The 57,671-nt window shown below is 25.6% G+C and carries 60 protein-coding genes and 1 pseudogene (2 of these 61 only partly in view); 1 reads left to right on the top strand and 60 read right to left on the bottom strand.

What is annotated here, in order from left to right; translation table 4 throughout:
- The 59 genes and pseudogenes from ACLFO7_RS04060 to ACLFO7_RS04350 form a co-directional block, all read right to left on the bottom strand.
- A protein-coding gene (locus ACLFO7_RS04060) for a ComEC/Rec2 family competence protein (RefSeq protein ID WP_412032224.1) crosses the window boundary here: on the bottom strand, positions 1–617 show its 5' portion. The gene continues 505 nt to the left of window position 1, outside the view; the window shows 617 of its 1,122 coding nt (coding positions 1–617); its start codon is at positions 615–617; the stop codon falls past the left edge of the window.
- A 90-nt stretch (positions 618–707) separates the two neighbouring features.
- Positions 708–3,284, bottom strand: coding sequence for a valine--tRNA ligase (locus ACLFO7_RS04065; RefSeq protein WP_412032225.1), 2,577 nt, complete (start codon positions 3,282–3,284; stop codon positions 708–710).
- A gap of 8 nt (positions 3,285–3,292) precedes the next feature.
- Positions 3,293–3,850 carry a ribosome biogenesis GTP-binding protein YihA/YsxC gene (yihA, locus tag ACLFO7_RS04070; RefSeq protein ID WP_412032226.1) on the bottom strand — a complete coding sequence of 186 codons (558 nt, stop codon included), beginning with the start codon at positions 3,848–3,850 and terminating at the stop codon, positions 3,293–3,295.
- Between the two features lie 3 nt (positions 3,851–3,853).
- Entirely contained in the window at positions 3,854–4,087 is a 234-nt protein-coding gene (locus ACLFO7_RS04075) for a YneF family protein (RefSeq protein ID WP_412032227.1), read from the bottom strand.
- Between the two features lie 26 nt (positions 4,088–4,113).
- Complete coding sequence (gene scpB / locus ACLFO7_RS04080; protein ID WP_412032228.1) at positions 4,114–4,680, bottom strand: SMC-Scp complex subunit ScpB; 567 nt, start codon at positions 4,678–4,680, stop codon at positions 4,114–4,116.
- Positions 4,670–5,506, bottom strand: coding sequence for a segregation and condensation protein A (locus tag ACLFO7_RS04085; protein ID WP_412032229.1), 837 nt, complete (start codon positions 5,504–5,506; stop codon positions 4,670–4,672). Before ACLFO7_RS04085 ends, scpB begins: the two co-directional genes overlap by 11 nt.
- A 105-nt stretch (positions 5,507–5,611) precedes the next feature.
- Positions 5,612–6,709 (bottom strand): lysophospholipid acyltransferase family protein, encoded by a 1,098-nt coding sequence (locus ACLFO7_RS04090; RefSeq protein WP_412032230.1) that lies wholly within the window; start codon positions 6,707–6,709, stop codon positions 5,612–5,614.
- 73 nt (positions 6,710–6,782) lie between these two features.
- Positions 6,783–7,142, bottom strand: coding sequence for a 50S ribosomal protein L17 (gene rplQ / locus ACLFO7_RS04095; RefSeq protein ID WP_412032231.1), 360 nt, complete (start codon positions 7,140–7,142; stop codon positions 6,783–6,785).
- 8 nt (positions 7,143–7,150) lie between these two features.
- The gene (locus tag ACLFO7_RS04100) at positions 7,151–8,131 is read right to left on the bottom strand and encodes a DNA-directed RNA polymerase subunit alpha (RefSeq protein WP_412032232.1); all 981 of its coding nucleotides are present in this window, start codon (positions 8,129–8,131) and stop codon (positions 7,151–7,153) included.
- A 19-nt stretch (positions 8,132–8,150) separates the two neighbouring features.
- On the bottom strand, positions 8,151–8,519 hold the full coding sequence (gene rpsK, locus ACLFO7_RS04105; protein WP_412032233.1) for a 30S ribosomal protein S11: 369 nt from the start codon (positions 8,517–8,519) through the stop codon (positions 8,151–8,153).
- A gap of 19 nt (positions 8,520–8,538) precedes the next feature.
- Entirely contained in the window at positions 8,539–8,913 is a 375-nt protein-coding gene (gene rpsM / locus ACLFO7_RS04110; RefSeq protein WP_412032234.1) for a 30S ribosomal protein S13, read from the bottom strand.
- A gap of 12 nt (positions 8,914–8,925) precedes the next feature.
- Positions 8,926–9,042 (bottom strand): 50S ribosomal protein L36, encoded by a 117-nt coding sequence (gene rpmJ / locus ACLFO7_RS04115; RefSeq protein WP_412032235.1) that lies wholly within the window; start codon positions 9,040–9,042, stop codon positions 8,926–8,928.
- Between the two features lie 9 nt (positions 9,043–9,051).
- Entirely contained in the window at positions 9,052–9,291 is a 240-nt protein-coding gene (gene infA / locus ACLFO7_RS04120; RefSeq protein ID WP_412032236.1) for a translation initiation factor IF-1, read from the bottom strand.
- 7 nt (positions 9,292–9,298) lie between these two features.
- Positions 9,299–10,042, bottom strand: coding sequence for a type I methionyl aminopeptidase (gene map, locus ACLFO7_RS04125; RefSeq protein ID WP_412032237.1), 744 nt, complete (start codon positions 10,040–10,042; stop codon positions 9,299–9,301).
- A 20-nt stretch (positions 10,043–10,062) separates the two neighbouring features.
- Positions 10,063–10,692, bottom strand: a complete 630-nt coding sequence (locus tag ACLFO7_RS04130) for an adenylate kinase family protein (protein WP_412032238.1) — start codon at positions 10,690–10,692, stop codon at positions 10,063–10,065.
- Positions 10,693–10,711: 19 nt separating this feature from the next.
- Entirely contained in the window at positions 10,712–12,127 is a 1,416-nt protein-coding gene (gene secY / locus ACLFO7_RS04135) for a preprotein translocase subunit SecY (protein WP_412032239.1), read from the bottom strand.
- Between the two features lie 20 nt (positions 12,128–12,147).
- Positions 12,148–12,591: a 50S ribosomal protein L15 gene (gene rplO / locus ACLFO7_RS04140; RefSeq protein WP_412032240.1), complete on the bottom strand. Its 444-nt coding sequence runs from the start codon at positions 12,589–12,591 to the stop codon at positions 12,148–12,150.
- Positions 12,592–12,609: 18 nt separating this feature from the next.
- Positions 12,610–13,275, bottom strand: a complete 666-nt coding sequence (gene rpsE / locus ACLFO7_RS04145; RefSeq protein WP_412032241.1) for a 30S ribosomal protein S5 — start codon at positions 13,273–13,275, stop codon at positions 12,610–12,612.
- 18 nt (positions 13,276–13,293) lie between these two features.
- Positions 13,294–13,653 (bottom strand): 50S ribosomal protein L18, encoded by a 360-nt coding sequence (rplR, locus tag ACLFO7_RS04150; protein ID WP_412032242.1) that lies wholly within the window; start codon positions 13,651–13,653, stop codon positions 13,294–13,296.
- Positions 13,654–13,674: 21 nt separating this feature from the next.
- Positions 13,675–14,226 (bottom strand): 50S ribosomal protein L6, encoded by a 552-nt coding sequence (gene rplF, locus ACLFO7_RS04155; protein ID WP_412032243.1) that lies wholly within the window; start codon positions 14,224–14,226, stop codon positions 13,675–13,677.
- Between the two features lie 13 nt (positions 14,227–14,239).
- Positions 14,240–14,635, bottom strand: coding sequence for a 30S ribosomal protein S8 (rpsH, locus tag ACLFO7_RS04160; RefSeq protein WP_412032244.1), 396 nt, complete (start codon positions 14,633–14,635; stop codon positions 14,240–14,242).
- Positions 14,636–14,653: 18 nt separating this feature from the next.
- On the bottom strand, positions 14,654–14,839 hold the full coding sequence (locus ACLFO7_RS04165) for a type Z 30S ribosomal protein S14 (protein WP_412032245.1): 186 nt from the start codon (positions 14,837–14,839) through the stop codon (positions 14,654–14,656).
- 2 nt (positions 14,840–14,841) lie between these two features.
- Positions 14,842–15,405 (bottom strand): 50S ribosomal protein L5, encoded by a 564-nt coding sequence (gene rplE / locus ACLFO7_RS04170; RefSeq protein WP_412032246.1) that lies wholly within the window; start codon positions 15,403–15,405, stop codon positions 14,842–14,844.
- A gap of 10 nt (positions 15,406–15,415) precedes the next feature.
- Positions 15,416–15,757 carry a 50S ribosomal protein L24 gene (gene rplX / locus ACLFO7_RS04175; protein WP_412032247.1) on the bottom strand — a complete coding sequence of 114 codons (342 nt, stop codon included), beginning with the start codon at positions 15,755–15,757 and terminating at the stop codon, positions 15,416–15,418.
- 12 nt (positions 15,758–15,769) lie between these two features.
- Entirely contained in the window at positions 15,770–16,138 is a 369-nt protein-coding gene (rplN, locus tag ACLFO7_RS04180; protein WP_412032248.1) for a 50S ribosomal protein L14, read from the bottom strand.
- 22 nt (positions 16,139–16,160) lie between these two features.
- Positions 16,161–16,415, bottom strand: coding sequence for a 30S ribosomal protein S17 (gene rpsQ / locus ACLFO7_RS04185; protein ID WP_412032249.1), 255 nt, complete (start codon positions 16,413–16,415; stop codon positions 16,161–16,163).
- A 6-nt stretch (positions 16,416–16,421) separates the two neighbouring features.
- On the bottom strand, positions 16,422–16,904 hold the full coding sequence (gene rpmC, locus ACLFO7_RS04190; RefSeq protein ID WP_412032250.1) for a 50S ribosomal protein L29: 483 nt from the start codon (positions 16,902–16,904) through the stop codon (positions 16,422–16,424).
- Complete coding sequence (gene rplP / locus ACLFO7_RS04195; RefSeq protein WP_412032251.1) at positions 16,897–17,319, bottom strand: 50S ribosomal protein L16; 423 nt, start codon at positions 17,317–17,319, stop codon at positions 16,897–16,899. Before rplP ends, rpmC begins: the two co-directional genes overlap by 8 nt.
- Before the next feature lie 26 nt (positions 17,320–17,345).
- A complete protein-coding gene (gene rpsC / locus ACLFO7_RS04200; RefSeq protein ID WP_412032252.1) occupies positions 17,346–18,146 on the bottom strand; it encodes a 30S ribosomal protein S3 in 801 nt (266 codons plus the stop codon).
- 607 nt (positions 18,147–18,753) lie between these two features.
- Positions 18,754–19,137: pseudogene (rplV, locus tag ACLFO7_RS04205) on the bottom strand (50S ribosomal protein L22); the annotation flags it as partial.
- 11 nt (positions 19,138–19,148) lie between these two features.
- A complete protein-coding gene (gene rpsS / locus ACLFO7_RS04210; protein WP_412032253.1) occupies positions 19,149–19,418 on the bottom strand; it encodes a 30S ribosomal protein S19 in 270 nt (89 codons plus the stop codon).
- A 21-nt stretch (positions 19,419–19,439) separates the two neighbouring features.
- Positions 19,440–20,279, bottom strand: coding sequence for a 50S ribosomal protein L2 (gene rplB / locus ACLFO7_RS04215; RefSeq protein WP_412032254.1), 840 nt, complete (start codon positions 20,277–20,279; stop codon positions 19,440–19,442).
- Positions 20,280–20,313: 34 nt separating this feature from the next.
- Positions 20,314–20,628, bottom strand: a complete 315-nt coding sequence (gene rplW / locus ACLFO7_RS04220) for a 50S ribosomal protein L23 (RefSeq protein ID WP_412032255.1) — start codon at positions 20,626–20,628, stop codon at positions 20,314–20,316.
- Positions 20,628–21,263 carry a 50S ribosomal protein L4 gene (gene rplD / locus ACLFO7_RS04225; protein WP_412032256.1) on the bottom strand — a complete coding sequence of 212 codons (636 nt, stop codon included), beginning with the start codon at positions 21,261–21,263 and terminating at the stop codon, positions 20,628–20,630. The genes rplW and rplD overlap by 1 nt, the downstream gene beginning before the upstream one ends.
- Positions 21,264–21,265: 2 nt before the next feature.
- Entirely contained in the window at positions 21,266–22,018 is a 753-nt protein-coding gene (gene rplC, locus ACLFO7_RS04230; protein WP_412032257.1) for a 50S ribosomal protein L3, read from the bottom strand.
- Positions 22,019–22,052: 34 nt separating this feature from the next.
- Positions 22,053–22,358, bottom strand: coding sequence for a 30S ribosomal protein S10 (rpsJ, locus tag ACLFO7_RS04235; RefSeq protein WP_412032258.1), 306 nt, complete (start codon positions 22,356–22,358; stop codon positions 22,053–22,055).
- A gap of 213 nt (positions 22,359–22,571) precedes the next feature.
- Positions 22,572–23,168, bottom strand: coding sequence for a peroxiredoxin (locus ACLFO7_RS04240; protein WP_412032259.1), 597 nt, complete (start codon positions 23,166–23,168; stop codon positions 22,572–22,574).
- 76 nt (positions 23,169–23,244) lie between these two features.
- A complete protein-coding gene (locus tag ACLFO7_RS04245; protein WP_412032260.1) occupies positions 23,245–24,384 on the bottom strand; it encodes a phosphatidate cytidylyltransferase in 1,140 nt (379 codons plus the stop codon).
- Positions 24,374–25,069: a polyprenyl diphosphate synthase gene (gene uppS, locus ACLFO7_RS04250; RefSeq protein ID WP_412032261.1), complete on the bottom strand. Its 696-nt coding sequence runs from the start codon at positions 25,067–25,069 to the stop codon at positions 24,374–24,376. Before uppS ends, ACLFO7_RS04245 begins: the two co-directional genes overlap by 11 nt.
- 4 nt (positions 25,070–25,073) lie before the next feature.
- A complete protein-coding gene (frr, locus tag ACLFO7_RS04255) occupies positions 25,074–25,625 on the bottom strand; it encodes a ribosome recycling factor (protein WP_412032262.1) in 552 nt (183 codons plus the stop codon).
- A gap of 10 nt (positions 25,626–25,635) precedes the next feature.
- Complete coding sequence (pyrH, locus tag ACLFO7_RS04260; protein WP_412032263.1) at positions 25,636–26,361, bottom strand: UMP kinase; 726 nt, start codon at positions 26,359–26,361, stop codon at positions 25,636–25,638.
- A 57-nt stretch (positions 26,362–26,418) separates the two neighbouring features.
- A complete protein-coding gene (gene tsf, locus ACLFO7_RS04265) occupies positions 26,419–27,315 on the bottom strand; it encodes a translation elongation factor Ts (protein ID WP_412032264.1) in 897 nt (298 codons plus the stop codon).
- A gap of 146 nt (positions 27,316–27,461) precedes the next feature.
- On the bottom strand, positions 27,462–28,403 hold the full coding sequence (locus ACLFO7_RS04270; RefSeq protein ID WP_412032265.1) for an L-lactate dehydrogenase: 942 nt from the start codon (positions 28,401–28,403) through the stop codon (positions 27,462–27,464).
- The gene (gene coaD, locus ACLFO7_RS04275) at positions 28,393–28,827 is read right to left on the bottom strand and encodes a pantetheine-phosphate adenylyltransferase (protein ID WP_412032266.1); all 435 of its coding nucleotides are present in this window, start codon (positions 28,825–28,827) and stop codon (positions 28,393–28,395) included. The genes ACLFO7_RS04270 and coaD overlap by 11 nt, the downstream gene beginning before the upstream one ends.
- 16 nt (positions 28,828–28,843) lie before the next feature.
- Positions 28,844–29,494 (bottom strand): MBL fold metallo-hydrolase, encoded by a 651-nt coding sequence (locus tag ACLFO7_RS04280; protein ID WP_412032267.1) that lies wholly within the window; start codon positions 29,492–29,494, stop codon positions 28,844–28,846.
- 72 nt (positions 29,495–29,566) lie between these two features.
- Positions 29,567–30,601 carry a 30S ribosomal protein S2 gene (gene rpsB, locus ACLFO7_RS04285; protein WP_412032268.1) on the bottom strand — a complete coding sequence of 345 codons (1,035 nt, stop codon included), beginning with the start codon at positions 30,599–30,601 and terminating at the stop codon, positions 29,567–29,569.
- 89 nt (positions 30,602–30,690) lie between these two features.
- The gene (gene nusG, locus ACLFO7_RS04290) at positions 30,691–31,689 is read right to left on the bottom strand and encodes a transcription termination/antitermination protein NusG (protein WP_412032269.1); all 999 of its coding nucleotides are present in this window, start codon (positions 31,687–31,689) and stop codon (positions 30,691–30,693) included.
- A 28-nt stretch (positions 31,690–31,717) separates the two neighbouring features.
- Positions 31,718–31,993, bottom strand: coding sequence for a preprotein translocase subunit SecE (gene secE / locus ACLFO7_RS04295; RefSeq protein WP_412032270.1), 276 nt, complete (start codon positions 31,991–31,993; stop codon positions 31,718–31,720).
- A 6-nt stretch (positions 31,994–31,999) separates the two neighbouring features.
- The gene (gene rpmG, locus ACLFO7_RS04300) at positions 32,000–32,146 is read right to left on the bottom strand and encodes a 50S ribosomal protein L33 (RefSeq protein ID WP_412032271.1); all 147 of its coding nucleotides are present in this window, start codon (positions 32,144–32,146) and stop codon (positions 32,000–32,002) included.
- Positions 32,146–33,690 carry an APC family permease gene (locus tag ACLFO7_RS04305; protein ID WP_412032272.1) on the bottom strand — a complete coding sequence of 515 codons (1,545 nt, stop codon included), beginning with the start codon at positions 33,688–33,690 and terminating at the stop codon, positions 32,146–32,148. Before ACLFO7_RS04305 ends, rpmG begins: the two co-directional genes overlap by 1 nt.
- Before the next feature lie 132 nt (positions 33,691–33,822).
- Positions 33,823–34,452: a hypothetical protein gene (locus ACLFO7_RS04310; RefSeq protein ID WP_412032273.1), complete on the bottom strand. Its 630-nt coding sequence runs from the start codon at positions 34,450–34,452 to the stop codon at positions 33,823–33,825.
- A gap of 16 nt (positions 34,453–34,468) precedes the next feature.
- A complete protein-coding gene (rlmB, locus tag ACLFO7_RS04315) occupies positions 34,469–35,188 on the bottom strand; it encodes a 23S rRNA (guanosine(2251)-2'-O)-methyltransferase RlmB (RefSeq protein ID WP_412032274.1) in 720 nt (239 codons plus the stop codon).
- A 78-nt stretch (positions 35,189–35,266) separates the two neighbouring features.
- Complete coding sequence (cysS, locus tag ACLFO7_RS04320; protein ID WP_412032275.1) at positions 35,267–36,574, bottom strand: cysteine--tRNA ligase; 1,308 nt, start codon at positions 36,572–36,574, stop codon at positions 35,267–35,269.
- A gap of 113 nt (positions 36,575–36,687) precedes the next feature.
- Complete coding sequence (locus tag ACLFO7_RS04325) at positions 36,688–40,656, bottom strand: lipoprotein 17-related variable surface protein (RefSeq protein WP_412032276.1); 3,969 nt, start codon at positions 40,654–40,656, stop codon at positions 36,688–36,690.
- A gap of 13 nt (positions 40,657–40,669) precedes the next feature.
- On the bottom strand, positions 40,670–43,012 hold the full coding sequence (locus ACLFO7_RS04330; RefSeq protein WP_412032277.1) for a hypothetical protein: 2,343 nt from the start codon (positions 43,010–43,012) through the stop codon (positions 40,670–40,672).
- 156 nt (positions 43,013–43,168) lie between these two features.
- The gene (locus ACLFO7_RS04335; RefSeq protein WP_412032278.1) at positions 43,169–44,086 is read right to left on the bottom strand and encodes a triose-phosphate isomerase; all 918 of its coding nucleotides are present in this window, start codon (positions 44,084–44,086) and stop codon (positions 43,169–43,171) included.
- A gap of 14 nt (positions 44,087–44,100) precedes the next feature.
- Entirely contained in the window at positions 44,101–47,076 is a 2,976-nt protein-coding gene (locus tag ACLFO7_RS04340) for a hypothetical protein (RefSeq protein ID WP_412032279.1), read from the bottom strand.
- Positions 47,077–47,092: 16 nt separating this feature from the next.
- A complete protein-coding gene (locus ACLFO7_RS04345; RefSeq protein WP_412032280.1) occupies positions 47,093–50,938 on the bottom strand; it encodes a lipoprotein 17-related variable surface protein in 3,846 nt (1,281 codons plus the stop codon).
- A 37-nt stretch (positions 50,939–50,975) separates the two neighbouring features.
- Positions 50,976–53,378 (bottom strand): hypothetical protein, encoded by a 2,403-nt coding sequence (locus ACLFO7_RS04350; RefSeq protein ID WP_412032281.1) that lies wholly within the window; start codon positions 53,376–53,378, stop codon positions 50,976–50,978.
- A 328-nt stretch (positions 53,379–53,706) separates the two neighbouring features.
- Here ACLFO7_RS04350 and ACLFO7_RS04355 point away from each other — a divergent pair, with 328 nt between their 5' ends.
- The gene (locus tag ACLFO7_RS04355; protein ID WP_412032282.1) at positions 53,707–55,473 is read left to right on the top strand and encodes a bifunctional metallophosphatase/5'-nucleotidase; all 1,767 of its coding nucleotides are present in this window, start codon (positions 53,707–53,709) and stop codon (positions 55,471–55,473) included.
- Between the two features lie 64 nt (positions 55,474–55,537).
- Here ACLFO7_RS04355 and ACLFO7_RS04360 read toward each other — a convergent pair whose 3' ends face one another.
- Positions 55,538–57,671, bottom strand: the 3' portion of a protein-coding gene (locus ACLFO7_RS04360; RefSeq protein WP_412032283.1) for a hypothetical protein. 119 nt of this gene lie beyond the right edge of the window; 2,134 of the gene's 2,253 nt are visible here — the last part of the coding sequence; the start codon falls outside the window, past its right edge; its stop codon occupies positions 55,538–55,540.

Genomic DNA, 57,671 nt, shown 5'->3' on the forward strand with positions numbered 1-57,671 from the left:
CTATTTATTTTAGTAAATCCCAAAATAACAAACATTAATGATCTAAAAATACTAAGATTAAAATCGTTTAAATAGCAAATAAAAAATAAAAATATTAATAAAAATACATTTTTAATTATTCTATGTTTTTTAAAAATAAAATTTATTATCCCAATATAAACACTAATGTGAAACCCGCTAACAACTATTAAATGCACAATTGATAATCTTGACAAACTATTATAAACATCATGTGAATTATCATCTTTATATGAAAATAATATCATTTTAATAATGCTGCTTACTGTTTCATCATAATATTTATCTATGTGAAGTATTAGATTTTTTCTTAATGAATATTTAAGTACTAAATCAACTCATTCAGTAATCATTATTTTATTTAAAAAGTTTAGCAAAAAATAAATACCAAAAATTATTACTGGTAAAACAAATGATAGTGCAAATGTTTTTTTATTAATTTTTATCAAACAAGAATAAGCCAAAATAAAAAATGGGAGAATTAAAAATGATAATATATCAATAAAATATAAGTTTATACATAATATCGATAAAACAATCAACTGAATATTCAAGTTATTTTTTATGAATTCTAACATTTTATCTATATAAAATTTCACAATACCCCCATATATAAAAACGTAAGAAAATAATCAAATTTTAAAATATTCATAAAAAAAATAAACAACTCTATATCTATATAAAGTTGTTTATTTAATATTTAAAGCTAATTTAACTTTTTTAAGCTTTTCTTTATAATCTTCATATTTTTTCCTTTCTAAAGAAACTTTTTCCTTTGGAGCTTTTTCTAAAAAAGATTTATTATTTAATATTTGCTCACTTCTATTAACCTCAGATTCAAGAAGTTTTAATTTTTTTTGTAATTCACTAATATTATTTTCGTCTTTTTTAAATGAATTAAGAATTACAATTGAAAATTCATCAAAAATAATGTGTTTATTAGTAATTGAATTTGAATTTATTTCTTTCACAAAAATATTTTCCGATTCTAATAAAAGCTTAATTTTATCTTTTTGTTTTTCCAAATTCTTAATTTCGTTTGTTGAAATTGCAATTTCAAAACGGTCCTTTTTAGATAACTTATTGTCAAATCTAATTCTTCTTATATGTTCAATGATTTTTAAAGAGTCATTGATTAATTTACTATCACCTTTAATAATTTGAACAAAATCAGATTTTTCAAAAATAATATTTTCACATGTTTTATTTGGTAACATATCATACAAATAACTTGTTATATAAGGACATGCAGGATGTAATAATATTAATATGTTTTTCATTACATAAAATAATATATAAATATGATTTATATCTTTTTTATCTCTGTTTTTGTTTAATTCTAAATAAGTATTACAATAATCATTTTTGAAAAAATCTATTATATGATTTAAACCAAAAATTAAATTATATTTTTTAAAATTAATTTTAACAGAGTTATACATTTTAAAAAACTTATTAATAATTCAATAGTCTATCTGCAAAAAATTTTTTTTGTCATAATTTTCACTATAAATACTTTTATACTCCAAAATATATCTAAAAGAATTTCACAATTTATTTAAAAATGTCCAACATAAATCAATTCTATTATTAGTTTCTTTTAATGATAATCTAACATCTTCTCCAGGATGAGAATTTGTTAGTAGCATTAATCTTAAAGTATCAGCACCTTTTTCTTTTATAACTTGTTGAGGATCAATACCATTACCTAATGATTTAGACATTTTTCTACCTATCTCATCTCTTATTAATCCTGTAACATATACATTTTTAAAAGGAGGTTCTTTTTTTAAATATAAAGAGAACAAAATCATTCTAACAATTCAAAAGAAAATAATATCATATCCAGTTACAAGAACATCTGTTGGAAAAAATCTTTCACTATCAAATTGAGTACAAGTAATAGGTCATAATCCAGATGAAAATCAAGTATCTAGTACATCACTATCTTGAGTTCAATTTTTAATGTCTTTTGGAGGATTTATACCAACAAAAATCTTATTTGTTTTTTTATGATATCAAGCTGGTATTTGATGTCCCCATCATAATTGTCTTGAAATACATCAATCATCAATATTTTTTACCCAATTGATTAAAGTTTTCTCAAATTTTGCAGGATAAAAAACTAATTTATTTTTACTTGATTGTAATTTTATTATTTTTTCTGAAAAATAATCCATTTTAATAAATCATTGTTCAGACAAAAGTGGTTCAATTATCTCATTACTTCTTTCTGAGTAACCAACATTACTAATTGTTTCTTCTTCTTTTATTAACAAATTATTTTTCTTAAAAAAATCTACTACAAGTCTTGAGCATTCTAATCTATCAATGCCTTTATAATGTATAGCGTTTTCATTCATTTTTCCATCATAATCAATGCAACTCAATGATTCAAGTTTATATTTTTTACCCAATTCATAGTCATTAAAATCATGAGCAGGGGTACATTTCATTACTCCTGTACCAAATTTTTTGTCAATATAATTATCAGATAAAATTGGTATTAATTTATTTGTTAATGGATTAATGACCTTTTTACCAATATATTTTTTATATCTTTTATCTGTATCATTTACAAAAACAGCAGAATCAACAAAAATTGTTTCAGGTCTGGTTGTTGCAACTATTAAGAAATCAGTTTTATTTTCCAAAAAGTATTTAATATAAAACATTTTCTTATTAACTTCTTTTTTTATAACCTCTATATTTGATACTGCTGTTTTTAATTTAACGTCTCAATTAACAAGTTTATATCCTCTATAAATCAACCCATCATTATATAAATCAACAAATGTTTTAGTAACTAATTCATTTGATTGTTTGTCCAATGTAAATCTTTCATGTTCATAATCTAAAAATAATCCTAATTCTTTTCATTGTTTTCTAATCTTATCTGCATTTTCTTGTGCTCATTCATTTAATAACATTATTTTTTCATTTCTAGTTTTGTTATTTAATAAATTACTCTTATTAGAATTTTTTAAAAAACTTTCATATTTTGTTTGTGTTGCAATCCCTGCATGATCCATTCCAGAAAACCATATAGAATTTAAACCTTTTAAGGAATTGTATCTAAAAATAAAATCTTGAACAGTACAATTTAAAGCATGACCAACATGTAATATACCTGTTAAATTTGGTGGTGGCAATATCATTGAAAAAATATTATCTTTTGCTTTAAGAGCATTAGTATTCTTTTTATTTTGATATTTGAATAAATCTGTATTTTTTTCACAAATATTAAAATCAAATTTTGTATTCATATATCCTCCTAACAAAAATTATCAATGCAATTAAATAGTTTAGTAATATTTGTTTTTTTCTTTGCACTAATTGGAATTAATTTATCTACATCTACATTTAAGTATGATGCAATCTTAATTTTATTATTATCAAAATGGCTTTTAGAGTATTTATCTGATTTATTTAGTAAAATGTAAAAATTTGGAAAATTGTTACTTAAAAAATCAACCATTTCAACATCTTTTTCAGTTATTACATTAATGTCACAAACCAAAAAGACACAAATTAAATTTTCTCTTTGTGTTAAATAAGTGTTAATTATGTTTAATAAATCCAATTGTTTAGATTTACTTACATTTGCAAAACCATATCCTGGTAAATCAACAACTCTATATTTCCCAAAATCAAAAAAATTAACTAATTGTGTTCTTCCTGGCATATTAGACGTTTTTGCTATATTATTATTTGCAAGTGTATTAATCAACGATGATTTCCCTACATTAGACCTACCAATAAAACATATTTCTTTTTTAGTATCAGAAATTCAATCTCTTGGTGATTCTGCAGATTTTATAAACATAGCCATAATTTATTTAGCATTTTTCTTAAAAGTTGCCATAATCTGTTTAATTTGTTTTTCAGTAGGTTTTCTTCCCATTTGTTGATACATAGATCTAATTTGTGCCTCAGTAATTGGAGGGTTATCTTTTAATTGTTTTTTAAAATATTTCATTGCTAAAAAATAACCTAAAATCGCTCCAGCAATTATTGCAAGGGGTATTCCTATTGAAAGTGATAAAATAAGTGCTAAACTTGAAACCATTATTATTCTCCTTAAATAACTTTTTTCTATTCATATCGATTTGAATCAAAAAAATCTAAATCGCTATCATCATCTAAATCATCATTTGGCAATACAATTTCTGGCAATTCTTTTATAGAATTAATTCCAAATGTATCATAAAACAATTTTGTCACTTGATATAGATATGGCTTACCAACAGCCTCTGATCTACCAGCTTCTTCAACCAATCCAAACTCAATTAATTTTTCAATTGTTGGGGTTGGATCAACTTTTCTCATATCATGTATTTGTGTTCTTGTACATGGTTCATTATAAGCAATAATAGCAAGTGTTTCTATCATTGCTTGGTTAAGCGGATTTTTAAGCTTAACATTGAAATTCTTAGAAATTATATTATTTATTTCTGGTTTAGTAACTAATTTATAATCATCACCAAATTTTCTAAGTATTAATCCTCTTTGGGAACTTCTTTCATATTCCACTATCATTTCATCAATAACTGCTATCAAATCATTTTCATCTAACTTTGTTATTTTTTTTAATTTTTCAATAGTTGCACCTTCTTTTCCAGAAATAAATAAAACTCCTTCTATAATACTTTTAATGTTCATTTTCGCCCTCATCTAATTTATTTTTAATAATATATATTTGATCATCATCTTCAGGTTGTTCTATTAAGATATATCCATTACGGACTAAAACAAGAATAGCTACAAATGCAACAACAAAATATTGTTTAGAAAATTTTTCATCAGGAATGCTTGCTATATAATCATCAAGAGTTATCTTTGTATTAAAATCATAATTTTCTAAAAATAATTTAATATCATTTTCTACAACATCTATTGATATTTCACTTACATCAATAACTGCAATATTTGATTTTGGTTTTCCCATATTTTCTAGTTTTATATAAACTTTTTGCATTGCCTTTAAAATCTTATTTATATCAATATTTTGAGGTATAAAATTGCTATTTTTTGACTCTTCATTTATATATTCATTTAAATCATAAGTTTCTTTGTCATGCATTTTATAACGTATTTCAAGTTTATCCATTAGTTGAGGAACAATATTTTGATATTGTTTATATACAAGTAATCTTTGTATAAATTTATCTCTTTCTATTTCTTTATTTAGTTTTTCTACAGTATCAATTACTGGCAAAGCTTTTTTTGATTTTAATTCTAATAAATAAGATGCAAGTAACAAGTATTCTGTTAAATCATCAATTTTTATTGATGCAATATTATTATTAACAAAATCAATATATTGCTTTGTAATTTCTACAAGATTTAATGTCATTATATCCATTTTTCTTTCTTTTACTAATGCAACCAATAAGTCAAAAGAACCATTAAAATCCATAATACTTATATTGCATTCTAAACTTTTAAAATCAAAATTAGATCTTATTTTATCTCCTATATTGCTCATTTCAACATCCTCTAACCATATAATTTTATTATAATAACTATAAATATTAGAAATTTTATATAGATATTAAATACAAATAAAAAAGTAGCATATTTATTTTAAATGCTACTTTTTTAAATTATTTTTTTTATTATTTGTTTTTGATTTTTTTGTTGTATTTTTATTTTCTAATTTCTTTTGTGTTGTTTTTTTTATACTATTTGATTTATATGTTTTTGTTGATTTTAAATTTTGTTTATTTTTAGATTTACTATTATGTTTAACTGATGAAGTTTTATTTACATTATTTTTTAATTTACTATTTTCAATATTATTTTCATCTTGTAAACTAATAGTTAATTTTTTATTAATTTCATCTTCAACTTTATTATTATCACTTTGCATCTCATCAACATTATGTGTTAATGCTTTTTGAGGGTCATATAATTTTGATTTATTTTCTTTTTCAAGCTCATTATATTTTTCAAGCATAATTTTTCTTAATTTTACAGCCAATCCTTCTCTACTAGTGTGAATGAATTCAGTTGGCTTAATACAAGGCAAAAATCTAACATTGATTTCCTTATATTTAAAAAAACTTTTTTTATCTTCTTGTTCTACACCAACAGAACCTTGTATAACAACTGGAACTATTGGTCTCATTGTAGCAAAAGCAGGCTCAAGAGCTGCACTTTTAAATTCTCCAAAATCATGTGATAAAATTCTTGTTCCTTCTATAAAAACAACAACAGATCTTTTAGCTAAAATTTTCTTTTCCTCTTCAATACATTTAAAAGCACTTCTTAAATTTTTTCTATCAATGAAAATTGTATCAATTAATTTTGCAGCATTTCCTACATTCTTATTATTTAATAACTCTATTTTTGAAACAAATACTGGTCTAATAACCTTTTGCTCCTGTGAAAATATTTTAATTAGTAGTAATGGATCAAATCCTGCTTTATGATTACAAACATACATTACAGGCACTTGTGGTATTTTTTCAATTCCATCGTAGTTTATTTTACAATTAGCAATAAATGTTGCCTTTGAAGTCTGTTTATAAACATAACTATATCTTTCTTCTTCACTTAATAAATCTGGATCAGAATAATATTTTTTATACAAATTTTTTGACTTAGATAAACCTATTAGTAATGATATTGCAACAAAAGGAAATGATATTGCGTGTCCAAGATTTCTGAAAAATATTTTTGCTTTCATAATAATATAACCTACCTTATAACTTTATAATAAAAATATCATTAAGTACTAACTTAATGATATTTTTATTAAACTAAACTAGTTCAATAATAGCTTCTTCAACATTATCGCCTTTTCTAGGACCTAATTTTAATACTCTTGTATATCCACCATTTCTATCTTTATATTTTTTTGCTAATGTATCGAATAATTTTTTCAATAGCAAATCTTTTGTAGAAGTTGATGTATCTAATAAGGTTTCCATAGCCAATCTTCTAGCATGTAATGTTTGTTTTTTAGATAAAGTAATTATCTTATCTACATGTCTTTGAGTTTCTTTTGCTTTTGTTAAAGTAGTAATTATTCTACCATGATCAATAACTTCAGAAACTTGTTGACGGATAACCATTTTTCTTCAAGAAGCTGTTTTACCCTCTTTATTTATGTAAGACATAATTACCTCTATTCATCTTTAAGTTTCATGTTTCTATCTTGAATTTTCTTAATAATTTCTTTGAAAGATTTTTTACCAAGATTTCTGATTTTTTCAATTTCTGTTTTAGTTTTATCAGTTAATTGTTGAATAGTTTGTATTCCAGCACGTTTTAAACAATTATAAGAACGCACAGATAATTCTAATTCATCAATTGAAATAGCAAGAGATGATGAAGTAGAATGTGAAGAATCTTCTTCCATCACTTGTAAACCATTCATTGTTTCATTTAAATTAACAATTGGTTGATAATGTTCAACTAAAATTTTAGCACTCATTGCTAATGCATCACTAGCTTTTATTGACCCATTTGTAACAATTTCGATTGTCAATTCATCACTAATATCATTTTTACTTGTCTTAACTTCATTTACATTATATGCAACTTTTACTACAGGTGAAAAGTTTGAATCAACAGAAATAGTATTAATTGCATCAACTAATTCTTTATTTTCCTCAAACGAACAAAAACCTCTTCCTGTTCTAGCATACAAATCAATAACTAAATGTGCATCTTTATTTACAGTAGCAATATACATGTCTTTATTAATTATTGTAAATCCAGCTGGTGTTTCAATGTCAGCTGCTCTAACAACTCCACCTTTTGAATCAATTTTTAATGTTGGTCACTTTTCAAGTTTTTCACTTTTTTGTCTATCTTCACCAAAAATTTGATCATCAATTTTGATAATTAACTTTTTAAGATTCAATATTATCTGCGTCAAATCTTCTTTTACACCTTTTATTGCTTGAAATTCATGATTAATTCCAGGTACTTTTATTGCAAAAAGACTATGACCTTCAATGTTACTTAATAATACTCTTCTTAAAGAATTTCCTAAAGTATTACCAAAACCTCTTTCCAAAGGACCTATTTTAAATTTTCCATGATCAAGACTTTCTTCTTCAATTTTTACTGCTTCAATTTGATATTTAATAAATTTTTCCATGTAAATCTCCTAAATTGAATTATCTTGGTTTTTTAGGTGGTCTACACCCATTGTGAGGAATAGCAGTAACATCATGAATTTCAGAAATTTCAAGACCTGCTGCATGTAAGCTTCTAATTGCTGTATCTTTACCTTGACCTGTTCCATTAACTTTAACAATAACTTTTTTTAATCCTAAATCCATTGCTGTTTTAGCAGCAGTTTCAGCTGCAATTCCAGCAGCATATGGAGTAGATTTTTTTGATCCTTTATATCCAATGCTTCCTGAACTTGATCATGAAATTGCATTTCCCAATTCACAAGTTAAAGTAACTATTGTGTTGTTACTAGTTGCATGAATATGAGCAATCCCATTTGGAGAACTTAACTTCTTTTTTTTCTTTGCCATATTTAATCCTTTCTAGAAACTATTTAGCCTCAATCTTCTTGTTAGCCACTGTTTTTCTAGGACCTTTTCTTGTTCTAGCATTTGATTTAGTTCTTTGACCATTTACAGGCAATCCACGTCTGTGTCTAATGCCACGATAACATCCAATTTCCATTAATCTTTTAATGTTCATTGCTGTTTCACGTCTTAAATCACCTTCAATCATATATTCAGCTGCAATTTTTCTAATTACTGCTAATTCTTCATCAGTTAGAGTAGATACTTTTCTATTTTCATCAATTTTAGCTTTTAATAAAATTTCTGAACTTAATGACTTACCAATACCATAAATATAAGTTAATGAAATTACTACACGCTTATTATTTGGTATATCAACACCTAATATACGAGCCATAATATTATCCTCCTACCCTTGTCTTTGTTTATGTTTTGGAGATGCTTTACAAATAACCATAACACAACCTTTTCTTTTTATTACTTTACAATCTTTACAAATTGGTTTTACAGAAGCTCTAACCTTCATATAATTCTCCTAAGATATTCTATAAACTATACGACCACGTGTTAAGTCATAAGGACTCAACTCAACTTCAACAGTATCACCTCTTAAAATCTGTATTTTAAAAACACGAATTTTACCAGATACGTTAGCCATAATTTCTACATTGTTTTCTAACTTAACTTTAAAATTTCCACCCTGTAATGTTTCAATTACAGTGCCTTTCATTTTAAGCTTTTCTTCTTTAACTTTTAAATTATCTTTATTAGACATTTGATACCTACTCAGTTAATATTTTGTTTCCATCTTTTGTTATTAAAATCATATGTTCCCAGTGACAAGTTAACTTATGATTTTCTGATATTACAGATCATTTATCTTTTTTATCAATGTAGTATTTTTTATCATCTGTTAATATCATTGGTTCAATGCAAATTACCATACCAGGTCTTAACATTGCACCAGTCTTTGGCTTACCATAATTTAAGATCATCGGGTCTTCATGAAGTTTTCTTCCGCAACCGTGACCACCAAAATCATGAATTACATGATATCCATTTTTTTCAACATATGATTGAATTGCAAATGAAATATCACCTATATAATTATTAGGAATTGCTTGTTTAATTCCTTCAAGTAAAGAATTATAACAAATTTCATTTATTTTTTTTGCCTCTTCATTATTTCCTAATACTATTGTGAATGCAGCATCACAAATATAACCATTATAATCAACGCCTACATCAAATGTTACAATGTCTTTTTCCTGTAGAATGTAATCATTTGGTATTCCATGTATAATGACATCATTTACAGAAATGCAAATATTACCAGGGAACCCATTATACTTGTAAAATGCACATTTACCACCATTATTTTCAATGATGTTTTTTGCTCTTAAATCTAAATATTTTAATGACTGACCTATTGTTACATATTTAAAAAAATCATCTCTAACCTTTTTTCAGATAGAAGATGCTTTTTCTATTTGCTCTATATCATATAAAGATTTAATAATAATCATACCAATAGATTATATAATAATTATCTTAATATAGAATTAATTTTTTCATGAAGTTCTTCAGTACTTAAAGCACCATCAACTTCTATTAAATTACCCTTATCTTTGTAGTAATCAATTAATAAAAATGTTGTTTGATTATATGTTTGTATTCTTTCTTGAATAATTGAAAGATCATCATCTTTTCTTTGAAATAATAATTCACCATCATTATCACATACTCCATCTTTTTTAGGAGGCGAAAAATAAATGTTATATATTTTTTTACATTTATTACACATTCTACGACCTGTCAATCTTTTAACCAATAAATCGCTATCAACATTTAAATAAATTACTTTATCAATGGTAAATATATTTTTTAAAAATTCGGCTTGTTCTATTGTTCTTGGATATCCATCCATGACTATATTTGTATATTTTTTTGTTAGTTCACCTAATTCTTGTTTAACAATTTTATTTGTCAAATCATTTGGAACTAGCAATCCTTTAAGAATATAACTTTTTAATTCATCTGCATATTCTAAATTTTCATCAATAACTTTTCTAAATATATTCCCTGTAGAAACATGAGCAAAGTTATGCTTACTAATTAAATATTCAGATAAAGTACCTTTACCAGAGCCTGGAGCTCCTAATAATAATAATTTCATAATAATCCTCATTTTGTAATTATCATAAATGTTTAGATTCTTTATCCTCGCCACTATTAGCTATTGCATATTCATTTGAAGTTTTAATTCTCTTTGTCAAATTATAATAACCATAATTTGTTTGTGCACTTTTAAGAGCTTGTCAAAACTCTAATGATCCACTAACCATAATAATAACACCTGTACCACCCAGTGCAAGTCCATTTGGAATGTTAGTTGTTAATGAAATAACATATGGAATAACAGCAATTATTGTTAAAAAAGGAACACCAATACAATTTACTCTATTTAATGTTGAACTTAAATATTTATAAGTTTCTTCTCCAACTTTAACACCTGGAATATATTTACCTGATTTTTTTAGATTTTCAGCTAACTTTTCTGGATTAACTTGAATATGAGAGTAAAAGAATCCAAACAAGACAATTAATATTGCATAAATTGTTAATCCAACAGGAGTTTCAATTGCAAGATAACTATTTATGAAATTTACACCATCACTACCAGGAGTTAAAAATTGTGCAATAGTTGGAGGTATAGTCATTAATGAACTTGCAAAAATAACAGGTATAACTCCAGCAGCATTTAATTTAATTGGTAAATATGGCATTTCAGAAATATCTTTAGATAAACCTTGTCCAATTTGCTGAATAGGTATTTTTCTAGTTGTTCCATTTACAAATACAACAGCCAATAATATTGCAATAAAGAAAATAATATAAACAATAAATGACAAGTATTTTAAAATGTCATATGGTTGATTTGATTGCAAAACTAAAACAGTATACACACTTGAAAAATTTGTATATAAAGATGATACTATACCAGAAATGATAATAAGTGTAATTCCATTACCTATTCCTCTTTTTGAAATGATGTCAGCTAAAAATATTGTAAGATATGTTCCAGCAGTCATACCAATCAATAAAGAAAATGTTTGTCATCCATTTAATGCACCAAGTGATGTTTGTCCATAAACTGTAATTGCCCCTTGAGTTGTTGCTAAACTTAAAACAGCATATGATTGCATAAGTGCAAAGGGCATTGTTAAAACTCTATTAATAATTTCGATTTTTCTTTTACCTTTTTCCCCTTGCTTTGTTAAATTTGATAAAGGTTTAATAAGATCAGAGGAAAGAAGTTGAATAATAATCTGAGCTGTAATATAAGGGGACACCCCTATTGCCATAAAAGAAAATTGTGTAACACCACCACCACTTAAAATATTTAAAACACCTAAAAATGATGTTTGTGTATCAACAGATCCAGCAGTTGATGTTAGTTTAACACCAGGTAGTGTTAAATTTGCTCCAACCCTAAATAAAATAAGCAAAGTCATTGTTGCCAAAAGGGAAACAATCACTTGCTTGTTTGTAAAGATTTCTTTTAATTGAACTCAATTACTTTTTCTATTTTTTAAACTAATATCTGTCATGTATATAATGATACTATAAATTATAGAATAGTAAATTTACTTTTACTTTTTTCAAGTGCTGCAATAGCACCTTTAGTAAATTTATTTGCTGAAATATTAATAGGTTTTTTTAATTGAAAATTACCAATGACTTTTAAAGGCAATTTTGGATTACTAATAATCTTTTTTTCAAAAAGAATTTTTGTATCAATGTTTGTAATATCTAAATTAGAAATTGTTTGTAGAGTAATTGTATTATATTTAGTTTCAAAATTTTTATTATTAAAACCAACTTTAGGAATTCTTCTATATAGAGGAGTTTGACCACCTTCAAAACCCAATCTAGTCCCACCAGATTTTCTTGAATGTTGACCTTTACTACCTCTAGTAGATGTTTTTCCTATACCTGAACCAAAACCACGTCCAACTCTTTTTTCTTTGTGATTTCTACTACCTTCAGTATATGTTAATTTATTTAGTTTCATAACTATTCTCCCTACAAATTATAATTCAGATAATTTCTTATCTCTCAATGCAGCTATTTCTTTAGGTGTTTTTTGAGATAATAATCCTTTTATAGTTGCTCTAACCATATTTAATGAAGTATTTTTACCAAGATTTTTAGAATAAACATCTGTAAAACCTGCTAATTCTAATACAACTTTAATTGGTCCACCAGCAATAATTCCAGTACCTTCAGGAGCAGGTTTTACTAAAACTCTACCAGCACCATGTCTACCAATTACTTCATGATACAAAGTATTTCTTTTGTTCATTTTAATTTTGAACATATTATTCTTAGCATTCTTTAATGCTTTCTTTATTGCTATAGGAACTTCAATAGATTTTCCCATACCAAATCCAACTAAACCTTTTTTATCTCCAATAACAACAAGTGCTGAAAATCTCATGCTTCTTCCACCCTTTGTTGTTTTAGAAATTCTTTTAACACCTACAACTTTTTCTTCATATCCAGTAGTTGAAATTCTTACAGGTTTTTTTTGTTGTGACTTACTAGCATCTTTATTGAAATTGCTAATTTTGCCATTTTTCATGAATCCTTGCTTTTTGCCATCTTCATTAGGTTTAGAATTTGTTAAGACTTTTTTGTCTTCTTTTACTGCTTCTTTAACAGAATCAGCAGTCGATTGTGTTTTTTTATCTTCCATTGTAATTACCCTTATATATTAAAATTTCAAACCTGATTGTCTAGCAGCATCAGCTAAAGCTGAAATTCTACCATTATATTTTGAACCACCACAGTCAAAATTAATTGCTTTAATTTTTTTAGCAGTAGCTTTTTTAGCTATATCTTCACCAACTTTTTTAGAATTAGCAACATTACCATTCTTAAGTTTTAATTGTAAAGATGAACTAGATACTAATGTAATACTTTTTGTATCATCAACTATTTGTGCAAATATATGAGCATTTGTTTTTGTAACAATAAGTCTTGGTAATCCATTATCAATTCTTTTGAATTTTCTAATAATTTTCTTATGACGTTCTTGTTTTTTAAATTTTCTATTAAAATTAACATTTTTCATAATTTTATTACCTTTCTCTTATTATTTTTTAGAACTTTCAGCTGTTTTACCAACTTTTCTAACAATATGTTCATTTGCATACATAACACCCTTACCTTTATAAGGTTCAGGAGGTCTTTTGCTTCTAATAACAGCTGCTAGTTGTCCAACAACTGCTTTATCAAAACCTGATATTTTAATTTCTGTAGCACTAGGACATTCTACTTTAACACCTGTAGGAATTGCTACTTTAATATTGTGTGAATGTCCTAAATATAAATCTACAAATGATCCTGATACATTTGCTTTATAACCAACACCTGAAATTTTTAAATGTTTCATATGTCCATTATTCACACCAATTATTGCATTATTGATATTTGCATTAATTGTTCCATGTAGCATTTTTGTAAATTTTTCCTCATTTTTTCTTTTAATAAAAATTTTATTATCTTTATTTAAAATTGATAATAAATTTGGATTGTATGGAACATCTAAATTTCCATTTTTTCCTGATACTTTAACAATATTTTTTTGAATATCAACTAGAACACCTGTTGGTATTTCTAAAATTCTATTTCCTATACGAGACATAACCAACTCCTAATTAATATATAAATGCGATAACTTCGCCACCAATATTTTTACTTCTTGCTACTTTATCAGTCATTAATCCATTACTTGTTGAAATAATAGCTATTCCAAGTCCATTTAAAACACTTGGTAATTTTTTAGCTTCACTATATACTCTTAAACCAGGTTTTGAAATTTGTTTTAAGTTTGTTATTGCTGAAACATTGTTTTTATATTTTAAGAAAACCTTTGTTTGCTTTTTGTTTCTAGGTAATTTTTCTGTTTTGAAATCAAGAATATAACCTTCATCTTTTAGAATTTTTAAAATTCCATCAACTAATTTTGAAGAATTCACAATTACATCTACTTTTCTTGCTTTAGTTCCTGTTTTGATTCTTAATAATAAATCTGATATTGGATCCATGTACATAATAATTTCTCCTTATATTTATCAAGATGCTTTTTTAACACCAGGAATTGCACCTTTATATGCAAGGTCTCTAAAGCAAAGACGGCAAATTCCAAATTTTCTAATAACAGATCTTGGTCTTCCACATCTTTCACATCTAGTGTAATTTCTAACAGAAAATTTTTGATGTTTTTTTTGTCTAACAATTAATGATTTTTTAGCCATAATTATTTATTCTCCTTAGTTCTAACAAAAGGCATTCCTAAAGCTCTTAATAAATATAGCGCTTCAGCATCTGTTTTAGCAGATGTAACGATTGTTACATCAAAGCCACGAATTTTTTTTATTTCATCATACACAATTTCAGGGAATATAATTTGTTCTTTTATTCCCATTGTGTAACTACCTCTACCATCAAAAGACTTAGTACTTAATCCTCTAAAGTCTCTAATACGAGGAATTGCAACTGTAATTAATTTTTCTAAAAAGTTTCACATGTTTTCTTTTCTTAAAGTTACTTTAACACCAATATCTTGGTTTTCTCTAACTTTAAAAGTCGCAATAGATTTTTTTGATTTAGTAGCAATCGGTTTTTGCCCAGTAATAACCATTAGTTCTTTCATACCTTGGTCAATTATTTTTGAATCGCCTGTTGCATCACCTAAACCAGCATTTACAACAATTTTTTCAATACGAGGAATTTGCATTACAGATTTATATTTAAATTCTTTGTGCAATTCTTTTGCAACAACATTTTTATATTTATTATATAAATTAGATTTAATAGCCATATATTAATACCTATTTCTTTCCTGAAATAATTTCATTGTTTGTTGCCTTTGAAACTCTAATTTTGTCTTTTCTTTTACCAGAGTTATTTTTGTATTGAAATTTTATTTTTGTTACTTTATTTTTTGCTTTTGGATCTACTAATGCTAATTTTGACATATCTAATGGCACATTAACATCAATAATTCCACCTTCTTCTTTTTGTTGATTTGCTTTTTGATGTTTTTTATAAATATTTAATCCATCAATAGTAGCTTTATTATCTTTTGGATAAACAGTTAAAATAGTTCCTTCTTTACCTTTGTGTTTCCCAGATATTACTCTTACTTTATCACCTTTTTTAAGTCTTTGCATAATAATACCTTCCTATAAAACTTCAGGAGCTAAAGATGCAATTTTTGCAAAACCTTTATCTCTTAATTCTCTTGCTACTGGACCAAACACACGAGTCCCTCTAGGGGATTTATCTTCTCTAATAATTACACAAGCATTATCATCAAAAGACAAATAATTTCCACTAGTTCTTTTAATAATTTTTTTCGTTCTAACAATAACAGCTTTGCATACTTGCCCTTTAGAAACTATTCCACCAGGTTGAGCTTTCTTAACAGAAACAACAACAATATCTCCAACACCTGCATATCTTCTTTTACTACCACCAAGCACTTTTATAACACCAACTAATTTAGCACCACTATTATCTGCAACATTTAATTTAGACATGAATTGAATCATATTTATTCTCCTTATTAAATAACTATTTTGCTTTTTCAATAATGCTATTTAGTCTTCAACGTTTAAGTGCACTTAATGGTCTTGTTTCAATTATTTCAACAGTATCACCAATCTTTGATTCTTCTTTTTCATCATGAGCATGATATTTCTTATGAGTAATAACTAATTTTTTGTATAAAGGGTGTTTATTTTTTGTTTCAACTTTTACAACAATTGTTTTTTGCATTTTGTCAGAAACAACAACACCAATTAAAGTTTTTCTTGAATTTCTTTCCATAATTTATTACCCCTTTGCTGTTCTTCTAATAGCAACTTTTTTTTGTCTATTATTTGATGAACTTTTTATATTTGAACTTGCAGATTGTTTACTCACATTACTATTTTTTTGATCTTTTGAAATAACTTTATTTGAAGTTTTATTTGGTATTGGTTTTTTATTTGTTTTTGGTGTAGTTTTAGCTTGTTTATTACTTTTTTTATCACTAACTTCTTTTGCTAAACTTTCAAGTTTAATTGCTTTTATATCTTGCTTATTATTAGAAATTTTTATTAATTGCACTGTATGAGTTGTAAAAGAAATTTTTATATTTCTTTCAGACAGGACAGTCATAGCTGTCGCAATCATTTTTTTAATTTCACTAATTTTATGTATTCCCTCAACATCTCCATTAGCCATTTTAAATCTATATTCTAGTAACTGAACTTTTAATGATGAGATTAATTCACCTAATTCAATATCAGTTTTTTTTCTTAAATCCTTAATCATTAGGTAATTCTCCTCTCTTAACAATTTTTCAAGTTACTGATAATTTATGGCCTGCACGTGTTAAAGCTTGTCTCATCATTTCTTCTGGAATATTTGCTACTTCAAACATGATAGTTCCCTTTTTAACAACAGCTACTCATTTTTCTGGAGATCCTTTACCAGATCCCATACGCACTTCTAAAGGTTTTTTAGTTAATGACATATGTGGAAAAATTCTAATTCACATTTTTCCTGTTTTACCAAGACATTTAGAAATAGCAATACGTGCAGATTCTATTTGTCTATCTGATAATCAAGCTCCTTTTGTAGACATTAAACCAAATTCTCCAAAAGCAACATATTTGTTACCTTTAGCCTTGCCCTCATAACTTACACGATGAGGTTTTCTATATTTTGTACGTTTTGGTTGCAACATAATATTTTTCTCCTATCTATAAGTTATTAATTTGATTTCTCTTTTTTCACAAATTTTTTATTTGTATTTGGTTTAGTATTTTGTTGTTTTTTATTATCAAATTTTCTATTAAAATTACCATTAGAATTTTTTTGATCTGAATTAAATTTTGGCTTACTTTGAATATTTTTGTTTGTTGAATGAACTCCTTTACCAAATAGTTCACCTCTATTAATTCAAACTTTAACCCCAATCAAACCATATGTTGTTAAAGCTTCTTCTAATGCATAATCAATATCTGCTCTTAATGTTGTTAAAGGAACAATACCTTCAGAATATCCTTCTTCTCTTGCCATTTCAACTCCACCAAGTCTTCCAGAAACATGAGTCTTAATTCCCTTAGCTCCATTAGTTAAAACTTTTTTAATAGCTAATTTTTGAGCATTTCTAAAAGAAACTCTATTTTCAATTGCGTCAGCAATTTCTCTTGCAATAATTCTTGCACTTAATGATGGGTTATCTAATGCAATTACATTAGCATTAACTTTTATATGTCTACCAACAATTAAATTAATTTGTTTTTTAATTACTTTTAAAGTACTCATTTCTTTTCCCAACAAAATTCCTGGTTGAGAACAATTAATAAATAAATCAATACTTTTTTGATGTCTTTCAATTTCAACATTTGAAATTTGAGCATTTTTAAAAGATTTAATTAGGTATTTTCTAATTTTATCATCTTCAACAAGTCATTTTGCTGTTTGCTTATTATCTTTTGCAATTCATCTAGACTCTCAATTTTTATTAATACCTATTCTTAATCCATTAGGATTTACTTTTTGTCCCATAATACACCTCTTCTAATTATTTCAAATATTGGAAACCACTAGGGCCTTTAGACATATTGTAATCTTTTAAACTCTTTGGCTTACTATATCTAAAAGATTTACTTGCTACTATTGCATGAGCTTCATGTTTTTCATGATAGTATTCATCAAATTCTTTTTTTGTAAACACTGATTTACTAGCATATTTAGTTCATGATGTTGATTTATCAGAAATTTTTATTTCAGATAAATCAAATTCACCAATCACAGCACTAACTGGCGCAGTTGCATAAACTAAAACTCTTTCAACTTTATTTGTTGGAGTAACTTTATAAAATAAAACATTTTTAGATGGATCATCTAATAATAAATTTGCATGCTTAGGAGATGCTGAAATCATAATAATTGACGTAGTAATAATCTCTAGTTTATCATTGCTTGTTTTAGTATCAACAACTTTTAAAACTTGTTGCTCTCTTTTTAAAGTTTCAGCATCAACTTTATTTTTTACAACTGGCTTATCATTGTTATTTTTTTTAACAACATCTTTTTTAACATTTAATTTACTTTTAGACTTTTTAACTAATCCAGCTCTTTGTTTTGCTGAATAACCTTTATTATTTTTTGCTCTTTTAGCTTTTAGTTGCTTTATTGCATCTAAATCTTTTTTTCTTTCATTAACATCATCAGAAAGAATAATTTCTATATGACAATGTCTTTTTCTAATCAAGTCAGCAGAACCTTTTGCTCTAGGCGACGTTCTTTTTAATGTTGATCCTTGATTAGCAACTATATGATAAATATATAATTTCTCAGCACTCATTGCATGATTATTTGTAGCATTTGCCATTGCAGATGAAAGAAGCTTACTAATAATTGGTGCAGCTTTTTTGTGCACTTGTTCTAACATAACTAATGCATCTGTAACTTTTTTATTTCTAATTAAATCACAAACTAACTTTGCTTTTCTAGGAGATAGGTGAATATTTCTTTGTATTGCTCTAGCTTTCATTTCAATACCTCTTAATCTTTTCTATTTCCTGTATGTTGTTTAAAGTTTCTAGTTGATGCAAACTCACCTAATTTATGACCAATCATATCTTCAGTTACATAAACATTAATAAATGATTTACCATTATGGACTTCAAATGTTAAACCAACAAATTCTGGGAAAATGGTACTTCTTCTTGATCAAGTTTTTATTGGTTTCTTTTTTTCTTGCTTAACCATATTTTGAACTTTTTTCATTAAACTATCTTCAACATATGGTCCTTTTTTAGAACTTCTTGACATAATATTCCAATTTCCTTTCCATTATTTTCTACGTCTCACAATTAGTGAAGAAGAAGATTTTTTAGCATTTCTTGTTTTAACACCCATGTGTCTTTTACCTCATGGAGTTCTTGGAGCGTCATGCCCAATTGAGCTTCTACCCTCTCCTCCACCATGTGGGTGATCATTAGGGTTCATAACTGAACCTCTTACTGTTGGTCTAACACCTCTATGTCTATTAGAACCTGCTTTACCAATAACTACAAGGTTATGGTCTCCATTTGAAACAATACCAACTGTAGCCATACAGTTATTTAATATTTTTCTAACTTCCCCTGAAGGTAGTTTTAATAAAGTATATTTACCTGTTTCATCCTTACCAAGGATTTGAGCAGAAGTACCAGCTGATCTAATCATTTGAGCTCCCTTACCAGGAACATACTCAACATTATGAACAAATGTACCTTCTGGAATAAATTCAATTGGCATTGAATTACCAACTCTAATATCAATTAATTGATTACTTGATAATATTTTATCTCCAACCTTTAAATCTTTTGGAGCAATTATATATCTTTTTTCTCCATCCTCATATGAAACCAATGAAATAAATGATGTTCTATTTGGATCATATTCAATTGTCTTTACAGTGGCAATTTTATTTATTTTATCTCTTTTAAAATCAATAATTCTGTATTTTCTTTTTGACCCACCACCATGATGTCTTACAGTGATTGTACCTTCATTGTTTCTACCAGAATGCTTTTTTAATGGAACAAGCAATGATTTTTCTGGTGTAGAAGTAGTTAAAACACTTTTATAATCAATAATGGCTGTTTGTCTTATACCGCTACTTCTTGCTTTTATACGTCTTACTGGCATATATGCATTTCCTTTCTGCTTTTCGCCTAATTAACTATTTTTTTTCTGTACTTTTTGCTTCTTCTTCATCAAAAGCAATATCAACACCTTTTGGAAGAGTAATATAAGCAATTCTTTTAAATTTAGATAAACCAGGATTTCTTGTGCCTGTTCTTATAGCAACAGGTTTTCTATTAACAACATTTACTTTTTCTGGAGCAAATCCATAAATCATTTTAAAAGCCAATGCAATCTCTTGCTTACTTGCCTTTTTATTTACTTCAAAAACATATTTTTTAACATCCAATGCTCTTAAACTATAAGTTTTTTCAGAATTTAAAGGTTTAATAATAACATTTAATAAATCCATTATTTAAATACCTCCGAAATCTTGTTAAATGCATCCTCTTGAATAATAGCTATATCACTATTAATAATATCTTTCACAGAAACTTGGTTTCATAATTTTGGATTAATTGTTGGTATATTTCAACATGATTTTATAAAATTTTCATGTTGCTCATTTAAAACAATTAAAACTTTTTTATCTACTAAATTAATTTTCTTAATAAAAGTTGAAATTGTTTTTGTAGAAGGTTTTTTCAACTCAACTTTATTTACTAACAAATTTAATTCATTATCATTTATTTTTAAAGTAATAGCTGATCTAAAGGCTAACTTGCTAATTTTTGAATTTAACTTAATTTTATAATTTTTATTTGGAGTAACACCAAATGCAACACCACCACCAACTCATTGTGGATTTCTAATTGAACCTTGTCTTGCTCTACCTGTATGTTTTTGTCTGTATGGTTTTCTACCACCACCACGTACTTCTCCCTTGCTTAAAGTAGAATGTGTACCTTGTCTTTCGCTAGCGTTTTCTACAATAATAGAGTCAAAAATTGCTTGCTTATTAACTTTTTTTTCAATTAATTTTGTGTTTTTCAATTCAACATTTTTAACATTTCCATCAAGGTCTGAAAAAAATTTAACAGTAGCCATAATTAATTACCTTCCTTATTTTCTTGTGCCTCATGTGAAGTATCTACAGCTTGAGCATGTTCTTGTATAGCAGCTTCTTCTGATACTTTACCTTTACACAATTTTAATGGTTCAATAAATTTTGTTTTTTTAGAAGTTGTTTTAATGCAAACTACTCCATCATTAGGACCAGGAACTGAACCATGAATTAAAATTAAGTTTTTTACTGCATCTATACTTATTACAGTTAAATTTGCAATTGTTATTAATTCATTTCCTCAATGACCAGACATTTTTTTGCCTTTCATTACTCTTTGACCTTGACTACCACCACGGCCAAAAGAAATTGAACCTTGATATCTATGTGGATATCCAGCACCATGTCCTAAAGGTCCTACTTTAAAATTTCATCTTTTAATAGCACCAGTGAATCCATGTCCCTTTGAAATTGCTTGAACATCAACTTTATCTCCAGCTTTAAAAGTTGATACAGTCAATTTATCTCCAACATTATATCCATCAACATCTCTAAACTCTTTTATAAATCTTTTTGGTTCTTGTTTTATTTTCTTAAAATAACCTTGTTTAGGTTTATTCAAAACTCTTTCTTCAACAGATACAAAACCAACTTTTGTTGATACATAACCATTTTTATCTTTTGTTTTATTTTCTAATACTACATTTGGTTCAACATGAATAACAGTAACTGGTATAACTTTACCACTTTCTAAAAATACTTGTGTCATACCAACTTTTTTACCTAATAACATTTTCATATTTTTACCTCATATAATTTTTTATATTATCTTTTTATAAAGTAATTTGAATTTCAACACCTGATGGTATTATTAAATTTTTCAAATTCTCTCTTGTTTTATCTGTAGTATTAGTTAAGATAATTAAACGTTTATGTGTTCTTCTCTCAAATTGTTCACGTGATGGTTTGTTCACATGTGGAGAACGACAAATTGTAAATACTTCTTTTTTTGTTGGAAGTGGAATTGGTCCCTTAACATTAGCTCCACTATCTTTAGAAGTTTTAATAATTTTCTTAACTGATTCATCTAATAATCTATGATCATAAGAAAATAACTTTATTTTTAATTCATTTTTCATATCTTAGTTGTCCTTTCAATGATTACAATCATATTTTTATATAATTGTTATTATTTCTATAAATGAGTTACCTGATCACTTGACAACTAATATTGGTGTATCAGCAATCTCAAATATAGACACAATACCTTATGATTATAACAAAAATTATATATATTGATAAACTTATTTTAATAAACAAAAAATCTGCAATTTTAAACTGCAGATTAATTATTAAAGTTTTTCTTTATTTTTACTCAAGTATTCAGATACACCTTCAGGTGTTGCTTTCATACCATCTTGACCTTTTTTTCAATTAGCAGGGCAAACATCTCCATGTTGTTCAAAAAATGTTAATGCATCAACCATTCTTAGCATTTCATCAATATTTCTTCCTAATGGTAGATCATTGATAACAGCATGTCTTACTATTCCTTGTCTATCAATTAAAAAAGATGCTCTTAATGAAACTCCTGCATCACACAAAACATCATATGCAATTGAAATTTCTTTTTTAATATCTGATACAATTGGGAATTTAATATGTCCAATTCCACCCTTATTTACTTCTGTATTTCTTCATGCTAAATGAACATAATCAGAGTCAATGCTAACACCTATAATGTTATATCCTCTTTCTCTAAATTCTAAGCATTTATTATCAAAAGCAATAATTTCTGATGGACAAACAAATGTAAAATCTTTTGGTCAAAAAAATAGTACTATACCATTCTTTCCACTATTTTTATATAACTCAAAATTATCAACTATTTTACCATCAGGCAAAACTGCTGGTGCTAAGAAATTAGGTGCTTTTTTAGTTACAATCATATTTTTTCTCCTTATCTATTATGTAATACATATAGTATTATAATATTTATTCAACATTTTAATAAATGAAAAAATATTAGCCAAATAAATTTCAATTAACCATGGATGAAACAACAAATAAAATAGCAGCATAAGTTGAAGTCACAAACACTAATGAGTCAACTCTGTCAAGAATACCACCATGACTTTTTAATATAGTTCCATAATCTTTTATATTAAAATTTCTTTTTATATAGCTAAATGTTAAATCTCCCATTATAGAAATAACTACAAGCGTGATAGATGTACATAATATTCAAATTCAATTAACTCAATCTTTTGCTGATGCAAAAATAGAAAGTGTTTTAAAACCAACATTAGTTGCATCTATTTTTCATAATGAAGAATAAACCATTAATCCAATTATGGCAATTATACTTCCACCTATTGCTCCTTCTCAAGTTTTATTAGGACTAATTGCTGGTGCCATTTTAGTTTTTCCAAACATTAAGCCAACTATGTAACATGATGCATCAGTAAATACAACTGAAAAAAATATAAATAATAAAACAACTCATGATTTTAATAAACCAATAATTCCAAATGACATGAATCCAAATGGAACTATAAACATAATAAAATTAAGTGTTAATACATTTTTAAAATTATTAAGTTTTGTAAAACCCAACATTACATTCATTACAATAATTGTTATTAACATTGAAGCTAATATGGTACCAAAAAATAATCTTATTTTATTTAATTCATTTATTTTTCCATCAAGTTCACTACTATAAAATGCTATGGGGACTTTATCATTAAACAATCCAAGATATTTAAAAGATAAATAAGATAGATTAGGCAAAAAAAAGAAAAGTGTTCCTGAAATTAAAATACCAACTAATGTTTTTCAGTTTCTTCCAAAAATAAACCTATTAATTTCAATCATTGCAATAACAAACGGTGCATAAATAATAAATAAGTATAAAATTGAAAAAACAATTTTAAATGATTCTGGAAAACTATCTTTTATTATAAGTTTTGACACTTGTGTTTCATCAGAAAAAAAGGAAAATAAAATAACTAGTATATAGTATATGAAAACATAAATAGAAATTAATGTTCTATTTTGAAATGTTCTTTTTTTACCATCATCCAGTTTATTAACATTAATATCTATTTTTTTGAAAAAATTATTTGATTTTATTAAACTATTATTATTTATCTTATTGTTCATTTATTTTTCCAAATCTTCTATCTCTATTATAGTATTCTTTTACATTTGAATTAAAATTTAACTCATTATAATCTGGTCACAAAGCTTCTTCAAAAATAATTTCAGAATATGCTAAATCATATAGAGCAAAATTACTTATTCTTTTTTCATTTCCTGTTCTTATTAGCAAATCAATTGGGGGCAATTCACTTGTTAATAATAATTCTTTAATATTGCTAATTTTTTTTGAAAAATTTTTGTCTAATATTTTTTCAAAAGCGTTTTCAATATCTTTTGTACCACTATAATTAAAAAAAATATTAACTATTATACCTTTGTTATCTTTAGTGGATTCAACAACTGATTTAATTTTCCTCACTATTAAAGGATTCAAATTTGTTTCAAATCCTATTCAATTTAGTTTTATATTTTTTTTGTTTAAATATTTTTTAGTTTTATTTGTTAAATGGTCAATAAGCAATTGCAGTAGATACTCAACTTCTAATTTTGGTCTATTTCAATTTTCTACACTAAATGCAAACAAAGAAAGGTATTTTATGTTTTCATTAATTGCATAGTCAATAACTTTTGGTATCACTTTTGCACCTTCTAAATGTCCTACATTTCTTGGTTTGTTTTTTTTAGTAGCTCATCTACCATTGCCATCCATAATATATGCTATGTGATTCAATTTATGTTTTTTCATTATTCTATAAAGACATTAAATCTTTTTCTTTCTTACTAAATAATTCATCTAATTTTGAATTATATAATTTAGTAGTTTTGTCTAATTCTAGATCATATTGTTTAATTTCATCTTCTCTTAATTCTTTATCTGCTTTATATTTTTTATGAATATCGTTTCTAATATTTCTTATACCAATTTTTGCATTTTCAAGAACTTCTTTACATTTTTTAACAGAATTCTTTCTAGTTTCTTCAGTTTGAGAAGGAAAATTAATTCTAAGTAAATCAGCATCAACTTGAGGTGTTAAACCTAAATTTGATTTAAGAATTTCTTGATTTATTTCATGTAATAATGATTTATCATATGGTTTAACAATTAATGTTCTTCCTTCTGCAACATGCACATTAGCTATTTCATTAAGTTTAACTTTTGAACCATAAGCATCAAATAAAAGTGAGTCAAAAATTGTTGGTGATGGTCTACCAGTTCTAATCTTAGAAAATTCACTTTCTAATCAATTAATTTTCTCATTAGCTTTTTTATCAAATTCTTCTTTATAAACTTTTCATTCCATAAATTATATCCTATTCAATGATTGTAAATTTTGACTTTCTATTTAGTGTATCTATAATGCTATTTTTTTCATTTATGTTAAAAACAATAATTTTGGTTTTATACTCCTTGCACAAAGCAATTGCTGTAGTATCCATTACTCTTAAATTTTTAGAAATAACATCATCATAAGTTAGTGTTTTATAAAACTCTGCATTAGGGTTTTCTAATGGATCACAAGAATACACTCCATCAACATTATTTTTTCCCATTAAAATAAATTTTGCACCAATTTCTATTGCAGTAATAGCTGAACCTGTATCAGTTGAAAAATATGGCATACCAGTTCCAGCAGCTAATATTGCAACTCCACCTTTATTTAAATAATCTTTAACATTTCTTAAATAATAAGTATCACAAATTTTTTCCATTTCTATTTTTGAGAAAACTTTTGCATCAATATTTATATTTTTCAAAATAGATTCAAAAGCAATAGAATTTATTATTGTTGCCAACATTCCCATATAATCTGCTTGATCTCTTGGCATATTAACTTTACTTGCTATAGAACCTCTTCAAATATTTCCACCACCAAGAACAATTGCAACATTAAAATGATTTATTAAAACTTTAATTTGCTGTGCAATCTCATTTAAAATTTCAAAAGAAATTATATTATCACTGTCATTATGATTAAGTGAGGCTCCACTTAATTTCAACATTATAGTTGTTCTATTGCTATTATTGTTTGAATGCATAAATATCTCCTATACTACATAAAAAAATAGATTTGATCTATTTTTTTACATCAAAACCTATTTTTTCATTTGTGCAGCTACTTCACTTGCAAAATCATCAACTTTTTTTTCAATACCTTCACCCAATTCAAAACGAACCATGTCTATAACTTTTGCATTTTTTTGTTCTAGTAATTTTTTAATAGTTATACTACCATCTTTAAAAAAAGGTTGTTCTTCTAAACAATTTTCTGAAAGAATTTTATTTAATCTTCCATCAATAATTTTATCCATAAATTTTGGATCTTTTTTAGAGTTTTTTGATTCTTCTTTAGATTTTTCTAAAAGAATTTTTCTTTCAGATTCTAATCATTTATTATCAACTTTTTCTTTACTTAAAAATCTAGGATTCATAGCTGTTAGATGCATTGCAATATCTTTTGCTAATGAATCATCTACAATACCATCAATTAAAATAGCAGATGATATTTTTGAATTACTATGTTGGTATGCTCCAAAAGATTGATTTGATTTTTTTGTTAATAACATTGCTCTTCTAAATTCAATTTTTTCACCAATTTTAGCTGTTGCTTCCACACATGCAGTTTTAACATCTTTACCATTTTTTAGTTGCATTTTTTCTACTGATTCTTTGTCCACTTTTTTGTTTATAAAAATAGCATCAATTATATCATTAACTAAATTTATAAATTCTTCATTTTTTGCAACAAAATCTGTTTGAGAATTAACTTCCAAAACTAAACATTGATCTCCTCTAATAACTGCATTTGTTAAACCTTCTGCAGCAATAGCATCAGCTTTTTTAGCAGCTTTTGAAATTCCCTTTTCTCTTAGTCATTCAATAGCCTTATCTATGTCACCATTTGATTCAGCCAATGCCTTTTGACAATCCATAAATCCAGCTTGTGTTCTTTCTCTTAATTCTTTAACTTTTTGCGGAGTGATATTACTCATAAAATTCTCCTATCCATATAGTGATAATTAAAATAATTTTCATTCTTTCTAATTGTAATACATTTTAATGATTTAAAACAAGCAAAATAAAAAACATAGTCCCTAAATTGGATCTATGTTTTTCTAATTATAACTATTCTTAATAACTATTCAATTCCAAGTTCAGCAGCAACTTCATCATACACTTTTTTCATTTGTTTAGCTGATTTTATAAATTTTGCTTTTTCTGCCTTATTTAATTCTAATTTTATTGGTCTACTTCATCCATCTTTATTAATAACTGCTGGTCATCCAAGTTGAAGATTGTATGTCCCATTTGTTACACAAGATACAGGTAATACAATATTTTCATCTTGCAATACTGCTCTACAAATTTTGTTTAATGCAGCTCCAATACCATAAAATGTAGCTCTTTTTAAATTAATAATTTTATAAGCCATTCTCATTACTTCATTATGCATTTTATTTTGTTGAGCTTCAGTCATTTTTCCACCAAATTTTGCTAACGGAATTCCACCAATTGTAGCAGCAGAGAAAACTGAAACTGATGAGTCACCATGTTCACCTACAACATATGCACAAACACTTTTTGGACTAACTTTATATTTTTCACATAATAATCTATTCAATCTTACTGAATCTAAGCTAGTACCACTTCCAATTACTCTATGTGGATCAAAACCTGTCATTCTTTGATACAAAGTAGTAATAATATCTACTGGATTAGATGCAATTACAGTAATCCCTTCAAATCCAGAATCTCTTACACCATTTGCTATATCTTGAATAATTCTTGCATTTCTTCCTACTAATTGAATTCTTGTTTCTCCCGGTTTTTGAGCTACACCTGCAGTAATAACTACAATGTCAGCATCTGAACAATCATCATAACTTCCATATTTTACATATTTAGGCGGTTGCACTAAATTTGGGATAGCATCTGAAGTATCAATTGCATTTCCTTTAGCAGCACCTTCAAATGCATCTATTAATACATATTCATCAAATAAATTTTGGTTCATAGCACCATATAGAAAAGCTGTACCAACAGCACCACAACCAATCAAAACCACTTTTCTAGTTTTCATTTTTGTTACTCCTTAATATTGATGAGGAAGATATTTTCCTCATGCTTTCATCCGATAAGAAATATATTATTTCAAAGTCAACAGAAATTTGTTTATATGAATCATACAAAGACATTTCATATTTAAAATCTTCAATACTTCTTACACCTCTTATTATATAATAGCAATTAAGCATATTTAAAATATCTATTGTTAAACCTTCATTTTTTATAACTTTTATATTTTTATTATTTTTTACAAAATTAGAGTTTATTATGTTGTTATATCTAATTTCTATATGAGATGAATTTTTGTTTTCATTATTACTTACAACAATATAAATAATTTCAAAAAGTTTCATAGCTTTATTAATGATAGATTTATGCCCATCATGAAAAAATTCAAAAGTTCCAGGATATATTGCAATATTATAATTTTTTAACATAAATTATTAAATTCCATTATTTTGAATATTCATTTAATTCATCATTGTAAACTTTAACTATTTTAAATAAAGAAATTTGATTATGTCCTGGACAAATAATTGAATCATCCTTTGCAAATTTTAAAAATCTTTTCAAAGACTTTTTCATCTCTTCTAAATTCCCTGTAGGTAAGTCTGTTCTACCTATACAGTCAGAAAAAATAAAATCTCCTGTGAATATATATTGTTTATATATAAAAGTTATAGAACCTTTGGAATGGCCTGGAGATAGAAAAATACCAATTATTTCTTGTCCAAATTTTATTTCAGTATTATTAGATTTAATTTCAAATATTTTTTCTTTTGGAAAAGTTGATGGAGATTTAAATGCCATATTAGATGATATTTGTCTCAAATGAATAGATTCATGCTCTGATATATAAAAAGTAACATCTTTGAATTCTTTATAAATTTTGTCAATATCAACTATATGATCATAGTGAGCATGTGTAATAAAAATTTTAACAACACTTATTTTCTTTTCTTTTAAAAAATTTATAATTGATTTACCATTTCAACTAGGGTCAATTACAATTGCTGTTTTTTTATTAATTATAATGTATGAATTATTAGCCATTCTTGTATTTTGGAACATATATAATTCATCATTAATAAGAGTGTCAAACATAATGAATTCCTTTTTTGAAAATTATAATAAAAAATAAATCATTTTAAAATGATTTATTTAAATTTTAATATATTATTTTTTTTGTTGTGAATTTTGTAAATTTGGTCTATCATAAACAACTTTTCTAAATTCAGGTTTTCTTTTAACAATTTCTGGTAAAACAATTTCATCATCTTTTTTATCAACAAATGATTTAGGTAAATTTTTACCTTCAGCTATTGCATCACAAAGAATTCCAATTAATAAATAAACAGATTTTATTGAATAATTATTTGCAGGAATTACATAATCAATAGATTCAGGATTTGCATTAGTATTACAAATTGCAATTACTTTAATTCCTAATTTTTTTGCCTCTAATAATGCAATTTTTTCATTTTCAGGATCTGTTAATATTAAAGCTGATGGTAAATCTTTCATAGTTCTAATTCCACCAAAAAATTTTGCCAACTTTTCAGTTTCTTTTCTTTTAGCAACTTGTTCTTTCTTAGTGAATTTTTCAATTTCACCATACTTTTGCATATATAAAAGATTATTAAATTTTTTAATAGAATTGCTTACAGTTTTAAAATTTGTTAAAGTACCACCAAGTCATCTTTCATTAATATAAAAAGCTTGAACTCTTTTTGCCTCTTCTTTAACATGATTTTTTATAGTTTTTCCTCTTGTACCTACTATTAAAACTGATCCATTATCCTTTGATAAATTCATTAAATAATTGTATGCATCACTTAATGCAATCACTGTTTGCATTAGGTCAATAATATAATTATTACCTTTTTTAGTGTAAACAAAACTTTTCATTTTTGGATTTCATTTTTTTGATGTTAAACCAATATGAGCACCAGTTTCCATTAATTTGTTAACACTAATAACTTTTTTGAATTTATTATTAGCCACAGTTGGATTTGCATTAATTTTTGCCATAATGTTAGCTTCAATTTCACTAGCTTTTTCTTTGTATGTACTTTCTGATGATTTTTTAGCTATAACATTATTTTCAACATTTTTTTGTGCAGATTCATTTTTTTGTTTTGTTGTTTCTGCTTTTGCAGTAGTCTTTTTAGACACTGATCCAACTTTTTTTTCTGCTTCTTTTTTTGGCATTTTGTCTCCTTAAATATTTAAAAATACATAATATTATATAATATTTTTTATAAAAATGATTATATATAAAAAATAAAAGGCAATGCCTTTTATTCAATATTATCTGTAGTAACTTCACTTTTATCTACAATAATTTTACTTTTTCTTCCTAGTAATTCAATTTCGATTTCTAATTTATTATTTTCATCATCTATAGCAACAATATATCCTGAAGTATCTTTCATTTGGCCTGATATAATCTTAATAAATGTTCCAACTTTTAAAGAATAATCTGAAGTATGTTTATCATTCATTTTAATATTTGCATCATCTAATTCTGAATGATCATTTATATACATATCTCTAGTATCTTCTGTATTACTTATTTCATTAATAAAATTTTCTTTTTCTAATGTTTCTGAATTAGTGTCTAACTCATTTTCATTAGAAGTTACTTTATTGTTAATTTGCGAATCATAAAAACCATCATTATTTAAGTTATTAACAACAAAAGGTTTATTATTAACAGAAACTATATTTGGTAATCCAACTAAAAATTCAACTTCTCCAGTAGATTTTTTATTATCATTGCTTTCTTGTTTTTGAGATTCAACTGTATTATCTACATAACCAGAATATGAACCTTCAGATTTATTAATAATAATATCCTTGTTTAAAGAAGGATCAAATAATGCTTCTACATCTTGATCTGACATTGGTATAGGTTGTGCACCCTTACCAGAAGAACCAACAAATCCAGTTATACCATAAGTATTTCTAATGGCATATCATGCTTCTTGAGTCATAATCATTTGAATATAAATATATCCTGGAAATCTATTTACTTCCCTTATTCTTGTTTTTTTATACTTATTACCAGGTAATGTTTCTCATGTAATAGATTTAGTATTTCTCATTAATTTTGGTGGAGGATTTGTTTTATTATCAAAAATTTCAATTGTTATTTCTCTACTCTTTAATAATTTAATTTCCTTCACTAAATCATTTAAACCATATGCTCTAATTTTATCTTCTATATTTTTATAAACAACTTCCTCATTACCAATAATTGTTGTAGCAATATATCACTTTGGCACTGAACTATTCATATAATATTATTCTCCTAATAAACTCTTTTTATTTTACATACGTAACCATTAGTAACCCAATTCCTGTAAATATTGCAGCTAATATTAAAACTATTATTACAACCACAAAAAAATCTGATACTAATTTTGATTTTGTTGTTCATGAAGTTCTTTCAAATTCTTTTCCAACTCCATAAAAAAACTTTTTGAATTTTTTGAATTTTTTAGTTTGTGTTTCTGAAGCAAAGGGATCAATTTGTTTATCATCATTATTCAAATCTTCCCTTTTGTTTTTCTTAGTAACAATTATTTCTTCTTTCGCCATAAGTACTTACCTTGTTTCTTTATGTAATGTAGCTTTTCTACACTTTGGACAATATTTTTTTAATTCTAATCTTTCTGTCCTATATTGATTTATTTTAGATTTATAATTTCTTGATAAACAATCTTCACAAATCATAATAACATTTTTTGACATTATATTTTTGCCTCTTCTATTTTTGACTCATTCTTTTCTTGAAAATATTTCTTTTTCATCAAAAAATAATTAATTATAGGAAGTAACATAAATAATAATAACATAATAAAAAAGACAATTGAAACTTCTCAAAGCTTTAGTTTAAATGGGTTACTTGGCCCAAATAACACTCCTCATGAACTATGGTAATTTGGATCCAAAAATACTCTCACAATATTTTCATAAAAAAATTGATAACCAAAGACAATTGTTATACCAATCAAGGAAATAATTGATATTGGCACAAAAAAGTATGTATTAAATTTGTTAACTTTAACTTTATTAGTAATGTGATTAATTAAGGTGAATAAAACAATTAAACCATATATAAAGAAAAAGAATAGAGTTGCATAATTTGAAAATCCATCAACAAATGCATCATGATTAAAAGATGAGGATAGAATGGTTAATAAAACAAGCCATATTACTTCCACAATTAAAAATAATATTGTTCCAGCTAATAATTGTCTATTATTTGCAACAGACAATAACTTATTACTTCCAATTATTAATTTATCATTAACAAGTTTATCAAATGATCTTATTGCAGTTAATATCATTGAATTGCATACACCTAATATTGATACAAACATAAATACACTAACAATATATTGAAAAATTATTTGAGCTGTTGGATTGTTATAAAATATTAAATCAAATGTCTCACCAATTGAACCTTGACCTATCAATATTTGAACAACTGTTATTAGTATATAGAATATTGAAACTAATACCATTCCAACAACTATTGAAATAGGAACAGTTTTTTTAGATTTTGCCTCTAAACCTATTGATCCTACACATGTAAAAGAATCAAACGCAAATAAAATAGCAGGAAGAGACGCAAATATTCCAACAGGACCTAAATTTGGTAGCTGTGGAGAATTATTTATTTTTTGCCCAGGCTGGGATGGTTTAAATAGAAAACCAGCATTATTTTCATCAAATAAATTATTACCATTTTTTAAATACACAAAACCTAATACAATTATTAAAATAATTGGAACAAATTTTAGTGTTGTTAGAACTATTTGCGATATCTGAGAAACCTTAGTAGCAAAATAATTTAATGCTACTAATATAAAAAATATCCCAAATGTTAATAACATAATAAATCCCATATGGACTTTACCAGATAGATTAAATATATTAAAAATTGCTTCAGATACAAAAACAGCAATACATGCAATCAATATACCTAAGTAAAATAAATTAAAATTTATTTTTACTACATATCCTAGTTTTTTCCCACATAATTTATTGGCTCATCCACCTATTCCGCCTTCAGGGTCTGCTGAAGATGCTTCTCCAAAACAAATGGCTGTACATGTAGAAATAATTGCAGCAATTATTCAGGCAATTAATACATTAATACCATAATTGTTATTTGCATTAAATACAGAAATATTTTTAAAAAAAATGCCTATACCAACTACACTACCAACCAAAATAGAAATTGAAGTGATTAATCCTATTTTTCTTGTTGTCTTTACTGAAACTTCCACACTACCTCCCATCTATATTCACAATTCATATTAATGAATATATAAAATAAAAAATATCCTTTTTTAGGATATTTACTAAATATTATAGTAGATTTTTTAAATATAGCTATTTAAAAAACATTTTTATATAAATTAATTAAAATAAATTTTTGCCTGATCTTTCATTCTCTGCCTAATATAATACAATCTACTTCTTAAATATTTTATATTTTTATTGTATTTTTTACAAATGTCTTTTATAGAAAACTTATCACTAGCTCATTCAAGAAAAATTTCTTTTTCATCTTTAAAATTATTATCTAAATAATTACAAATTCACTCATATTTGAAAACATTTTCATTTTCATAATTACTTAATGAATCTGGAGTTTTTTCTAAACTATCAACACAATTATTTAAGTAATCAAATCTGTCATCATCATAACTTCTACAGATGTTCATTATATTATGTTTATAATTTGAAAATGATCTACAATTATCTAAAAATCTATTTCTAACAAATAAAAATATAAAGCATTTAAATTTTTTATTATTATAATATTTATAAATGTCACACCCTTCTTTAAAATATATGGTTATTAATGAATCTACATCATCTTGAGTATAATACTTTGAAATTGATGTGTTTCTTAAATATTTGTATCCAGAAATTTTTAAATTATTTAAATACTTTTTTTCTAACAAATTATAAGCAAAATAGTTTTTTGATTCATTATATAAATATAATAATTCATTATCATTTAATTCTACATTTGATGACACTTTATACCTCCAAATATTATTTATATATAATTGCATATAAAAGGATTCCAAGACTTACGCTAACATTTAAAGATTGAACACTACCAATACTCATTGGTATTTTTAGCTTTAAATCTGAATTGTCTAAGACAACTTTAGATATGCCATTATTTTCATTGCCTAAAATTAAACATATTTTTTCAAAATCAAACTTTGAAGAATTTAAATCAACACTTTTATCATCTAAACACGAAGATAAAACTCAATAACCTGATTCTTTTAGTTTTATTATGACATTTGATAAATTAGATACAGATAGCATTTTTACATGAGAAATTGCACCCACACTTGTTTTAATAACAGTATCATTTATTTGAACTTGATTCATTTTTTTGTATATAATACCATCAACACCAAAACAACTACATGTTCTTATTATCGCACCAAAATTACCAGGATCTTGAATGCCATCCAACATAATAATTATTTTTCTTTCAGAATTAATACTATTTATGTCTGAAATAAAAGAATTAAAGTTATTATAAAAATTATTTTCTTTTAACTCACCTATTACAAATTGGTGATTTCCATCAAAGACAGAATAAAAATGGTTATCTTTTTTATAACATATATTGAAATTAATTTTCTTTTTAAGTTCAAGCAACTCAGGAAAATCATGTTTTAAATAAACAGTTGATATTTTATTTTGCTTTATATTATCTAAAACACCTTTTTTTCCTAAAACATATTTTGACATATTTCTATTTACCTTTCATTTTAAAAAAAATTCAAATTTTTATTAAAATTTTATTAATAAAAATTTGAATTCAAACAATTAAATTAATTTATTTCTAATTAGTTCTTTTCTTAGTACATCAGCTTGGACAAAATTTCTATCTGACTTTAATTTGTCCCATTTCAATAATAAATCTATATTTTGATCAGTATGAATATTTTCTATATTAATACCAAGTACATTTAATAAAGTATATAGTATGTTATATTTCAAATTTAATGTATCATATTCTTTTTGTCTTAATGCTATGTGTGCATTTTTTATTTCTGCATTAATAAAAGTAATTGTGTTTGGAATGTTTAAATCATTTAATAACAATTCAAAAATTGATGGGCTTAACATAACAGGTCTTAATTCATTATTTATAATAAGATAGCTTTTGAACATATTAATATCATCTATTATTTTTGAGATATCCTCTTCTGCTTGTTCCATATATTCATCAGCATAATTAATTGGATTTGAATAACCTGTTTGATAAAAAAATCATCTAATGGCATTACCACTGTATATTTCTAATAAATCTTTAACATACACACAATTATTTAATGATTTTGACATTTTAGTGTCATTAATTGTTAAATGTCCAACATGAACTCAGTTCTTTGCTATAGGAACATTGCAAAGTGCAATATTTTGAGCATTTTCATTTTCATGATGAGGGAATTTCAAATCAACACCTCCACCATGAATATCAACAGATCTACCAATATATTTATTTATTAAGTAAGCGCATTCAGTATGTCACCCTGGTCTACCATATGAAAACTTTGTTTTTCAATTTAAGCCTGATTTCGTTTCTTTTCATAAAACAAAATCAAAAGGAGATTTTTTTGATTTATTTTCTTCAATTCTTGCACCAACCTCTAAATCATTTATATATTTATTAGAGATAATTCCATAGTCCTTAATTTTATCTATTGAAAAATATACATCACCATCAACTTTATAAGCAAAGCCTTTTTTTACTAAAAATTCTATATATTTAACAATTCCACCAATATGTTCAGATACTTTTGGAAAATAAATACCTTTTGAAATATTTAATTTTTCCAAAATACTTTTATAATGTTCTAAATAATAATTACCAATTTCTAGTTCTGTTTTATTTTCTAGTTTAGCTTGCTTAATAATTTTGTCATCAATATCTGTAATGTTATGAACAAAATTAACATCAACTTTAAATGTTCTTAATAATCTTAATAAAACATCAAAGACAACAATTGGTCTAATATTACCAATATGTACATGATTGTAAACTGTTGGACCACACACATAAATAGATAATTTATTATTCATAATTTTTATAGCTTTATTTTTTTTCTCAATTGAACTAAATAGTTTCATATTTTCCTCTTATTTATAAACTATATTAAGTATAAAGCAAAGTTAAAAATTTATCTTATGATAATTATTAAAAAGATAAATAAAAAACAAGAACAATTGTTCTTGTTTATAATTTAATATTTTTTATTGTAATTCTTTTTATATTCTTCATTAAGTCTATTATCAAGTTTTTTAGCAATTTTTTGTCTATTTTTTCTATCCTCAATTACACCTAAGATAATAATAGGTATCAATAGAATTGTTGCAGGCACAATAACTGATGCAGCAACAATACCTCAATTAGTACCTTCATTTTGAGGTATAAATTTGGCAAACTGAGTATATAAATTTGATGAAGATAATATTTCAGCTCCTGCACTTGTTAATAATCTAACTTTTACATTTAATAAACCTTGAGCATCATCTGGAATCAAATCAACTTCTTTTACATATGAATTAGCATTTGTAAAAGAATATAATTTTGCTGCTTCTTCTGGAGATACTTCACTTGGCAATTTATTTCTTAATAAAGCTAGATCTGCATTATTTGAATTATCAGAAATCAAGTTAATAAGTGGTGTTAAACTTTGATTATCATTACAATCAATGATTGTGCTAAGTGATAAAGAAGTATCATCCACTTTTATTGTTGCAGTAACTGTTAATTCACCAGTGCCATCATTTCCTTCTAGGATTATACTAATATCAGAATCAGTAACTTTATTGCTTAAATCTGTAGACACATTAGCAAAAACATTTAATTTTTCTTTATTAGACATAGAAGTTGCATTTATAGAATTAATAATATCTGATGGTCTAGAATTTTTATAACTTTGATTATCAGTAGTTATTTCATAAAAAGATTTTCAAACAACCATATCAACTGGTTCTTGAGACTTTTTAAATCCACTATATGTATAGATAAAAGATTTTTGTGGATAAACTGTACCATTTTCAACATAGTTTTCAATTGTAACAATAACTTGAACTGTACCACTAATTGTAGATTTATTTAGAGTAATATTAGATGAAGTTATTTTATTTTTCGTTTGCTCTGCACTACCATTAAAAATATCAAATTCATTCATCAATCTATCAGCTGTAATATTTAAAGGAGAAATATTTGAAATATTATCAAGACTTTCTTTGAATTTAAAAGTATCATTAGTTAATTGTTCACCTTGAGCTTGTGCAAAACCTTGAAAAATTGCTTCAATTGAAGAAGAACTAAAACCAGGTAATTTTTCTCCATCCTTAGTTACATCTAAAACAATTTTTAATGTACCATAAGTGTCATTTCCAATAGCACTAACTTTTATAGTTCCATCATTAATATAAGATACAAAATAATCACTAAATCTTGCAAAAGTTTCTAAGCTAGAAATTACACCACTATTATTTCCTGTTGATGAATTTAGCTTCGATGCAATAGTAGATGCACTTTGTCTTTTTAAATCATCAGTCATAACTTCAACATTTTCTTTAAACATGAAATATACTGAAGCATTAGCATTTGGATTTGATAAAAATATAGATGGAGTTTCAAATAAAATTCTTACATTGTTTGAATTTGCTAATTTTGGTATTGTTATATCTATTTTTGCCTTACCTTCTTTATCATAAGGGATAACATTTATTGTTCATTCATTTTGATTTGAAATCACACCAGAATCATAATTTGCTTGTTGACTAAAAGCAGGTCCAAAAATAACAAATGAATTAATTAATTCTTGTGGATCAATTGATGAAGGCAATTTAGCACCATATTTAGCTAATAAAGAAGTTTTTAAATTGGCATTTTCTGGTTTATCTATATATGTAGTATCAATTTCAGTAATACTTGCTGAACTACCCAAAGAATTGAAATAAAAATAATTACTATAGTCAAATGCAAAAACTTTATTTGCAGTTAATGCTTCACCTTGTGCAGTTACTTCTCACATATATGGAACTGTAACAATAACTCTCATACTACCTGTACTATCATTATATGTAGATGTAATAGACTCATTTGTAACATTTTCTAAAACAACTAAATAGTTTTTGATTTCATCCTGTGTAATTTGACTAGGTAGTTTATTTTTTATAAACACAGGTATTGGTTGTTTTTCTTGACCATTTTCATCTGTTTCATTTGCTGCATAAACTTTAGAAATTGCATTATTAAATTTATAAGTTTGACTAGCCAAAGTAACTTCTTTAACATCAGTTTCTGAAGTTATATTTCCATTGTAATCAATCTTTCTTAATTTTTGCTTAAATGTTAAAGTAACAGTATATATTTTATTGTCAGCAGCAACAAAAACAGATTGTGAAATACTGATTGAAGGAGAAATACTTAATCTTGGATCTTGAAAAGTTACATCCAAAAAATCTTTATATGACTCACCATTACCCAAATAATTTATAAACTCTGATGCATATGTATTACCTGCTGCAACTTTTTGACTTATAACAGAAGGAGCAACTTCAGATTGAGATCTAATATTAAATTTTATTGGCAACTCAAAAGAATCTGTTTGAGCCAATTTATCTCATTGACCAACAAATGTATTTCCATTAAATTGACCAAAAGTTGAATCAGTCATTTGTCCAAATCAACTAGCACTACTTGGAGATGTAACAATATTATAAATATCTCCTAATTGAATTGTACTTTGTTTGAAATTATATAATAATACAGGAGATTCAAATTTTAAATCATACTGAAATACTTGACCTTTTTTGTCTAAAAATACATAACCTATTAATTCACTAGTAGCACTATACAATTTACTAACTGTATATAAATCAGTCATACTACCAGTATTATTATTTTCTATTTTTGTTGTTTTATACTCAGTTGTTGTACTATTATCAGCTAAATTTAAATTTAAATAACCATAATAACCTGTTGGTTGACTTGAATCTTCTTGAGAAAAAAACATCATGTAATTTGAACTATTATTTTGGCTTAATGTAACAGTAATATTAGTATTATCTTTGAATGGAGTTGTAGCAGAATCTACATTTATTGTTTTTATAGAATTAGCACCATTATTTTGATCTACTGTAAAATCAGTAGTACTTAAAGTTGGTACTTTTAAAGTAAATAAATATTTATTTGAATTAGCACTAGTATAAGAATTTGCTTGAAAAATAAAATAAGCATTATTACCTAATGAATTAGATCTATATGCAAATATTGGTTTATATTCTACATTATCAGTAACTTTATTATCAAATAATGTTGAAGAAACACTTATTGTATATATCGACTGAGTATCATTACTAGTTGAAAAATTAGATGTACCAGTAATCTTTCCTGATTTAATACTATAATCAGCAGCTGTAGATAATGTGATTTTTGTGAAATTATTTAATTGAAAAAAATGAATAGTGTGTGTTGCAGCTGCTTCTAATGTCATAAAATTAAATTTATCATTTGCAGTTGATGATAATTGTCTAACGAATCTATAATCACCAGCCTTTTGAGATTTTAAATCTTTCACATCATCTTCTCATTTAATTTGAAACAAAAAAGATCCTGAAGTTGTTGCATTTGTCGATGATAAAATAACAAATAAAGCTTTACTAACTAACTCTCCACCACCTGAATATAAAATAGATTCTATTTTTGTTTCACTATCAGTAGTAACACCAATCAAAGTAGCTAAATCTGATTTTTTTACTGATCATTGCTTTGAACCAGGAATAGAAACTGAATTTGTTGTTACTCCATTGTCTTCTTTTGATTGTGAAACAGCAGACAATCAAAATTTAGATATTATATCATTATTAAAAGCACTATTACTTGATGAACCAACTGATGCATATGAAGTGTATGCATCATCATATGCTTTATCTTGTTGTAAAGTATCCAAACTATAACTAATAGCGTTGCTTGATTTAGTCATATGTGAAGGAGTATTATACATTGTTACATTTGAATTATTATTAGTCTTTCAATTGTAATCAAAACTTGATGTACTATTTCTATTAACTATAAGTTCATTATTACTAGTTGAATCAACAGTTTTAATTGTAGGAAGAATAACTATAGGAGCTAAAGCAGTTACACCTAAAAATAATTTTAAATATCTTTTCATAAATATTTTTTTCATATTATTCTCCTATTTATTTTTTTTGATTTTGTTTTTTTAATTTTGCACGTCTAATTAAAATTACCACTAATGCAGCAATTAATATAATACTGATAAATAATGCTAATACAACGCTTAATACAACAGTTAGATTTAATGGAGCTACATAAGAGTTTCCATCTGTTATTTTTGTTTGAACAAATCCCTTTAACTCAATTTTAAAATTTCTATTTGCATCAGTTGTTTCTTGATTATATTTTGTTAAATTAACTTCAACAACCAATGATTTATTTTCAATATTAGGTGTTATAGTAACATCATCAGGATTTATTTCTTGTCCACTAAAAGCAGGAATTTTTGATAAATACTCTTTAATAACTAAATCTTTAGTAACGTCATTTAAATTTGTTGATAATAATGTTTGAGATACAGAACTTATTGGAATTCAACTAAATTGAGTAACATTGTTAATTCCTTCATTTAAAAAACCACTATAAACATTACTTTCCACATTTGTTCCATCTTCTATTGAAATATTAATACTTCCAGTAGATGGAATTATGTTGTAAATTACTGATTTATCATCAGCACCTGTAACAAAAGTAGATAATGGGATTTCTTTACTAAATAATTTATCTGCAACATCTACAACAGACATTTTTGAAATATCACCAAGAGCTGTTTTAACTTCATCTTGTGATTTTCAAGTTATACCAGAAATAGAACTATTATAACTTTTAAGAGTAAAGATTTTTTCTGTTTTAAATCCTTCTACGTAAACACCATTTTGATCTTTGTATCTTTCACCAGATCAAGAATCAAAAGTTAAACTTACTTTAACAGTTTTATCTTCAGCAGAAGTTGGATTTATTGATCCACTAGTTGAAGCTGATTGACCATTTCCAAATTGTATATCAACAGTTCTATCTTTTGAGTAGACATCATAAGAACCATTAATAAATTGATTAGACAAAGCTTTAATAAATTCAGGATCATTTTTATTATTTTGAAAGTCATTAACAACTTTAAAACTTGATGAAACACCAACTAAAGATGAATCATTTTTTCAAGAAAACTGTAAAGTTTTATTTGCATCAGGATTTACTTTAAATGTACCATCAGGATATGTAGTAGATTTTTCCTCTTTAACTATGCTATTAGTGTAAACATCATACTTACTATATTCATACACTAATTTTAAAGATCCTTTTGAATCATCAGCAATACCTTCAACACTATTAATTCCAATTTGAGAAATTTCATTTTGACTTAACCCTGTATTAGTAGCAAAATTAGCTTCATCAACATTTTGTCCATAATACATTAATTGTGCTATTTTGTTATTACCTGTTGTTGTTGTGTTTAAGTACAAACCTTGTGTTAATAACGACAATAAGGCATTTGAATCTGAACCACCAAAATTAACAAGTTCACTTGGAAATAAGTCTGATAAAGTTCCTGATAAATTATTTTCACTACCAACTAAATATTTATTTAAAGGGTTACCTTGTTGTTGTGTATCTATATTTAGTGATTGAACTTCATAATTTGCTTTTTCAACAAAATCCATTGTTGTACTAGCAATATTTGAATCAGTTGACTGTAATCCTCTAATTTTATATTGTCTTTCAGATTGTGTTGGAACACTTCCACCAACTCAATCTGTAGCTGTAGTAGCATTTGGAAAATTAATTGTAATATTAACAGACCCATATTTTTTATCACTAGCTTCAGAATTTGTAATTGCTTGTTTAGTTAAAGTTGCGTTTGTAGGAAGTTTAAAATTTTCTCCACGTTCAACCATATTTAATAAAACATCATCAATAGTAAGAGTATCATATGTTTTTTTAGTGTCTGCTAAAAATTGAGAAATCTCATCAACACTTCTTCACTTAAAATTGTATTTATCTGGTATTAATAATCCTGAAAATTGTTGAGTAGATCATAATGCATTATTATTCTTTAACTCAACTGTGCTGCTTGAAACAGGAACACCATTTTGAAATTGATTTAAAGTTTGTTTTACTTTAAATTCAACATATCCATTAGTTAAATGTCTATCTTCAATTTTCTGTATTTCAATGTTAATAATTGCATCATAATGAGTAAAACTTAATAAAGACTTTATTTGTTCTTCATTTATTTCATTTGGTCTTAATTTACCATAATATTCTCATGTACTTATATTATTACTATCATATCTTCAACTAGCAGTTGTTTGTGCAGTATTACCATCAACCACAGCATGTTGATTAACATCAGTTAATGGTTCATTCGACATTGGTAAATTTGAAATTGCAAAAGCTGACCCTACCGAAATAGATGCTAATGAAATTAATGATGTTGTTCAAAGAGATATTAATTTAGTCTTTTTCATTTTGATACACCCCATAAAAATACTATTTTAATAAATTATAGTTGAAAAAAAGGGTCAAATCAAACCTTACAAGCAATTTTTTAATTCATTTTTTTAAAAATATAGTATAATGCAAAAAAACCTTTAAATTTTAAAGAAAATTTAAAGGTAATTTTATTATATTTCTTCTTCAGTAATATCAATTTCTTTGAAGTAAATATCATTATCAATTTCATATTCATCAAAAGATAAATTAACTTTTTTAGCTTCATATCTATTTGATTCCAATGGTTCAGTAATTAATAAATTATTTTCATAAAATTTAGCATAACTATCAGTTGAGTATTTATATAAATATTTAATAAGTAAACTAACATATTTTGCACTAACTGCTTTTTCATCATCTATAAATAATCCATCAATGTGATCAGATTTAACTATTTCTTCTACATCTTCACTTAAAAAATCACCGCCATACAATAATGGTATATGATTACCAATATAGAATCCATATTCTTCTCTTAAGAAATTTCTAATAACTTTAATTGTATCAACAATAAAAGTTGGTGTAGGTCTCAAACCAACTTCTCCTACAAATGTTGGCTTATAAACAATTAATAAGTTTTCTGCTAAGTATGATTTATTAATAAATTCAAGAGACTTTTTAATTTTTAATCTGATTGCTTCTTTAGTTGAGTCTTTTAATAAATCTGTTCTAGATTCATCAATACACAAAACAACTTTCATATTGTTTTCTAATAATGTTTTAACTTTTTTGTTTACTAAAACACTTGATTCATTAAAAGTTTTTGTTACTTCAGGATGTCCTACTATAACTGTTTTGATTCCATAATCTTTAAGTTCAATTCATGAAGTAGAACCTGTATGATTACCTACAGTTACAAGATCTGTATTTTGAGCAATAACTGAAAGTCTTCTTTTTTTAGCAAGATTCATCGTTGGTAATAAACCAATATAACTTGGAGCTACTAATAAATCCACATTTTCAACCTCAGAAATATTATCTATAAATTTTTTAATAGATACATAATCAGCATTTAATTTTCAATTAGCAATAATCTTTTTTTGTCTCATAACTACCCCTTATATTAAAGATCACTTTCTTTATTAGAAATCTTTTTGTATCACACATTACTTAAATTAGAATATTCTTTAACTTTACTTCTTGATTCTCTAAACTTTCTTTCATCAATAACCATGTTTTCAGCATCCAATGTGAAGTTTTGAGAAATATTTTCTATATTTTTAATTTCATCATGACGTTTTTTATTTCATATAGTAGTTAAATCATATGCTGATCTAGTACTAATTATTTGATCAACTTCTTTTAATACAAGTGGATCAATATCTTCTAATAATGGTGAAACATATTCATCATCATTGTGATCATTAACATCAATTGATGGATAGTCAAAGAAACCGTCTTCTCTAACTTTTTCATTAACTAAACTTTCAAAATATTCTTGAGAGTCTAAATCTAAATCCTCAAAGAATTCACCTTCATATGATATACCAAGTAAAGCAGTATTAACTCTTTTACCATATTTATTATCATATTTATTCATAGTTTGAACAAGTGATTTAACTGCATCTCTATTAAATGAATTAACTTTACGTTTTCATTGTTGATAAATAGAAACTATTTTTCTTACTAAATAATTAAGCATATATTGTTCAGCTTCAAAAACATCAGTAATTTCTTTTTTATTTTTAAGAATTTTTTGATTTTCTAAATACTTAACATTAAATGCATGTGCTTTATCTTTACTTTCTTCAACCAAATCAATAACTTCTAAAAATGCTTCATAATAAGAAACTATTTTGTTGAAATCTGGATTTGCTAAAACATTATCATTTGCATCTTCAAAAACTTGTTCTTCATCTTCTGCTGGGACCCTAGAACCAAAATATTCTTGATAAATACTACCAACTTCATCTTTAACATTTATATAGAAATCAACAATTTTTTCTGCATCATTTGTTAAAAGAACATCTTTTTCTGATTGAAATAATCTTTCAAAATATTGATAAGGCTCAATGTTAACATTTAAATAATTAACAATTTTTTTAACACTACTTTCTGGCATTGATCTATCAAGTGATGGTAATATCTCATTTTTCACTTTATTAAATCATTTATCATTTCTTTTAATTTGAGTCTTTCATAAACGGTTATCAAAAAATCTATATGTAAAACTTGATAATTTTGATAATTTAATTTCATCATCAAAAAGTGTCATCAATAATTTTGAATAATTATATTTAAATCCTTCAAAATCTATTCCATTATATGAAACATAATGAAGCAATTTGTCAAAAATTAACTTTCTAGCTTCAGGAGTTGTGAATAATCTTTCATGTAATTTAATTATTTCTTTTATCACAACATATTGTTGTTTTTGTTCAAGATATGATTTATTTTTTTCAATATCAGAATATAAACATAATTGTTCATTAGCAAATTTTTCAATAACTGGAACAGCTAACTCATTTTTTCAAACATTATAGTGATCTGCTAATTTATCATGAATTATATTCATATTATAATTTCTAGTAATTAATGATCTATTATAAATTTCTTGGTCTAAACTTTTAATCCCTAAAGAAACTAATAATGTTGCATAAACTCCAATAAAATTTGATCTTAAACTTTTTGCAGATAAATCACCATTAGTGAATACAAAAGGAACAATAGAATTTTTTATATTTGAATTTATTTCAAGTTTTTTATTTAACATTTTTTCACAAATACCATATGGCGAAGTAAATGCCATTACATTCCCAGTAACTTTTACATAATTTATTAATCTACCAAGATTCTTATCAAAATTTTCAATTGCAAATTTTAAAAGTTTTAAATTTGATTCTTGCGCTGCTTCAGCAATTGTTGGTATGTGTAAAATTATAAAATCATATTTTCCTATAGCTTTAATAGCACTATCAATTATTAATTTATTTGCAGAGAAAATGTAGTCTAAAGAATTTTTTGTATAATCAGTTTTAATTATTTTCTTTGTAACATTTTCATCTTTTTCATATCCATAATACTTATTTAAAAAACCTTTTTTATGACTAGTTGATATTACAAGAGTTTTCAAATCGTTTTGACTAGCTATATTTGTAATAGCCATAGAATTATCATATGGACTGTACATTAATGAATTTACATCATATCCATAAATTGGAGATGTAGATGCTATATAAAGATCAATAAATTTTCTCTCACTTTTAATTAAGTGTAGTAATGGTGAAAAATTGTCATAATCAGAATCAATGAACAACACAGCATCATTTTTATCTAAATAATATTTATCAATGTTTGAATTATATGCTGGCAAAATGTCTTGATCTTTTACTTTATCAAATAAATTTTGAATAGCATAATTTTTTGCTAAAGTAAAACTATTATCACCCATTCCACATAAAACATCAAAATATTTATTTACATTAATAGAATTTTTGTAATCTCTTCCTTGTTGAATAAAAGCATTATTTCTACCAACAATTGTTCCTATTTGAATATTTCTTTTTACTAAATATCCTTCTATTTCTTTTAGTGTATTTGAAAATGAATATTGAAAAGAATCTTTTCCATCTGCAATTAAATGTAAGACAGGTTTTAAACCTTTCTTAATTAAAATATTTAATATATATTTAAAATTATCTATTAAACAATGATGAGTGTTTTTTGATAAAAGGAAAAATACATGAACATACTTAGAATTTGAAATATTTGCATGTTCTACCAAATCATTAAACATTGGATTATTAATTAAAGTTTTCTTTTCTACTTCTTCCTTAATTCTTTCATTCAAAGTTAATACATCTTTATTACCATGTAACATTTGATAAAAATTTTTATCAATATCTGTTGAAACAGAATCAAATTCTTTTTTTATGTTTATTTTACTTTTCTTTTTGGCATTAGATAATGTAGCTCATGGATAAATACCAGATATTAAATAATTTATATTTGGTTTATCAGCAAGTTTTAAACAATTACCTTTTCATTTATTATTTAATCCAATACCATCAACACTTAAAAATAATAATGTATTTTTCATATATTTTTCCTTTTTATTATCTATCTAATAAATCTTTAATTGTTCTAACATTTTTAGATTTTTTAACTTTACTTTGTTCAGTCAATCTCGAATCAAGTTTTTTAGAGAATTTTTTCATATCTCTTCTTACTAAATACAATTTAATAAACAAAATAGGAATCATTAAAACTACAATAGGAATTCCAAATGCCAATCCAAATATTAATCAATTAGTTCCTCTATATTCTGGAACATTAGTTTTAAAACCAGAATAAGTTGCATTTGATTCTGCTCTTACTTGACCTGTTGAATCAACAAGTTTAATGTTTAAAGACAAAGTTCCCTTAGTATCATCAAATGAAGTAGTAATTTGTTTTTCAAATGCAATACCAGAAGTTAAACTATATAGTTTTCCAATATCTGTATCAGTAATTTCACTAGCTAATTTATTTTTTATTGATTCAGCTGCTTGACTGTCATTTCTAACCATAATAATTCCAAAATCAGTATTGCTTGTACCAAAACCACTAATTGTAGAATTAAATACTTGAGTTTTTTGATTCATCAAAATACTTGCAACTATAGTTATACTTCCTAAAGAATCATTAAAACTTAAATTAACTTCTAGTGGTTTTTGGCCAGTAGTAGTTGTATCTGTATTTGTTAAATAAGTTTCTAAATTTTTTGTCAAATTTGAAAAAATTCTTAATTGATCTAAAGGTTCTGGGTTTGTTGATTTAATTTGAGAAACAATATCGCTTGGTAAACCTTGAGTTCTATATTGTTGGTCTAATTCATCATATGATTTTCAAACAACCATATCTAATGGATCAGCTGTAGCTTTTAATCCATAATAAACTCTTGTAAAACGTTTTTCTGGAACAATAACCCTTTGCATAGTACCAGATACAGTTCTTTGTTCTTCAATTCAATTTTTAAATAAAATAGTAACTTCTAATGATCCATTTGTATTAATAGGAGTAATACTTATTTGTTTTTCTAAAGAAGATGCACTACCACTATAAACAAATACATTTGATACTTTTAAATCATCTTCTGTAACTTCACTTGGAGCTTTAGATAAAACTGTAGAACTTAATTGATCTGCAAATTTAAATCCTGAAATAGCAGCAACTACATTTGTATTTTGTCTATTGAATCCCGTGTACACTTGAGTAAATACTTTACTTTCAACATTTGGTAAATCCTCAGTTAAAGTAACAGTAATAGTTGTAGCACCAGCTAAATCATCACCTTTAGCTTGAATTTTAATTAAATCTTCACCACTAGAATTTTGTGTAGTCAATAAATTTCCAAAATAATTTGAAAAATTAGCAAACCTTGATAACACATCTCTTTTTTCTGAACTTGATGCGGAAGTAATAACACTAGCAATTTGTGTAGCTTGATATTTTTCATATGTTTGGTTATCACTAACTTTATAATTTAAAACTTCATCATTGTTTTTAAACATAAAATAAAAGTTTTCATTTGCATAAATATTACTTTTAAACACATTGGCTGTTTCAAAGCTATAAGTAACATTAGTTTTTTCTCCAACTTTTGGAAATACAACTTCAACAATTGCAACACCTTCTTTATCAATTGGAGTTACTGTAATATTACTATCCGTTGGTAAAATAATTTCTCCTGAGTTAATTAATGCAATATTAGTATAAGCAGCACCCATTTTAACAAAATCAGCTAAATAATCCTCTTTAGATACTTCTGAAGGTAATGTTGTACTATATTTTAATTTTAGAGTATTTGAAATATCTGTATTGTTTGTATCTTCAATAAAGGATTTTGTTACTAATGAAACACTAGTATCATATAAAGCTAAAGAATCTGATTTAAAGAAAGGATTACCTTCACTACCAAAACTATAAGTCAATATTAATCCTGATTTCAATTGCCCATTTTGTCACATATAAGGAACATTAATAGTAACATTCAATATTCCATTAATATCATCTGGACTTAATGTGTATTGAAGACCATCAACATTAGATGTTTTAAATAAATATTTTTCTACATCTTTTAAAGTTACTTTGCTTGGTAATAGATTTAATAAAGATGTTGGTATTTGAGTTTTATCTGTTACTTGTTCAATTTTGCCATCACTATTTACAAAATTATAAGTATAAGTTCCTAGAGTAGCTTGTTTATTAGTATTAACTATATTACCATTGCTATCTCTTGATCTTAAAGTTTGTTTAAATGTTAATGGAAGACTATATTCACCTTCACTATTTTTATTTAAATTTCCAGGAGTTATAGTAATAACAGGTTCTGGAAATCTTGTATCATATGAATTAATCCTTAAAAAGTCTTTATAACTATTTGCATTTGCTAAATAAGCATTCATTGTTGAATCAAGACTTGAACCATCTGATGATACTTTTCTATATTTTACACTTGGTGATAATTCATCATTTGAAAGTAAACTATAATTTGCTAAAATCTCAGTAAAATTTGCTGTTGTTGTACCCAATTTGCCAATTAATGTATTTCTATAATAGTCACCAATTGTTCCATCTGTATCTTGTGGGAATCAGTCATATGATAATGTAGAAGTTGAAAGATAGTAAACAGTTTGTTGAGTGAAAGATGCTAAAATTGTTTCAACATTAAGATCTTTTGTTAAAGATATTACTTTATTTGAAGAATCTAATGCTAAAAATCCTGTAACAGTTGCATTGTCACCATATAAAGGGGCAACTTGTAAAATATATCCTCCTTTTGTTGGATAATTATCTTGTCTAGTAGTTGTTAATCCTAAATCTGATACTTTAAAATTTGATACCAATATACTGTCATTGTTATCAGCACTACCTGTTGCAGCATCAGTTTTAGCTTTTACTATTACAGAGAAGTTAGTTGCATCACCCTTATCAACTAAAGCTAAACTTAATTTCTTAGAATTACCAAATTTAGTAACATCATCAGTTGTTAATGTGTAACTTACAGCATTATTTGATTTTAAATTACTTTCTGCTAGAGTTCCATTATTGAATTTTATTTTCACAATTGCATGAGATTTAACATTTGCAGCAACTGCATCTGCTTGATATGCTAGTATTAAATTTCCACTAATAAACTCATAATCTCTTAAATACATATTATTAGAAAAATTTGAATTAGAAATAGCTTGTGAAATAGTAAGTGTTTGAGTTGTTGGTGTAGTTGATGCATTAGAAAAATGTGTATTATTTACATTATAAAATTTTATTGTTTGAGCTTGATTAGCAGTTGTAATTTTAGATGCTTCAAACAATAACAAAGAATCTGTTGCATCATCTGCAACAACAAAATCTTTAATATTATTTCCACTAGCAATAGTGACTTTTTTATTTGTTACAAGTTGACCAGATTGTCAATCATATTGTAATATATATGCTTTAGTAGTATCAGTTACTAAAACATATAAATATCCTGTAGTTAATAAACTACCACTTGAATATTGAATTGCTCTAATAGTTACACTAACATCAGATGAACCTGTATCTGTTTTAAGTTTATCTTTCTTTATAACTCAATGAGCATTACCAGGATTAGTGTCAAATAAACTATATTTTGTAATTTGGTCAGGAGTAGTTGAAGAATTAGTACTTGCAGTTAAAATTGCATATGAGTCATTTGATTTACTCATAGCATAATAACTTTTTTGTGTAGTTTCAGAAGGATCATTTCCACTAATATTGATTATATGACTTGGATCAGTAGTTGATGTCACTTTAGCATTATGACTAACACTATTAACATTTACATCATTGTTAATAGATTTTGTTGTATTTGCTAAAGGGATTGCAATACTAGTAGATAATGCACTTGAAATTAATAATCCTGTTATTAATAAAACTTTATTCTTTTTAATTTTCATAATTACTCCCTTTTTAAATTTTTTAAATAAATATAATTTATTTTAATTTTTTAGCTTCTAACTTAACTTTATCTTCTTTGAAACGTCTAATTCTTGCACGTTGTGCTACCATTGCAATTAATACAAACACTAAAATACATGTACCTATAGCAGCAATTGGAATAGATATTAAAGCAGTCAAATCCTTAGGTGGAACTATATTTGCATCACTTGTATATTTTGTACTTGCAAAACCAGTCAATTTAGTGAAAAATTTTTGCTCACTTACTGTAATATTTGGGTTTGCTTGGTCAAAATTATAGATTGTAACATCCACTTTTAAAACAGTATCACCTTCAACTTTTATATCAACATTATTTTCATTAAGTGTTTTATTAGCAAACATAGGAATGTTTATTAAATAATAATCAATTACATCTGTCTTTGTTACTTCATCAATTGGGATTGATAATAATTCTGAATTTATTCCTGTACTTGGAATTCATGCAAATTCAAGAATATCAGAAGTTTCAGGTGTCTTTTTCATTCCCGAATAAATTCTAAAATATGAACCTTTATAACTTTTTGTGTTATTAATTTCTTCATAAAATGATATTGTTATACTAATTGTTCCTTCTCTATTGTTAGGAACATATGATACCTCATGTTTAGCAGTATTATTTTCACCTAATGTAAAAAATGCTGCTTGCTTAGTATTAATAGTTGGATCATTTGGATTTTCAGCTGCTTTTATATCCATAACAATAGATGATGGTGTAGTATAAACATATGTTGGATTAGAGGCAATAAAATCATTTTGTGTTTTAAAATTAACTATATTACCTTCAACTGTATAACCATCTAGTTTGAAAATCTTAGAAGTTTTAAATCCTTCTCTAACAGCTCCAGTTTCATCAGTATAAAATGCTCCATTTCAACTATCAAAAGTTAAAGTTATTATAATACTTTCTTCATTTGAAACAGTAGGTTCATAATTGCCAGTTTGACTATTATAAGTACTTCCATTTTCAAAATCTATTGAAACAGTTCTTGGTTTGTCATAAGTATCTTGAGTTCCTGAAAAAAACTGATTACTTAATAATCTTAAAAAATCTGGATCATCAGAATTTTTCTTAGAAGAATTCACCATATCTAATGAACCACCTAAAGGCATTAATGCTTCTTGTGATAATCAAGCAAATTTTAATATTTTATTTGCATCAGCATTTGTTTTAAATGTACCCGCTGGGAAAGTTTGTTTCACTTCCTTATCAACATTTTTACCAGTATAGATGTCAATACTAGTAAATGTATATAAAAGTTCTAAACTTCCATCTACATCATTAGGTATAGTTCTAACTTTTGTTATCTTATAATCATCAGCAGATAAACCTGTTGTAGTAGCAAAATTTGAATCTGTTACATCAAGACCCATATATTTAATCTTAACTATTGGTTGATTAGTTAAATATGTTCCTTTTGTTAACATATTTAATAAAGCAGTTTGTTGAGTTGGATTTGTATTATCAATAACACTTACAAATTCTGAAGCTGTTAAATTTTGAACTTTATTTTCATTTGGTTCTAATGCATTTTTAAAAGCATTTAAATCACTAATTGTTCAATCACCAATATTTTCTGAAGTAAATTCTAATGACATTTCATTAGATAAACCATTTGTTGACTTAAAACCTCTAAATGTTTTTTCTGATGTTATTTGTTGATTACTATTACTAGAAGTTGTTGTTACTGAACCGCTAAAAGAAACAGAAACTTTTTTTACTCCATAATTTGCTGCTTCACTACTAACATCACTTATTGTTACAGTTATCTGATCATCAGGTGGTAAAACAGAATTTCTTGAAACTAAATTATTTAATACTATTTCCTTTGTCAATTGACTAGCTGTAAGAGTTGTAGTTTCAAAAAAATTCTTCATTTCTTCATCTGATGCTCATTCAAAAGAATATTGGTTTTTAACTATATAAGTTGATAAATAAGATGCTGTGCTTGTATTTCATTCATCACTTTGACCATTTTTAATTAAAGTTTCTTGATATGAACCATCTGCTTTTTTTAAATTTTGATAAACTTTAAATCTAACAGTACCATTAATGCTATCTTCATTTGTTACTTTTGATTTAACAACATGTCAATTACTAGCAGAACCATTTGTTATTTTTAAAAATAATTTAATGTCTTCATTTGTAAAATCTTGAGGAGTTTTAGGTGTAAAAGGATTTGATTCAAATTGTGTTTTTAATTCATCTGCTGTTCTGAAAGCAAAAGATGCTGCTGTTTCATCAGTTGCCCCACCAGTGTTTCAATCTTTTAAATTATTATTTTCAATAGAAGTTAAATTACCTTTATTTAATGTTAATAAAGAAGTTGGCACAGCTGCAGCCACTGAAACAGTAATAAAGGTGCTTAAAATCATTGTAATTTTTCTTTTTGATTGCATAACATCTCCTAGATTACATTAGTCTTATAAATAATTATAAAATATTAGTAAGACCAAATCAAATGCCAAAATGTAAAAAAAATTAAAAAAAATAATTTTTTATGGTATAAGCAAAACATTAGAAAAACGCCATTATATCAAATAGTTGAAAAAAAACAAAATTTACAGTAGTTTTATAATAAAAAAAATAGAAATATAGATTATTATAATTTTGTAGTTACAAAATATAGGATAATTTAAATTAGTCTTCCACCTATTTGCATTGTTTTAAGACTTAATTACTTTTATTCATAACTGTAACTATAAAAAATGAATAAAGGATATTTTAATGAAACTAAAAGGTTTAAAATATGTTTTTTGTATTTCTGCTAGTATAATATTCCCTTCATTACTTATAACAAGCTGTAGCACTAATGTAAATGATAACAAAAATCATGTACATACAATTTTTCATACCAATGATGTACATGGTAGATTAACTGAAAGTACAGCAAAATATAATGAGTGAATGGGATTAGAAAAAATTGCAACATATACTAAAAATCATAAACATGATCTATTAATTGATGCTGGTGATCTATTTCAAGGTTTGCCAATTAGCAATTTAGATAGTGGTCAAACAGCAACTAATATTTCAAATTATATGGGATATGACTTTAAAGGTATAGGAAATCATGAATTTGATTTTGGATTGGACAATTTAAAAAAATTAACTGGGTTAAACACTAAAGATAAAAATGATATAAATTATTTAGCTAACAATATAAAATTAAAAAGTGATAGTAGTTTATTATTTAAACCGTATGAAATTACAAATTTATCGGATGGAACAAAAATAGGAGTGATAGGAGTTGCAACACCTGAAACTGCTACTAAAACACATCCAAAAAATATAACAGGAATTGAATTTACAAATCCTATTAATGAAACAAAAACAAGTGTTGAAGAATTAACAAAACAAGGCATAGACATAATTATAGCAATATCACATTTAGGATTAGACCCAACTTCAGAATTTACAAGTGAAAAACTTGCAAATGAAGTTGATGGTTTAGATATTATTATTGATGGTCATTCACACACTACACTTGAAAATGGTAAAATCATTTCTAAAACAGGTCAGCCAAATAATACTTTTATAGCGCAAACAGGAAGCTACACACAAAATTTAGGACAAATAAATTTTGAACTTTCAGATGATAAAAAGTCTTTAAAAAATGTTGATATTTCTTTAATCAATTATAAGAATATTGGAGTAGAAGCTGATAAAAAAGTTCAAGAATTGGTTGCTCCTTTACAGACTCAATATGATACTTATTCTAAAACAGAAGCATTTACTTTCCCTGCAAATGAGGACATAACATTAGTTTCTATAAGTAATGAGGGTCAAAATCCAGTTGAGGAAACTAGAAATAGAGAAACTAATTTAGGTGATGTGTTTGCTGATGCACTTGTTTATGATGCAAATGATAGAATAAAACCAAGCACTCAGATTAATACATCATCAACAGACACAACAAATACTCCATCTAAAATTGATTTTGCCTTTATAAATGGAGGTTCATTTAGAGCTAACATAACTGGAACCGATTTAAATGGCAAAAAAGTTGTAACAAATGGTGATGTAGATTCTACAAGTCCTTTTGGTAACACTCTAGAAGTTGTAAAATTAGATTCAAAAACAGTTTGAGATATTTTTGAACACTCAGCAAAAACAAAAGGATCAGGATCATTTCTTCAAGTATCAAAAGAAATAGAAGTTACTTATCAAATTGATTCTAATGATGCAACAGGAGCAAACAACACTGTACAATCATTAAAAATCAATGGAGTTGAAGTTAATAAAGATGACACAACAAAAACATACTTTGCAGTAACAAATGATTTTTTACTAGCAGGTGGTGATGGTTACAGCATGTTATTAAATAAATCTGCTGGAATATCAGGTGAATCAGTTTCTGAATCATTTAAAGGATTTGGTAAATATCTATCTACTAATGAAAATAGTTCAGATGCCTCTGTGAAAAAATGAGTAGATTATAAAACACAATACCCAACTAATAGAATTAAATTCGCTAATAGTACTAATATATAGAAAATACAAAAGATAAAAAATATGAAGTAAAACATTTATTGTGTTTTAACTTCATATTTTTTTATTAAATTTCTTCTATAGTAAATTCACCAAAAAATTTATCTAATTCATTTTTAATTAATTCATAATTAGATTTACTTAAATAAAAGAAAACTGGTTTATTAATATATCTTAATAAAAAGATAAAATTTGAAATAACACTAAATGCACATAATTCAAGTTCATTTGTTTTTTTATTTACAGAAACATATGCACCCATGTTTCAATAATGATTATTTTTTCTATTAAATAGTCTAGCATTCATATTAGACTTATATTCTTTAATCATTTCTAAAATTGTACTTTCATATATTTTTTCATCTGGATTATTATAAACCATCAATAATGGAACAGGTCTTTCACTTGGCACATATGACAATTTAATATAATGATTATCTGATGTACTAGATATATTAGGTGATGACACAAAATCCTTTTTAGCCTGTTGAATTCCAAGTTTATTATTTTTAATTAACAATTCTATTGTATTCAAAGCATCTTCTTTAATTTTAATTATTTTTCTAATTTCTTCTGGTGTATTACCATCAATGTTAACATATTTATTTTCATAATTATATGGTTGCAATTCAACATCATTATTTTCTAAATTATTATCTACAACATTTTTATCTATATTTTCTATTACATCAATATTTTCATATGTAGATGCATTATTATTTGATTCATCAATTACTTCAAAATTTTCTTGTTCATCTTCATATAGGACTAATGTATCATGTTTATCTGTATACTGATCAGCAACTTTTGATAATTCATCATCAAAAGTATCATTAAAATCATTATGATGTTCTGGCTCAAAATTTTTAATAACTCCATCTTCTAAATCAGTATTAATAACTTGTTGTTGTTCCATTACTGCTAATTCATTCTCAAGTTGCTTTTTTATTTCTTGTAATTCTTCAATTTCATTATCAATATCAGCAGGGTATTCTTTTAGATAAATTTCTTCATCTTTTAATTTATCCATCTCTTTAATTTTATTAATAATAGAATCATCCAACTCTTCTGATTTATATAAAGCCGATGGAACTTCTTTATCTCCAATAATAGTTTCTACTACTTCTTCAAGATATTTATCTTCTTGCTCGCTAGAACTTAAATCAAATTTGCTTTCAGAAACACTATCTAATAAACTGTCATCATCATCTTCATTCAATGTTGACTCATATTCATCTTTTATAACATCATATAAAGAATTATCATTTTCCTCTAACATGATTTGATCTAATTCTTCTTGTGTTGGTTCTTCATCAACATCAATAACATCTCTAATTACATCATCTAAATTATCTTTATCATTATTTAATGGTTCATCAATTGGTAATCCATCATCATCTGAATTATCAACAATATCATTATCTTCAACTTCTATTTCTTTATCTGACAATTCCATATTAGAAATATCTTCATCATCATCTTCATCATCATCATCTAAATCCAAAGATAAATGATTATCACCAAAATGCTCTTTTGTTATATCAGATATTTTATCAGTATCATCCAATTCCATATTGTCAGATGATAAAGAACCCTCATAAGTTGTTGATAAAACTTTATCAGATATAGATTCTGGATCATTAACATAAATATCTTTATTAATTTCTTTTTTCTTAATTATACTATGCAAAGTAAATAAGATAATATTGTCATGAACATTTAATAATGAAACAAATTCATTACTTGAAAGAACTTTACTATTTAATGTATTTACTACTTTTTCAGATTCTTCTTCTAATGCAAAACAAATAACTTGTTTTGAAAACATAATAGATTTAATTCCAGGAGCAACAATTTCATTACCATTATTTCCATAATTAATATAATTAATATTTGATTCAAAATCATTAAATAAAAAATTACCTCTTTTATCAATAGGAAAAACTATAAGATCAATTAATCCATCAAATTTATATAAATCATTTAGTTTTTCTTCTGATCTTAACTCATCTATTCTTTCTCTTAAACTATCATAATTTTGTCTAGTCACATTATGTAATTTATTAATGAATTCAGTATACAAAGTGTTTTCAAAAGTAACTGATTGAATATCTTTATACTCAACCAATGAAAAGATTTTAACATTATCCCATTTTAGTTTTTTTGATTTTATTACAAAATCATAAATTGGAGCCAAAGAT

The sequence above is a fragment of the Malacoplasma muris genome (assembly GCF_046774425.1).
GTDB lineage: Bacteria > Bacillota_I > Bacilli_A > Mycoplasmatales > Mycoplasmoidaceae > Malacoplasma > Malacoplasma muris.